General features: G+C 72.2%; 52 protein-coding genes, 1 tRNA gene and 1 pseudogene (1 of these 54 only partly in view). 32 read left to right on the forward strand and 22 right to left on the reverse strand.

From position 1 onward, the window contains the following. The 4 genes in view from F603_RS0111050 to F603_RS0111065 are tightly spaced (each overlapping or abutting the next) and all read left to right on the forward strand, a layout consistent with a single transcriptional unit that may run on beyond the window. Positions 1-1,365: the 3' portion of a CbiQ family ECF transporter T component gene (locus F603_RS0111050; RefSeq protein WP_019546079.1), read on the forward strand. It extends 24 nt beyond the left edge of the window; only the last 1,365 of its 1,389 coding nucleotides appear in the window; its start codon lies beyond the left edge, outside the window; the stop codon is at positions 1,363-1,365. Further along, positions 1,362-1,859 carry a hypothetical protein gene (locus F603_RS0111055; protein WP_026328322.1) on the forward strand — a complete coding sequence of 166 codons (498 nt, stop codon included), beginning with the start codon at positions 1,362-1,364 and terminating at the stop codon, positions 1,857-1,859. Before F603_RS0111050 ends, F603_RS0111055 begins: the two co-directional genes overlap by 4 nt. After that, positions 1,856-3,469: an ABC transporter ATP-binding protein gene (locus F603_RS0111060; protein ID WP_019546080.1), complete on the forward strand. Its 1,614-nt coding sequence runs from the start codon at positions 1,856-1,858 to the stop codon at positions 3,467-3,469. Before F603_RS0111055 ends, F603_RS0111060 begins: the two co-directional genes overlap by 4 nt. Next, entirely contained in the window at positions 3,466-4,293 is an 828-nt protein-coding gene (locus tag F603_RS0111065; protein WP_019546081.1) for an ECF transporter S component, read from the forward strand. Before F603_RS0111060 ends, F603_RS0111065 begins: the two co-directional genes overlap by 4 nt. 39 nt (positions 4,294-4,332) lie before the next feature. Here F603_RS0111065 and F603_RS0111070 read toward each other — a convergent pair whose 3' ends face one another. The 3 genes from F603_RS0111070 to F603_RS0111080 form a co-directional block, all read right to left on the reverse strand. Beyond that, a complete protein-coding gene (locus F603_RS0111070; protein ID WP_019546082.1) occupies positions 4,333-6,378 on the reverse strand; it encodes a bifunctional glycosyltransferase 87/phosphatase PAP2 family protein in 2,046 nt (681 codons plus the stop codon). Positions 6,379-6,720: 342 nt separating this feature from the next. Next, positions 6,721-6,885: a DUF6126 family protein gene (locus F603_RS35355; RefSeq protein WP_019546083.1), complete on the reverse strand. Its 165-nt coding sequence runs from the start codon at positions 6,883-6,885 to the stop codon at positions 6,721-6,723. After that, positions 6,872-7,501: a helix-turn-helix domain-containing protein gene (locus tag F603_RS0111080; RefSeq protein WP_019546084.1), complete on the reverse strand. Its 630-nt coding sequence runs from the start codon at positions 7,499-7,501 to the stop codon at positions 6,872-6,874. Before F603_RS0111080 ends, F603_RS35355 begins: the two co-directional genes overlap by 14 nt. Before the next feature lie 403 nt (positions 7,502-7,904). On the opposite strand from F603_RS0111080, the gene alaS reads away from it, so the two are divergent. Beyond that, positions 7,905-10,574 (forward strand): alanine--tRNA ligase, encoded by a 2,670-nt coding sequence (gene alaS / locus F603_RS0111085; protein ID WP_019546085.1) that lies wholly within the window; start codon positions 7,905-7,907, stop codon positions 10,572-10,574. A gap of 304 nt (positions 10,575-10,878) precedes the next feature. After that, complete coding sequence (locus tag F603_RS0111090; RefSeq protein ID WP_019546086.1) at positions 10,879-11,205, forward strand: antibiotic biosynthesis monooxygenase family protein; 327 nt, start codon at positions 10,879-10,881, stop codon at positions 11,203-11,205. Between the two features lie 228 nt (positions 11,206-11,433). Here F603_RS0111090 and F603_RS35790 read toward each other — a convergent pair whose 3' ends face one another. The 3 genes from F603_RS35790 to F603_RS0111105 form a co-directional block, all read right to left on the reverse strand. Next, a complete protein-coding gene (locus F603_RS35790) occupies positions 11,434-12,312 on the reverse strand; it encodes a hypothetical protein (RefSeq protein WP_245600744.1) in 879 nt (292 codons plus the stop codon). A gap of 140 nt (positions 12,313-12,452) precedes the next feature. Beyond that, on the reverse strand, positions 12,453-13,376 hold the full coding sequence (locus tag F603_RS0111100; RefSeq protein WP_037955675.1) for a peptidoglycan-binding domain-containing protein: 924 nt from the start codon (positions 13,374-13,376) through the stop codon (positions 12,453-12,455). Positions 13,377-13,508: 132 nt separating this feature from the next. After that, entirely contained in the window at positions 13,509-14,093 is a 585-nt protein-coding gene (locus tag F603_RS0111105; protein ID WP_019546089.1) for a TMEM165/GDT1 family protein, read from the reverse strand. Between the two features lie 497 nt (positions 14,094-14,590). Here F603_RS0111105 and F603_RS0111110 point away from each other — a divergent pair, with 497 nt between their 5' ends. Both F603_RS0111110 and F603_RS0111115 read left to right on the forward strand, forming a co-directional pair. After that, on the forward strand, positions 14,591-15,259 hold the full coding sequence (locus F603_RS0111110) for an HNH endonuclease family protein (RefSeq protein ID WP_019546090.1): 669 nt from the start codon (positions 14,591-14,593) through the stop codon (positions 15,257-15,259). Between the two features lie 145 nt (positions 15,260-15,404). After that, positions 15,405-17,072, forward strand: a complete 1,668-nt coding sequence (locus F603_RS0111115) for an alkaline phosphatase D family protein (RefSeq protein ID WP_019546091.1) — start codon at positions 15,405-15,407, stop codon at positions 17,070-17,072. A gap of 48 nt (positions 17,073-17,120) precedes the next feature. Here F603_RS0111115 and F603_RS36390 read toward each other — a convergent pair. Both F603_RS36390 and F603_RS35800 read right to left on the reverse strand, forming a co-directional pair. Beyond that, positions 17,121-17,240, reverse strand: a pseudogene (locus tag F603_RS36390) (DUF397 domain-containing protein); the annotation flags it as partial. Continuing rightward, positions 17,203-18,195, reverse strand: coding sequence for a Scr1 family TA system antitoxin-like transcriptional regulator (locus F603_RS35800; RefSeq protein WP_019546092.1), 993 nt, complete (start codon positions 18,193-18,195; stop codon positions 17,203-17,205). The pseudogene F603_RS36390 and the gene F603_RS35800, both read right to left, overlap by 38 nt. 61 nt (positions 18,196-18,256) lie before the next feature. Between F603_RS35800 and F603_RS0111125 the strand changes: the two genes are divergently transcribed. Further along, positions 18,257-18,460 carry a hypothetical protein gene (locus F603_RS0111125; protein WP_019546093.1) on the forward strand — a complete coding sequence of 68 codons (204 nt, stop codon included), beginning with the start codon at positions 18,257-18,259 and terminating at the stop codon, positions 18,458-18,460. 4 nt (positions 18,461-18,464) lie between these two features. Next, entirely contained in the window at positions 18,465-18,746 is a 282-nt protein-coding gene (locus F603_RS0111130; protein WP_019546094.1) for a hypothetical protein, read from the forward strand. A gap of 56 nt (positions 18,747-18,802) precedes the next feature. Here F603_RS0111130 and F603_RS0111135 read toward each other — a convergent pair whose 3' ends face one another. Continuing rightward, positions 18,803-19,390, reverse strand: coding sequence for a superoxide dismutase family protein (locus tag F603_RS0111135; protein WP_245600745.1), 588 nt, complete (start codon positions 19,388-19,390; stop codon positions 18,803-18,805). 248 nt (positions 19,391-19,638) lie between these two features. Between F603_RS0111135 and F603_RS0111140 the strand changes: the two genes are divergently transcribed. From F603_RS0111140 to F603_RS0111150, 3 genes are all read left to right on the forward strand, one after another. Beyond that, complete coding sequence (locus F603_RS0111140; RefSeq protein ID WP_019546096.1) at positions 19,639-20,277, forward strand: DedA family protein; 639 nt, start codon at positions 19,639-19,641, stop codon at positions 20,275-20,277. A 158-nt stretch (positions 20,278-20,435) separates the two neighbouring features. Continuing rightward, complete coding sequence (locus F603_RS0111145; protein ID WP_019546097.1) at positions 20,436-20,939, forward strand: GNAT family N-acetyltransferase; 504 nt, start codon at positions 20,436-20,438, stop codon at positions 20,937-20,939. Positions 20,940-21,285: 346 nt separating this feature from the next. Beyond that, on the forward strand, positions 21,286-21,768 hold the full coding sequence (locus F603_RS0111150) for a DinB family protein (RefSeq protein WP_019546098.1): 483 nt from the start codon (positions 21,286-21,288) through the stop codon (positions 21,766-21,768). Positions 21,769-22,046: 278 nt separating this feature from the next. Here the strand turns inward: F603_RS0111150 and F603_RS0111155 are convergent. Next, positions 22,047-22,118, reverse strand: a tRNA-Val gene (locus F603_RS0111155). A gap of 184 nt (positions 22,119-22,302) precedes the next feature. On the opposite strand from F603_RS0111155, the gene F603_RS0111160 reads away from it, so the two are divergent. The 6 genes from F603_RS0111160 (at position 22,303) to F603_RS0111185 (ending at position 28,340) form a co-directional block, all read left to right on the forward strand. Continuing rightward, positions 22,303-23,190: a DUF4097 family beta strand repeat-containing protein gene (locus tag F603_RS0111160; protein ID WP_019546099.1), complete on the forward strand. Its 888-nt coding sequence runs from the start codon at positions 22,303-22,305 to the stop codon at positions 23,188-23,190. A 120-nt stretch (positions 23,191-23,310) separates the two neighbouring features. After that, positions 23,311-24,576 (forward strand): hypothetical protein, encoded by a 1,266-nt coding sequence (locus F603_RS0111165; RefSeq protein WP_019546100.1) that lies wholly within the window; start codon positions 23,311-23,313, stop codon positions 24,574-24,576. Positions 24,577-24,615: 39 nt separating this feature from the next. Beyond that, on the forward strand, positions 24,616-24,837 hold the full coding sequence (locus tag F603_RS0111170; RefSeq protein ID WP_037955796.1) for an FmdB family zinc ribbon protein: 222 nt from the start codon (positions 24,616-24,618) through the stop codon (positions 24,835-24,837). A 208-nt stretch (positions 24,838-25,045) separates the two neighbouring features. Continuing rightward, positions 25,046-25,705 (forward strand): TetR/AcrR family transcriptional regulator, encoded by a 660-nt coding sequence (locus F603_RS0111175; protein ID WP_026328323.1) that lies wholly within the window; start codon positions 25,046-25,048, stop codon positions 25,703-25,705. Between the two features lie 68 nt (positions 25,706-25,773). Then, complete coding sequence (locus F603_RS0111180) at positions 25,774-26,691, forward strand: ABC transporter ATP-binding protein (protein ID WP_019546103.1); 918 nt, start codon at positions 25,774-25,776, stop codon at positions 26,689-26,691. Then, positions 26,688-28,340, forward strand: coding sequence for an ABC transporter permease (locus tag F603_RS0111185; RefSeq protein ID WP_019546104.1), 1,653 nt, complete (start codon positions 26,688-26,690; stop codon positions 28,338-28,340). The genes F603_RS0111180 and F603_RS0111185 overlap by 4 nt, the downstream gene beginning before the upstream one ends. On the opposite strand, the gene F603_RS0111190 is transcribed toward F603_RS0111185, so the two are convergent. From F603_RS0111190 to F603_RS0111200, 3 genes are read right to left on the reverse strand one after another with little or no spacing between them, the layout of a single operon-like run. After that, positions 28,327-29,217 carry an HAD family hydrolase gene (locus F603_RS0111190; protein WP_019546105.1) on the reverse strand — a complete coding sequence of 297 codons (891 nt, stop codon included), beginning with the start codon at positions 29,215-29,217 and terminating at the stop codon, positions 28,327-28,329. The two genes, F603_RS0111185 and F603_RS0111190, sit on opposite strands and share 14 nt — an antisense overlap. After that, positions 29,214-31,703, reverse strand: a complete 2,490-nt coding sequence (locus F603_RS0111195; protein WP_019546106.1) for a phosphoribosyltransferase — start codon at positions 31,701-31,703, stop codon at positions 29,214-29,216. Before F603_RS0111195 ends, F603_RS0111190 begins: the two co-directional genes overlap by 4 nt. Continuing rightward, positions 31,700-32,869 carry an HpcH/HpaI aldolase/citrate lyase family protein gene (locus F603_RS0111200; RefSeq protein ID WP_019546107.1) on the reverse strand — a complete coding sequence of 390 codons (1,170 nt, stop codon included), beginning with the start codon at positions 32,867-32,869 and terminating at the stop codon, positions 31,700-31,702. Before F603_RS0111200 ends, F603_RS0111195 begins: the two co-directional genes overlap by 4 nt. 237 nt (positions 32,870-33,106) lie before the next feature. Between F603_RS0111200 and F603_RS0111205 the strand changes: the two genes are divergently transcribed. Further along, entirely contained in the window at positions 33,107-34,144 is a 1,038-nt protein-coding gene (locus F603_RS0111205) for a TerD family protein (protein WP_019546108.1), read from the forward strand. Between the two features lie 32 nt (positions 34,145-34,176). Here the strand turns inward: F603_RS0111205 and F603_RS0111210 are convergent, their stop codons facing one another. The 6 genes from F603_RS0111210 to F603_RS0111235 all read right to left on the reverse strand — a co-directional run bounded on the left by F603_RS0111210 (position 34,177) and on the right by F603_RS0111235 (position 39,134). Beyond that, positions 34,177-34,938, reverse strand: a complete 762-nt coding sequence (locus F603_RS0111210) for a TerD family protein (protein ID WP_019546109.1) — start codon at positions 34,936-34,938, stop codon at positions 34,177-34,179. Positions 34,939-35,041: 103 nt separating this feature from the next. Next, the gene (locus F603_RS0111215) at positions 35,042-36,196 is read right to left on the reverse strand and encodes a DUF475 domain-containing protein (protein WP_019546110.1); all 1,155 of its coding nucleotides are present in this window, start codon (positions 36,194-36,196) and stop codon (positions 35,042-35,044) included. A gap of 195 nt (positions 36,197-36,391) precedes the next feature. Further along, on the reverse strand, positions 36,392-36,970 hold the full coding sequence (locus F603_RS0111220; protein WP_019546111.1) for a TerD family protein: 579 nt from the start codon (positions 36,968-36,970) through the stop codon (positions 36,392-36,394). A gap of 140 nt (positions 36,971-37,110) precedes the next feature. After that, positions 37,111-37,686 (reverse strand): TerD family protein, encoded by a 576-nt coding sequence (locus F603_RS0111225; protein WP_016906655.1) that lies wholly within the window; start codon positions 37,684-37,686, stop codon positions 37,111-37,113. A 444-nt stretch (positions 37,687-38,130) separates the two neighbouring features. Continuing rightward, entirely contained in the window at positions 38,131-38,589 is a 459-nt protein-coding gene (locus tag F603_RS0111230; protein WP_016906654.1) for a peroxiredoxin, read from the reverse strand. A 104-nt stretch (positions 38,590-38,693) separates the two neighbouring features. Beyond that, positions 38,694-39,134, reverse strand: coding sequence for a DUF3052 domain-containing protein (locus F603_RS0111235; RefSeq protein ID WP_016906653.1), 441 nt, complete (start codon positions 39,132-39,134; stop codon positions 38,694-38,696). Positions 39,135-39,601: 467 nt separating this feature from the next. Here F603_RS0111235 and aceE point away from each other — a divergent pair, with 467 nt between their 5' ends. Then, positions 39,602-42,349, forward strand: coding sequence for a pyruvate dehydrogenase (acetyl-transferring), homodimeric type (gene aceE / locus F603_RS0111240; protein ID WP_019546112.1), 2,748 nt, complete (start codon positions 39,602-39,604; stop codon positions 42,347-42,349). Positions 42,350-42,512: 163 nt separating this feature from the next. On the opposite strand, the gene F603_RS0111245 is transcribed toward aceE, so the two are convergent. Continuing rightward, the gene (locus tag F603_RS0111245) at positions 42,513-42,920 is read right to left on the reverse strand and encodes a peptidase inhibitor family I36 protein (RefSeq protein WP_019546113.1); all 408 of its coding nucleotides are present in this window, start codon (positions 42,918-42,920) and stop codon (positions 42,513-42,515) included. A gap of 596 nt (positions 42,921-43,516) precedes the next feature. Here F603_RS0111245 and F603_RS0111250 point away from each other — a divergent pair. The 7 genes from F603_RS0111250 (at position 43,517) to F603_RS0111280 (ending at position 51,233) form a co-directional block, all read left to right on the forward strand. Then, the gene (locus F603_RS0111250; protein ID WP_019546114.1) at positions 43,517-44,209 is read left to right on the forward strand and encodes a TetR/AcrR family transcriptional regulator; all 693 of its coding nucleotides are present in this window, start codon (positions 43,517-43,519) and stop codon (positions 44,207-44,209) included. Positions 44,210-44,444: 235 nt separating this feature from the next. Further along, the gene (locus tag F603_RS0111255; RefSeq protein WP_019546115.1) at positions 44,445-45,719 is read left to right on the forward strand and encodes an alpha/beta hydrolase; all 1,275 of its coding nucleotides are present in this window, start codon (positions 44,445-44,447) and stop codon (positions 45,717-45,719) included. A 59-nt stretch (positions 45,720-45,778) separates the two neighbouring features. Next, a complete protein-coding gene (locus tag F603_RS0111260) occupies positions 45,779-46,645 on the forward strand; it encodes a DUF4429 domain-containing protein (protein WP_019546116.1) in 867 nt (288 codons plus the stop codon). Between the two features lie 85 nt (positions 46,646-46,730). After that, positions 46,731-48,050, forward strand: a complete 1,320-nt coding sequence (locus F603_RS0111265; RefSeq protein WP_019546117.1) for a sensor histidine kinase — start codon at positions 46,731-46,733, stop codon at positions 48,048-48,050. Continuing rightward, positions 48,047-48,733, forward strand: a complete 687-nt coding sequence (locus F603_RS0111270; RefSeq protein ID WP_019546118.1) for a response regulator — start codon at positions 48,047-48,049, stop codon at positions 48,731-48,733. The genes F603_RS0111265 and F603_RS0111270 overlap by 4 nt, the downstream gene beginning before the upstream one ends. A gap of 126 nt (positions 48,734-48,859) precedes the next feature. Continuing rightward, positions 48,860-50,029: an alpha/beta hydrolase gene (locus tag F603_RS0111275; RefSeq protein WP_026328325.1), complete on the forward strand. Its 1,170-nt coding sequence runs from the start codon at positions 48,860-48,862 to the stop codon at positions 50,027-50,029. Beyond that, positions 50,022-51,233: an acyltransferase family protein gene (locus F603_RS0111280; RefSeq protein WP_019546120.1), complete on the forward strand. Its 1,212-nt coding sequence runs from the start codon at positions 50,022-50,024 to the stop codon at positions 51,231-51,233. The genes F603_RS0111275 and F603_RS0111280 overlap by 8 nt, the downstream gene beginning before the upstream one ends. Positions 51,234-51,264: 31 nt before the next feature. On the opposite strand, the gene F603_RS0111285 is transcribed toward F603_RS0111280, so the two are convergent. Continuing rightward, complete coding sequence (locus tag F603_RS0111285) at positions 51,265-51,723, reverse strand: MerR family transcriptional regulator (RefSeq protein ID WP_051096170.1); 459 nt, start codon at positions 51,721-51,723, stop codon at positions 51,265-51,267. 81 nt (positions 51,724-51,804) lie between these two features. Between F603_RS0111285 and F603_RS0111290 the strand changes: the two genes are divergently transcribed. After that, positions 51,805-52,623 carry a serine hydrolase domain-containing protein gene (locus tag F603_RS0111290; protein ID WP_019546122.1) on the forward strand — a complete coding sequence of 273 codons (819 nt, stop codon included), beginning with the start codon at positions 51,805-51,807 and terminating at the stop codon, positions 52,621-52,623. A gap of 4 nt (positions 52,624-52,627) precedes the next feature. Here F603_RS0111290 and F603_RS0111295 read toward each other — a convergent pair whose 3' ends face one another. Beyond that, on the reverse strand, positions 52,628-53,311 hold the full coding sequence (locus tag F603_RS0111295; protein WP_019546123.1) for a pirin family protein: 684 nt from the start codon (positions 53,309-53,311) through the stop codon (positions 52,628-52,630). A 60-nt stretch (positions 53,312-53,371) separates the two neighbouring features. On the opposite strand from F603_RS0111295, the gene F603_RS0111300 reads away from it, so the two are divergent. From F603_RS0111300 to F603_RS0111310, 3 genes are all read left to right on the forward strand, one after another. Further along, positions 53,372-54,574 carry a PucR family transcriptional regulator gene (locus F603_RS0111300; RefSeq protein ID WP_019546124.1) on the forward strand — a complete coding sequence of 401 codons (1,203 nt, stop codon included), beginning with the start codon at positions 53,372-53,374 and terminating at the stop codon, positions 54,572-54,574. A 101-nt stretch (positions 54,575-54,675) separates the two neighbouring features. Then, positions 54,676-55,611, forward strand: a complete 936-nt coding sequence (locus F603_RS0111305) for an ACP S-malonyltransferase (protein ID WP_019546125.1) — start codon at positions 54,676-54,678, stop codon at positions 55,609-55,611. Positions 55,612-55,717: 106 nt separating this feature from the next. Continuing rightward, the gene (locus F603_RS0111310; RefSeq protein ID WP_019546126.1) at positions 55,718-56,722 is read left to right on the forward strand and encodes a ketoacyl-ACP synthase III; all 1,005 of its coding nucleotides are present in this window, start codon (positions 55,718-55,720) and stop codon (positions 56,720-56,722) included.

The raw sequence follows: 56,722 nt of genomic DNA on the forward strand, positions 1-56,722 counted from the left end.
CGCACACCGGGGCGTTCGGCAGCCGCCGAGCGCCCCGGCACGGACCGCGGCGTACGCGCCCGGATGCGGGCACCGACGGCCAACCGCACCACCTCTCTCCACCCGGGCGCCTGGTGGCTCTGGGCGCTCGGCCTCGCCACCGCGGCCTCGCGGACCACCAACCCGCTGCTGCTCGCGCTGCTCGTCGCCGTCGCCGGGTACGTCGTCGCGGCCCGCCGCAGCGACGCACCCTGGGCGCGCTCCTACGGTGCCTTCCTCAAGCTCGCCCTGCTCGTCCTCGGTGTCCGGATGGTCTTCGCCTTCTTCCTCGGCTCGCCCATCCCCGGCACCCACGTCCTCGTCATCCTCCCCGAAGTGCCGCTGCCCGACTGGGCGCAGGGCGTGCGCCTCGGCGGCAGGGTCACCGCGGAGGGGCTCCTCTTCGCGCTCTACGACGCGCTGAAGCTGGCGACGCTGCTCATCTGCGTCGGCGCCGCCAACGCCCTCGCCAACCCGGCCCGGCTCCTGAAGTCCCTGCCGGGCGCGCTCTACGAAGCGGGCGTCGCCGTCGTCGTCGCCATGACCTTCGCGCCCAACCTCATCGCGGACGTGCGCCGACTGCGCACCACCCGGCGGCTCCGCGGGCGCCGCGACAGGGGCGTACGCGCCGTCCTCAGCGTCGGACTCCCGGTGCTGGAGGGCGCGTTGGAGCGCTCCGTCGGGCTCGCGGCGGCGATGGACGCGCGGGGTTACGGGCGCACCGCGGACGTCGGCCCCGCACTCCGGCGCACCACCGCGCTGCTGACGCTCGGCGGGCTGCTCGGCGTCTGCATCGGCACGTACGCGCTGCTCGCCGCCGAGGGAGCCGCCTTCGGGACGCCGCTGCTCCTCGCCGGCGTGGCGATGGCGCTGGCTGGGCTCCGGCTCGGCGGCCGGCGCACGGTGCGCACCCGGTACCGCCCCGAACGCTGGGGCCCGCGCGCCTGGTCGGTCTCGGCCTCCGGCATCGCAGTGGCCGCGCTCATGGTCTACGTCGGCTCGGCGCACCCCGACGCGCTCCACCCGCCCGCCGTCCCGCTGACCGCGCCGCCGCTGCCCCTGTGGCCCGCGGCTGCCGTCCTCCTCGGGCTGCTCCCCGCGTTCGTCGCCCCCGCGCAGCCGCGCACCCCTGCGGCCCCGGAACCGCCCGCACCCGTACCGCGGCAAACGGCGCGGCTCCGGCCCACGCTGTGGGCAACTGCCGGGCAGCCGGGCGGCGTCGAGGCACACCCGCACCTCGCCACCGGCACCGAGGCGCCGCGCACGGCGGGCGACAGCGGCGAGCTCCCCGGGCACGACCTCCCCGGATCGCACCCCGCGCAGCACGGTAAGGAGCCCCGCCGGTGATCCGCGTCGAGCAGCTCACCCTCACCCATGAGGGCAGCACCCTCCACCGCGCACACACGCGCCCGACGAGCGCCCCCGCAACCGGCGCCAAGGCGCGCACACGACGGCCGGCGGCACCCGGATTCCCGCACACAGCCCGCGCCCGGAGGACCCCGCCAGTGACCCGCTCCAAGCAGCTCACCGTCTCCCGCGCGGGCAGCAGCGAACCCGCCCACGGCACCGGCGAACGCCCGTCGGGCGACGCCACCGAGACACCGCCGCAACCGCCGACCGCACTCCCGACGACGCCCCACTCACCGGCACCGCACCCCCTGCCGGTGACCCGCTTCAAGCAGCTCCCCATCCTCCGCGAGGACACTCCCCACGGCGTCGACGGACGCCAGGCGAACGCCCCCGCGACCGAGACACCGCGCACAACGCTCAACGGCGCCCGCTTCCCTGCCTCCGGCCGTTCCCCAGCACCCCACCCGCATCCCGAGGACCCCCTCCAGTGATCCGCTTCGAGCAGCTCTCCGTCACCTACGAGGGCAACGCCGAGCCCGCCCTCCACGGCGTCGACCTCACCGTCCCCGAGGGCGAACTCTGCCTGCTCGTCGGCCCGTCGGGGGTCGGCAAGTCGACGCTGCTCGGTACCGTCTCCGGGCTCGTTCCGCACTTCACGGGCGGCACGCTCACCGGACGCGTCACCGTGGCCGGGCGGGACACGCGCACGCACAGGCCGCGGGAGCTCGCCGATGTCGTCGGCAGCGTCGGCCAGGACCCGCTCGCGCACTTCGTCACCGACACCGTCGAGGACGAACTCGCCTACGGCATGGAGTCGTTGGGGCTGCCGCCCGGCACGATGCGCCGCCGCGTCGAGGAGACCCTCGACCTGCTCGGCCTCAACGAGCTGCGGGACCGGCCGATCGCGACCCTCTCCGGCGGGCAGCGGCAGCGCGTCGCGATCGGCTCCGTCCTCACGCCGCATCCGCGGCTCCTCGTCCTGGACGAGCCGACGTCGGCCCTCGACCCCGGCGCGGCCGAAGAGGTCCTCGCCGTCCTCCAGCGTCTCGTACACGACCTGGGCACCACCGTCCTCCTCGCCGAGCACCGTTTGGAGCGCGTCGTGCAGTACGCGGACCGGGTGCTGCTGCTCCCGGGGCGCGGCCGTCAGGCGCGCCTCGCCGAACCCGCCGAGGCGATGGCCGACTCGCCCGTGCGCCCGCCCGTCGTCGAACTCGGCGCGCTCGCCGGCTGGACGCCGCTGCCGCTCTCCGTCCGCGACGCCCGCCGCGCCGCGGGGCCGCTCCGCGAGCGTCTCGCCGTCCGAGCGCCCCGCGAGGCGGACGTGCCCCAAGCCCGGGAAACGGCGGGCGCGATGGAGGGCGCCTCGCTGCGGTACGGCAGCGTGGAGGCCCTCCACCGGCTCGACTTCACCGTCCGCCGCGGCGAGGCAGTAGCGCTGATGGGACGCAACGGCGCGGGGAAGTCCTCGCTCCTCGGCACCCTCGTCGGGCTGCACGCGCCGACCCGCGGCACGGTGTCGGTCGGCGGCGAGGCGCCGCACCGCACCCCGCCGGCGAAGCTGCTGCGCCGCGTCGGCCTCGTGCCGCAGGAGCCGCGCGACCTCCTCTGCGCCGACACCGTCGCCGCCGAGTGCACGGCGGCCGACGCCGACGCCGGTGCCGCGCCCGGCAGTTGCCGCGCCCTCGTCACCCGGCTCCTCCCCGAGGTGCCCGACGGGACGCACCCGCGCGACCTCTCCGAGGGACAGCGCCTCGCCCTCGCCCTCGCCGTCGTCCTCACCGCGCGCCCGCCGCTGCTCCTCCTCGACGAGCCGACCCGCGGCCTCGACTACGCCGCCAAGGCATGCCTCGTGGCGGTGCTGCGCGAACTCACCGCCGAGGGCCACGCGCTCGTCCTCGCCACGCACGACGTCGAGCTCGCCGCCGAGGTGGCGCACCGCGTCGTGATCGTCGCGCAGGGCGAGATCGTCGCCGACGGTGCGACCGCGGAAGTGGTCACCTCCTCGCCGTCGTTCGCGCCCCAGGTGGCGAAGGTGCTCGCGCCCCAACCGTGGCTCACGGTCCCGCAGGTGCGCACCGCGTTGGCGGACGCGCCGTGAGCGCCCGCGCGCCTGCGCTCCGCGGTGCCGTGCGGCTCGGGCCCAGATCCCTCGCCGCGCTGGGGCTCACCTCGGCCGCCGGCGTGGCCGCCTTCGGCTGGCCGCTCCTCGCCGACTCCGCGTCGGGGCTGGCACATTCGGGGGACGCGCCCTGGCTCTTCGCTGGGCTCCTCCCGCTGCTCCTCGCCGTCGTCGTCGCGACGATCGCGGACACCGGGCTCGACGCGAAGGCCGTCGCCATGCTCGGCGTCCTCGCCGCGGCCGGCGCCGCGCTGCGGCCGCTCGGGGCCGGCACGGCGGGACTTGAGCCGATGTTCTTCCTCATGGTCCTCGCCGGGCGCGTGCTGGGGCCCGGGTTCGGCTTCGTGCTCGGGGCGCTCTCGATGTTCGCCGGCGCCCTGCTGACGGGCGGGGTGGGGCCGTGGATGCCGTTCCAGATGCTCACCATGGGCTGGGTATCGATGGGCGCCGGCCTGCTTCCCGGCCACGCCTCCCTCCGCGGCCGTCGCGAACTGCTGCTCCTCGCCGCATACGGCGCCCTCGCCGCGCTCGCCTACGGCTTGGTGATGAACCTCCAGGGCTGGCCGTACATCGCGGGGCTCGGCTCGGGCCTCTCCTTCGTGCCGGGCGACCCGCTCCACGAGAACCTCGCCCGCTACCTCGCGTACGTCCTCGCCACCTCGCTCGGCTGGGACGTGCCCCGCGCCCTGCTGACGGTCGTCCTCACCCTCACGCTCGGCAGCACCGTGCTCCGCGCGCTGCGCAGGGCCACCCGCAGGGCCGCCTTCGACGCGCCCGCCGCCTTCCGGCCGCCGGAGCCGTAGGACACCGATCACACCGATCGCTGTGCGGGGCGCGCGGGTTCAGGACCGGTCGGCCGTTTCCCGGACGGCCTCGCGCTCGTCCGGCAGGCGCGCGGGTTCCCCCGGCGGCCCGGATCGCTCGACGTCGGTCGGACCCGGCGCGTCCGACTCATCCGCCGCCGAGCCGCCCCACCGCCGTTTCAGCGCCGGCACCACGCGCAGGGCGACGAGGAAGCCGGCGGCGATCACGACGGCACCGCCGACCGCGTCGAGGAGGTAGTGGTTGGCCGTCGCCATGACGACGAAGAGCGTCACCGTCGGGTAGAGCGCCCCCAGCAGCCTCAGCCACAGCCACGGCGCGGCGCGCCAGACGACGACGGCGCACCACAGCGACCAGCCGACGTGGAGCGAGGGCATCGCCGCGTACTGGTTGGAGAGTTGGGTGAGCGCGCCGAAGTCCGGGTCGGAGAGGTCCTGAGGACCGTGCGCCGTGTCGATGTACCCGAGGCCCGGCATCAGGCGGGGCGGCGCGAGCGGGTAGAGCCAGAAGCCGACGAGCCCGAGGAGCGTGGCGATGCAGAGCGCGGTGCGCGACGTCCGGTAGCCGGCGGGGCGGCGCAGGTAGAGCCAGGCGAGGAGTGCGATGGGGACGACGAAGTGGAACGTCGAGTAGTAGAAGTTGCAGAACGCCTCCAGCCAACCGGTGCGCGCCGTGAGGAGGTTGAGCCAGTGCTCGACGTCGATCCGCAGCAGCGACTCCAGCCCGAGTATCTGCTCGCCGTGGTGCTCCGCGGTGGAGCGCTCGTCGGGCGCGAGGGAGCGCACGTAGGAGTAGGCCCAGTAGCCGACCCGGATCAGCAGGAGTTCGAGCATCACGTTGGGGCGGCTCAGCGGGCCCGACGGCTCGGGGCGCGCCCAGTGCTCCGACCGGCGCGAGAGGAACGGCACCGCGCAGGCGGCCGCCACCGCGGCGAGGAGCGGCAGGTTCTCGCCGAGCAGGTGCAGCCCGGGCGTCCCCGGCATCAGCACGCCCCCGTCGAGCGACATCACCAGCACCACGAGGATCGGCCACACCAACCGGTCCCCCGTACGCCTGCCCACCCGCCCCGCGACCGCGAGGAGCACCCAGAGCTGCTGGTGCTGCCAGGCCGTCGGCGAGACGGCGACGGCGGCGCAGCCGACGAGCGCCGCCGCGAGCAGCGGCTGCCCGTCCCGCGCGTACCGCACGGCCCGGCGCACGGCGAGGACGGCGACGGCGAGCGCGAGGCAGGCGAAGAGCACGACCTCCACGGGGCCGCTCAACCCGGCGCGCAGCAGCGCCCCGTGGAGCGACTGGTTGGCGGTGGCGTCGGCCGGGTCGCCGAGCCCGGTGCCCGCGAGGTGCCGCACCCAGTACGTCCAGGAGGCCGAGGGCAGCACGGCCCAGGCGAGCGCCGTACCGCCGAGGAAGGTGCCGGCCGCGCAGAGCGCAGCCCGCCGGCGCTCGGTGAGCCACAGCACCGGCACGAAGAGGAGGACGGCCGGCTGGAGCGCGGCGGCGAGGCCGAGCAGTACGCCGCCGAGCCCGCGCACGGCGCCCGCCTCTCCCCTGCTCTGGAGCAACCAGCCGACGAGCGCCAGCAGTACGGGCAGCACGCTCGTCTGCCCGAGGTGGAAGGTGTTGCGCACGGGCACCGAGACCGCGAGGAGGATCAGCGCCAGCGGCACGGCGAAGTGCGCCGTCCGACGCGGCAGCGGCCCCGGCAGCGCACGCGCTGCGACGACACCGAGCGCCGCGACGAGCGCCATCGTGCCGACCGTCCATGCGATGCCGAGCCCCTGTTCGGCGGCCCTGGACAGCGGCCTGAGCACCAGCCCGGCGAACGGCGTCCCGGTGAAGGGCGCCTCGCCCGCGTAGAGCGAACTGGAGGCGGTGAGCGCCCCGTTGTCGATCCAGGCGAAGAGGTCGGTGAGCCGGTCCTCCTGCGGCAGCCGCAGCACCGCGGCGAGCTGCCGGGCCGAGAGCAGCGCCGCGAGCAGCCACAGCCCGGCGAGCACCGCCTGGCCACGGGAGCCGATCCGCCCCCGCCTCGAACCCTCCCGGTCCGTCGCCGTCTCCGCTGCCACGCCCCGTCGTCTCCGTCCTGTCTCCGCCGTCACGGTCCGACCGATACGGACCCGGGCTCAACAGCCCCGAAGGATCGGACGCCAGAAACCTACTCGGTGCCTGACCCGCCCCGCCGGGCAGTACCCGACCGTCCGCGCAGCCCCCCCCAGAGGCTCTCCCCGGCCGAGGGGCCGGGTACGCCAAGGCGGTTGATCGTACGGGACGGCGGCGGAGAGCGCCGCGGAGACCAGGGGGCGGACCGCGGCCCCGACAGCCGCAGGGGGCGAGGGAGCTCACCGACGTGGCAGCGGCCCGAGCAACAACAGGCGCCGTACCGCAGTTCGGGCGCCGTCCGGCACGGCCTACTCGTTGGTGCCGCCCAGGTAGAAGAGCAGGTAGAGGAAGCCCGCGAAGAGGTGCCCGGCCACCAGGTAGGCGAACAGGCGCAGCTTCAGTCCGAACGGGGTGCGGACGTCGCGCTGTGGGTCGCCCGACTCCTCCTCGGGCCTGGGGTCATCGTCCGGCATGGGGTCCTTTCCTCTCGGGAGAGGGCTGACCTCCGCCGAGGCACAGCGCACCCGCGTCGCTCTGGAGCAGGGTGTGCACGAAGAGCAGGTCGGTTCCGCCCGACGAGTCCGACGAGAGCCGGTGGGGCGTGAGCGAGTCGAAGTGGGCGGAGTCGCCGGGCTCCAGGACGTCCTCGCTGTCGCCCAGGTTGAGCCGCAGCCGCCCCTCCAGTACGTGGAGCCACTCCTCGCCGGGATGGACCCGCACGAGATCCCGCTGAGCGCCCCGCGGCACATGCACACGGAGCGCCTGCATCGCCCGATCCGGGCTCCCTGCCTGGCGGTACGTCCACCCGCCGGCCTCGACCGCCTCCATCTCGGAGGCGCGCACCACGGAGCCGGGCGCCGCGGGGGCCTCACCGAGCAGGTGGGACACGGTCGTACCGTAGACGCGGGCGAGGACCAGCAGCACGGGAAGCGACGGCTGCCGATGCCCCGTCTCCAGCCGCGACAGATGGGCGGGCGACAACTCGGCACGCTGCGCAGCGGCCTCCAGGGTGAGCCCGCTGCGACCGCGCAGCTCGCGCAGGCGCGGCGCCACGGCGGGCAGTTGGGGCCCGTGGTCCTGGGAGGTCATGGAACGATTGGGCCAGACTTTCGCCGCGGAGGCAAATCTCTTGCCTGAGAGGCAAAACGGCTTCCGTCCCCACTGCCGGAGCCGTCGGTGTCCTCGACAGCGCGGCCCTCATCGACCCCGGCCCGACTGCCCACGCCGGCCGTCGGAGGACCGCACCATGCCTCGCCACGCCAAGCGATCATGCCGGGTGAGCCGGTACAGTCGATGGTGCAGCAGAGCGCGGTACGGATCTGCTGCGGCACCGATGTGATCGATGGATCTGGAGTCATGGTCTTCACCGTGGGGACGCGAGCTATCCGCGTCGAGCCGGAGAACTGAGAGCCTTCTCAGTCCCTGTTCTCGGCCCGGCTCGGCGTGTGCTCTTCCCCACCTTCCGTGACTCACCCGACAGGGCTCTCCTTCCATGCATTCCACGCAGATCCGCAAGACGTTCACCGACTTCTTCACCTCCCGCGGCCACCACCTCGTGCCGTCCAGCCCGCTGGTGCCGGACGACCCGACGCTGCTGCTGGCGAACGCGGGGATGAACCAGTTCAAGCCCTACTTCCTCGGCGAGACCGTTGCGCCCTACCCGCGCGCCACCAGCATCCAGAAGTGCGCACGCATCTCCGACATCGAGAACGTGGGCCGCACCAACCGGCACGCGACGTTCTTCGAGATGATGGGCAACTTCTCCTTCGGCGACTACTTCAAGGAAGACGCCATCGCCTTCGCCTGGGAACTGGCCACCGAGGGCTACGGCCTGGAGAAGGACAGGCTGTGGATCACCGTCTACGAGGACGATGACGAAGCCGAGCACCTGTGGCGCCGCATCGGCGTCCCCGCGAGCCGCATCCAGCGGCTCGGCATGGCGGACAACTACTGGTCCATGGGCGTCCCCGGCCCCTGCGGTCCCGCCTCCGAGCTCAACTACGACCGCGGCCCCGCCTTCGGCAAGGAAGGCGGCCCCGCTGTCGACGGCGAACGCTACGTCGAGCTATGGAACCTGGTCTTCATGCAGAACCAGCGCGGCGAGGGCCCCGCCAAGGCGGGCTATCCGATCCTCGGCGAACTGGCGAACAAGAGCATCGACACCGGCCTCGGTCTGGACCGGCTCGCCGCGATCCTCCAGGGCGCCGAGAACACGTGCACCACCGACCTGCTGCTGCCCACCCTGGAGACCGTCCAGGAACTGGCCGGACGCGAAATGCCCAGCCAGGGCGAGGAGAAGGTCTCCTTCCAGGTGGTGGCCGAGCACGCCCGCACCGTCGCCTTCCTCATCGCCGACGGCGTCCTGCCCGCCAAGGACGGCCGCGGATACGTCCTGCGCCGCCTGATGCGCCGCGCCGTCCGCCACGCACGCCGGCTCGGCATCGACGGCCCGGTGCTGGACCGGACCACCGCCTCCGTCCTCACCAACCTCGGCACCGTATGGCCCGAACTCACCTCCCACGCCGAGCTGATCAGCCAGGTCGCCAACGCCGAGGAAGAGTCCTTCACCCGCACCCTCGCCCAGGGCACCCGTCTGCTGGACGCCGCGATCAGCCGCACCCGTAACAGCGGCTCGGCCGCGCTGCCCGGCGAGACCGCCTTCGAGCTGGCCGACACCTACGGCTTCCCCGTGGAGCTGACCGTCGAGACGGCCCGCGAAGCGGGACTGACCGTGGACGAGGACCGGTTCGCCGATCTGCTCGACCAGCAGCGCAAGCGCGCCCGCAGTGGCGGAAAGGCCAAAACCGCGCAAGCCCTGCGGCAAATGGAGACCTACCGCGAACTGGCCGGCCACCTGCCGCCCGCCGCATTCCTCGGCTACGAACATTTGGAGGCGGAAGCCACCGTCCAGGGCCTCATCGCAGACGGCGTCATCGTCCCCGCGGCCGGCGAGGGAGACGAGGTCGAACTCGTCCTGGACCGAACGCCGTTCTACGCCGAGGCCGGCGGACAGGTCGGCGACACCGGCACGTTCACCACCGCGGACGGTGCCACCCTCCGTATCACCGACACCCGCTACGGACTGGGGCACGCTCCCGACGGCTTCCGCGTCCACACCGCCCGTGTCCTGGACGGCGAACTCCGCACCGGCAACAGCGGCCACGCCGCCGTCGACGCCGCACGCCGCTCGGGGCTGAGGCGCGCACATTCAGCCACCCACATCCTCCATGCCGTCGTCATGCACACCCTCGGCGCCCACGCCCGCCAACAAGGCTCGCTCGTCGAGAACGACCGACTCCGTTTCGACTTCGCCCACTTCACCGCCCTCGGCCCCGACCAACTCACGGCCATCGAGACCGCCGTCAACCAGCACGTCCTCGACGACCCGGCCGTGCACGCCTGGTACGCGTCCCGGGACGAGGCCGAAGCCGCCGGAGCCATCGCGCTGTTCGGCGAGAAGTACGGCGAAGAAGTGCGCATCGTCGATATCGGCGACTTCTCCCGTGAACTGTGCGGCGGCACCCACGTCGCCCACAGCTCCCAAGTCGGCGCCTTCCGCCTGCTCAGCGAGTCCTCGATCGGCTCCAACATGCGCCGCATCGAAGCCCTCACCGGGCACAGCGCCCTCTCACACGCCGACACCGAACGGCAACTGCTGAGTGAACTCGCCCACCTGCTCGGCACACCCCCCGCCAACGCCCCGGAAATCCTCCGCACGCGCCTGGCCGCGCTCGCCGAGGCCGAGAACGAACTGGCCCACCAGCGAGCCCGGGAGGTGACCCGCAAGGCGGCCGACCTGGCGACCCGAAGCCGCGAGGTCCCCGGCGGCCGGGTCATCGCGGAGAAGATCACCGGCGTCACCCCGGCCGAACTGCGAACGATGGCAACGGAAGCGGTCCGGGGAGTCGGTCTCGATCCGGTCGTCGCCGTCCTCGGCACCGAGCACAACGGCAAGGCCCAACTCACCGCCGCCATCTCGCACAGCCTCGTCGACGACGGCCGCGCCGCTGCACCCGTCCTCACCCGCGCGGCCCGAGCGGTCGGCGGCGGAGGCGGCGGCACGGGCGCCCTCGCCAGCGCCGGAGGACGCCGACCCGGCTACCTCCACGAGGCCCTCGACATCGCCGCCCAGGATGCCGCCGCCCTCCTGGCCGACACATGACCGGGGAAAGACGGTCGGGCCGACGCGCCCGGCCGTCACCTCGAAGTGAAGCCACACATCAGCGTGGACACCTCGGGAAGCGGCACTCCTCCCCGACCTGCCGCCTCACGACCTACGACTGCCTCTCCAACGGTTGTCCGACACCCGCCCGGTGCTCCGGGTCGGTTCGAGCCCCCCGTAACCTGCCGGAAAGCGAGAGAGCGAAGGCGCAGGATCAGCCACGAGACCGCTGCTGTGCCGTCGATCTCGTCAGACGTCGAAATCAGTGACGCCGGTCAGGCGTTCGTCGAGTCAGAGGTGTCAAGTGCCCAGCATCGTGAAGATCAACGCCCTCACCGTCCCCGAGGAGCAGCGCGCGCTGCTGGAGGAGAGGTTCGGGTCCCGGGCCGGCATGGTGGAGAACTCGGACGGTTTCGAGTGGTTCGAGCTGCTGCGGCCGCTGGAGGGTACCGACCAGTACCTCGTTTACACGCGGTGGCGGGACGAGGAGTCGTTCCGCGCCTGGATGGAGGGCTCGATGAAGGCGGCCCACCAGGGCGACGGGGAGGGCGGCGAGCGCCGTACGGCGGCCTCGGGCTCCGAGCTGTGGTCGTTCGAGGTGGTGCAGCAGGCGGCGCCGAAGAGCGAGTGACGCGGAGGCCGCAATCCACTCCGGGTGCACGGTAGTTCGCGGAGAGTGGTCGGCGACCCTGCAAAGATGGCCCCGTCCGCCGGTCAGGGACACCCCGCTGTCAGGCGCGGAGTACGGACGGAGCCACTTTGTTCCTCCACGATACAAAGAGCGGGCGCCCTTGGCCACACCGACCCCGCGCACCCGGCCGACTCCGCACGGTGGAGCGGTGCTCGGCGGCCCCGCCCGTCACTCCGCCGCTGCGTCGGCCGGAGAGGGACCGACCTGCGGCGTCTCCGCTTCCAGCGCGGTGCGCGTCGGCTCACCGTACTCGCCCTGCACGTCGCCGCGGACATCGCGTTCGTGCTGGAAGCGGACGACCCCGGCCTGCACCTCGGGCGTGAAGGTCTCGGTCTCCGGATAGCCGGGCGTGAGCATCGACGCTGCCCGGAGCCGGAGCACCAACTCCCGTACGTCGGCCCCCGAATCGCCGAGGCGGAGCACCCCCTCGCGAGCCGGGGGCGAGGAGGCGGGCGGCGGCGCCGGGTGCGTCGTGCGCGTCGGCAGCGGGGGCGGGGGCTGCGTCGCCGACTCCACGCGCACCTCGCTCCTGGGCACGGGGCCCCGGTTCTCCGACGAGGGCGAGGGCGCGGCACCGCTCGGTGCGGCCGACGGTTCGGTGAAGTCGCGCTGCCGGGGAAGGTGCGCCGCCGTGCCGCGCTCGTCGCCGTCCGGCACCTCGGAGAGCAGCGCCCCCGTGACGACGACGGCGCAGAGGACAGCGGCGGCGCCCACCCCCGACACCACCGCGGCCGGACGTCGGTACCACGGCGGGCGTGCGCCGCTCTCGCCAGGTAACTCCGCCCGACGCGGCGGAAGTTGGTCCGCCTCCCCGCCCCCGGAGCGCGCCGGGAGCGCCGCCGGCTCGGGTAACTCCTGCACGGGGCGGTCGAGAGCGCTCACCCCGGGGATCGGGTCCTCCGGCTCCGACGGGTCGACGTACGGGCGCACATGGAGCCGCTCGTCCTCGGGCGCTCCTGGCGCGCCGTGTCCGGCACAGCCGCACCGCTGCCCGCTCTCGGCCGAAGGCCGCGCCCCGCACTCGGGGCAACTCCCCTGCTCCGCCACGACGACCCCTCCCCGGACCGCCGGTGCGTCGCGCGTCCCGTGCGTCCCACCGGGAACGGCCCGAAGAGACTTTACGCCGCGAACGCGGGCCCCGGTCCCGAACGCCTATTTCCGTGCGGGAACCCCGGGCACCGCGGGCGTCAAGTCCGGGATTCGAGGGACCTCTTGGTCGCCGGGCCGTAGTCGCCCCAGCGGTCGCCCTCGATGCGGTTCTCCACCTGGTACCGGAGGACGGCCTCCTGCACCTGGGTCGAGTAGGTGCCGTCCTCCGGCGCGTCGGCGTCGAGCTTGCCGACCTGCTTCAGCCGGCGCTGGAGGTCGACGACCTCGGGTCCCGTGTCACCGACGCTGAGCCCGCCGCGCCCCTGATTGCGGCGCCACTCGTCCCAGCGCTCCCGCGGCTCCCGCTGCTCCGCGCGCTCCGGCTGGGCCGTGCGCCGGGGCGGGCTGGAGGTGGCCGGTGCCTTGCGTTCCGCGGGCTCGGCGGCCTTTGGCCTGGTGCGCTGTTCCGTCTCCAACTCGGCGTTGTGCCGGGTGGGTTGGCTGCTCGACGGTGCGGACGCGGCTGCGTCCTTCCGCTCCCCCGACTTCTTCGCGGGCTCCTTCGCCGAGTCGGTGGGACCGCCCGTCGGGTCGGCGGGTACGGGGCGGTCGTCGGTGCTGAGGCTGCGGTCGTCACCGCTGTCGCCGCCGCCCGAGAGGAGCTGCGAGGTGAGGAGGCCGGCGCCGAGAGCTGCGGCGACGCCCGTGGCGGCGAGCGCGGTCGCGCCGCGACGGCGCACGCGTCGCGGCTTGCGGTGGCTCCCCGCCGCCGCGCCCCCTGCGGGCTCGCCGGCGACGGGCGGTTGGGCCGTCGCGCCCGTACCCCTCGACGCCTTGGCGAACGGGGAGAGGTCGGGGGCGGAGCCGGGGACCTCGTCGGGGAGGGGGCCCGGGAGGGCGACGTAGGGGAGTATCCGGAGTTGCTCGTCCCCCGGGCTCTGCTCCGTCGTGCAGGCGCAGGCCGGAGCGCCCTCGGGCGACGGTTCCGCCCCGCATCCGGGGCAGCCGCTCTGCGCCGCCATCGAGATCCCCTCCCCTGCGGGCGCCACGCGTTCCTCGCCCGAATCACCGGCAACCGTCCAGAGCGGGACCTTACGCGGTGCGGACTGGTGGCGGTCAAGCGGACTGCCGTTCGGGGCAGTTGGGCGCGCGCCTCAGCCGGCGATCGCCTCGTAGAGGCTGAACCCGGCGAGCGCCACCATCAGTGCCGCGGCGACCCGCGTCACCAGCCTCAGCGGAACGAACCGCATCAGCGTCCGCCCGCCGAGGATGCCGATCCCGGCGACCGCCCAGAGCGCCAGCACGGCACCGAGGCCGACGGAGAGCGGATCGTCGTACCGCGCCGCGAGGTTGGCGGTCATGATCTGGGTGAGGTCCCCGAACTCGGCGACCATGATCAGGCCGAAGCCGCTCCCCGCCACCTTCCAGAACGACTGGTCGGCCGGCGTCTTGACCTCGTCGTCCTCGTCGTCGTCCTTCTTGAAGAGGAGGACGGCCGCGCCGACGAGGAAGAGCACGCCGACGAACCCCTGCACGAGCCGGTGCGGAAGCAGGGTGAGCACGGAGCCCGCCGCGACGGCGAGGACGACATGGAGGACGAAGGCGGCCGCTACACCGGCGAAGACGTACGACGCGCGGTAGCGGGCGCCGAGCATCACGCCGGCGAGCGCGGTCTTGTCGGGGAGTTCGGCGAGGAAGACGACGCCGAAGACCACGGCGATGACGGTGAGGCTGAGCACGGTGGAGGCTCCTTGACGGGGCTCAGGCTGCCGCACCGACGCTGAGGACGCTCCGGCACGGCAGCGTCGGACGGCACCGCGCGGTGGGCACGGTACGCATACGGACGCTGCGGCCGAAGGTCTCGCTGGCGCGGGCGGCACGGATGCCGCCGCGCTCCGGGCGCCGGGCCCGCCGGGGCGGGCCAGTGTGTCGACGAGCCGGCGAAGAGCTACTCCCCTTCTGCTGCTGCACCCCCGACCCTACGCGACGAGCCGCGCGGCTGGCCACGGACTCCGCAGCCCGCCCGCGTGTGACCGACACCACTTCCGGCGCTCGAACACCCGCGGCCCGAGAGCGCGTTCGCACCCGCCCGACCACCCGAAGGAGCGACGCGTCACGGGGTGGCGACCGTCCGAACACCGGGCAACCTCTTGCTATGACGTGGACACGACGCCAGGCTGTGCTCGGATGCGGGCGGCCGCCGCGTCCAACGTCCCCCCACAGCAAGGGAGTTCGCATGCGTTCCACCCGTCGCAAGATCTACGCGCGTCGCGGCAAGCTCGCCGCGACCGCCGGAGCCGGGGCGCTCCTCGCCGGCCTCCTCGTCGGCACCCTCGGCACCTCCACCGCCCAGGCCGAACCGCCTGCGCCGCCGAGCGCCGGCGAGGCCGAGACGATGCTCGCCGGACTCACCGAGGAGGCCGAGGGCTCCTCGGACGGCTACGACCGCGACAAGTTCCCGCACTGGATCGACCAGGGCGACAACTGCAACACCCGCGAGGCCGTCCTCAAGCGCGACGGCACGGACGTCGAGACCGGCAACGACTGCTACCCCACGAGCGGTTCCTGGGACAGCGTCTACGACGACGAGTCCGTCAGCGACCCGTCGGACCTCGACATCGACCACGTCGTCCCGCTCGCCGAGGCCTGGCGCTCGGGCGCCTCCGACTGGACCCAGGACAGGCGCGAGTCCTTCGCCAACGACCTCGACACGGCCCAACTCCTCGCCGTCACCGCGAGCACCAACCGCTCCAAGGGCGACAGCGACCCCGCTGACTGGCTGCCCCCGTCCGACGGCTACCACTGCGAGTACGCCCGCATCTGGGTCTGGGTCAAGGACACCTACTCGCTCACCGTCGACTCCGCGGAGAAGACCGCCCTCACCGAAGCCCTCGGCACCTGCTGACCCCGCTCCTCCCGTGCCCTCCCCGGACGCGTCCGGGGAGGGCACGGGCCGTTCCGCGTGCAGTGGCCAACTGGCCTACCCCCGCACCGTTTCCGTACGGTGCGGGCTGAGCTGCGGATCGGCGGTGCGCCGAAGAGGAGGGTCGATGACCGGGTTGCGACTGGGTCCCGTACTGCGCTACGTCAACGAGGACACCGCAACGGTGTGGATCGAGACGGACGCCCCCTGCACCGCGGAAGTGGAGTGCGAGGGGTCGACGGCCGGCGGCTCCGCCGCCACCTGGCAGATCTCGGGGCACCACTACGCGCTCGTCACCGTCGTCGGCCTCGAGCCCGGCACCGAGACCCCCTACCGCGTCCACCTCGACGGCGAGCAGGTCTGGCCGCTCCCCGCCTCGCCGTTCCCCGCCAGCACGATACGCACGCCCCCGGAGGACGCCGACGGACTCCGGGTCGCCTTCGGCTCCTGCCGCTGGGCGACCCGCCCCGCGCACAGCCGGCACGACCCGCTGGGCCCCGACGCGCTCGACGCGCTCGCGCAGCAGGCCGCCGAGGGCGCCGAGCGGCCCGACCTCCTCCTGCTCCTCGGCGACCAGGTCTACGCCGACGAGACCTCGGACCGGGTCCGCTCCCGCCTCGCCGAGGACCGCGACCTCTCCGCACCGCCCTGGGCCCAGGTCGCCGACTACGGCGAGTACACCGCGCTCTACGACGAGTCCTGGGGCGACCCCGAGGTCCGCTGGCTCCTCTCGACCGTCCCCAGCCTGATGGTCTTCGACGACCACGACGTCATCGACGACTGGAACACCAGCGCCGCATGGCAGGAGGAGATCCGCGCGACACCGTGGTGGCACGAGCGCATCGTCGGCGGCCTCACCTCCTACTGGGTCTACCAGCACCTCGGCAACCTCTCCCCCGCCGCACTCGCCGAGGACCCCGTCTACGCGGCCGTCCGCGGGAGCGACGACGGCACGGCGGCGCTGCGGGAGTTCGCCGAGCGGGCCGACGCGGACCCGGCCGCCGTCCGCTGGAGCTACCGCCGCGACTTCGGGCGCGTCCGACTCCTCATGGTCGACAGCCGCGCCGGACGCGTACTCGCCGAACAGCAGCGCGCCATGCTCGACGACGAGGAGTGGGAGTGGCTCGCCGAGCAGGTACGCGACGGCGGGCCCGGCGCGTACGACCACCTCCTCATCGGCTCCTCCCTCCCGTGGCTGCTGCCGCCCGCGATCCACGCCGTCGAGGAGTGGAACTCGGCGCTCTGCGCCGGCGCACGCGGCGAGCGGTGGGCGGCCCGCGGCGAACGTCTGCGCCGGGCCGCCGACTTGGAGCACTGGGCGGCCTTCCCCGCCTCCTTCCGCGCCCTCGCCGCGCTCATCGAGGAGACCGCGGCCTCCCCCGACGCGCCCGCGACGATCAGCGTCCTCTCCGGCGACGTCCACCACGCCTACACCGCCGAGCCCCGCTTCCCGCGCCCCCTCAACTCCCGCGTCACGCAGCTCACTTGCTCACCGATGCACAACGGCGTCCCCGGCTTCATGCGCCTCGGCTTCCGCATCGGCTGGAGCGCACCGGGACGCTGGCTCGGCCGCGCGCTCTCCCGCCACGCCAAGGTGCAGCGCCCTTCGCTCGACTGGGACCGCACCGGCGGCCCCTGGTTCGGCAACCAGTTGATGACGCTGGACTTCCGCGGCCGCAAGGCGGACCTCGCCCTGGAACAGGCCCGCCCCCTGCCGGACACCGAGAGCCCGGCGGACCCGCACCACGCGCCCGCCGCGCGGCTGGAGCGCGTCCACGGCATGGCGCTCGCGTAGACGAAGAGCCCCGCCGAGCGGCGGGGCTCAACTACGCCTGGGCTTCCGTCACTTGGCGGGGCGCCGAGTTGCCGCGACGAACGCGGACCAGGTTGCGGGGGAGAAGCGGAGTTCGCCTCGTCCGACGTCCTTACTGTCCCGAACGGGGACGCCTCCCGCGGACGCGAGAGCCGGGGCCCACTCGACGCACTCGCCTGTCTGGGCGCTGTAGCTGGACTTGACCCACTGCCTGTCGTGCATGCTCATCCCTCACTGTGCCGATGTACAGATCAGAATCATGGGGGCCCAACGCACAGGCCCGCAGGCTTTCCAGGGATTGCCAGGCGTTGCTGACCACTGCGTCCGCTCCGTAGGGGCGTGCCCCCTGAGGTCCCTCTACGTACACCACGGGCGGACTCTCGAAGTTCTCGAACACGGTGAACGGAATGTTCGTGGCTCCGGCCGCGGATTCGTACGGCAGTACTTGCACCGTCAGCGTCGGATGCCGCTTCAACTCCGCCCTGATGTGGTCAAGTTGTTCGACCATCGTCCACGGCGAGCCGATCCTGGCACGCAGGCAGGCTTCGTGAAGGACCACCCAAACCCTCGCTGGTTCCTCGCGCTGCAAGATCTCCCGACGCTGTACCCGCTTGGCGACTCGGGCTTCGATCTCCTCGGCAGAGAGGAGCAAGGGACCACGCTCGAAAACGGCCCGCGCGTATTCGGTCGTCTGCAACATGCCCATGATGAAAGCAATCGAATAGTCGTGGACGGCAGAAGCCTCCCGCTCCGTATCCACGTACGGCGCAAACCACGACACGTGCTGCCCTTCCGTGATCCGCAACAACTGCGTCGCGAATAGACCCCCCGTGTTGAACACCTTGTCGCAGCCTTCGGCGAACCGCGTCGAAGGCATGATCGTGCCGGATTCGACCTTGCTCACATACGTACGGCTGTAGCCGACGGCCCGAGCCAGGCCCTCCTGTGACACACCCCGCGCTTCGCGCATCCGCTGCACGTCCTGACCGAAAGTTCTTTGCCACGAAGGCGGGTTCACTTTCGTCTTCGTCTGCACGACTCGCACCACGGCAACCTGCCCGAACTCGGTCTGACAGAGCCCCCACCCGTGAAAGGCGGCGCTCACCCCGGCACATCCTAAGCCGCACCGTGTTCTCTTCACCACACAGCGTGAAAGGAGCAACACCATGCCGACTCCCCGCACGGCACAACCGAACGAAGCGGTGAACGAACTGCGCACGGCCCTGACCGAAGCCGGGCTGACGCTGCCGTCCCTCGGTATCGACCCCGTGACCCTCGCCGCGCAGGGCGAGGAGCCGCCGCTGATCGCGCTCGGCCGGTGCACCGCCGAGACCGCGCGGGCGCTCGCCTCCGCACTGAGGGGAGCGTGACACCGTGCCGCAACTCCCCGTCGGAGCCCTCGTCATGGACACCCGCAGCGGCTACACCGGAATCCTCACGGACGTCCTGTCCTTCGTGGACCCGGCCGCCAAGCCCGACCAACGCCACCCCCGCGCAACGGCGTTCGTCCGCCCGCCCGAGGGCGGCGTCGAACTCCGCTTCCGGCCCGACGACTTGGTGGTGCTCCACAGCGAGTGCGCCCACCCCCGGCTGGAGAAGCGCGAGGACGGCACGTACTGCACCGTCTGCAAGTCCAAGATCTACCTCCCCGCCTGACACGCACGTCGCCCGCCGCCCTCGCGAAGAGGACGACGGGCGACGTGCCGCGCGGCTCAGCGCCGGGACTCACCGAACGGGACGGAGAAGCAGGCGACCCGGTCACCGGCCTGCCCGGCGTGGCCGGGGCCCGTCTCGGTGCCGTGCTCGTGGAGTACGAGCGAACGGGCCTGCCCCGCGCGGAACTTCCACCGCTGCACCGCCGACGACTCCCCGTGCCCGAGCAGCCCCGAAGTGAAGTCGAGCCACACCTCGTTGCGCGGGTTGGCGTACTTCGGGTCGGTCGACGGCTGATGCGGGTCGCGGACGTTCTGGTAGTGCGGCCCCGAGTCGTCCGGCTTCGGGCCGCACGGCTTGGTGTGCACGTGCGCCCCGAAGTGGTGGCCCCTGGCCACGCCCGCGACGCGGAGCGAGATCCGCGTCGCCCCGTCCGCCCCCTCGTCGACGACCTTGATCCGTGCGCCCTTCGGCACCAGCCGCTCGTCGTAGGTGACCGCTCGCGGTACGTGGCCGCCCTTGACCGGCCCGAACGTCCCCTTGTGGGATGTGCGGGAGAAGCCGTCGGCCCCCTGAGCCGCCGCGGGAACGCTCGCGGCGACGGCGCCCACCAGGGCCAGTGAGGCCGCCTGTACTGCTACTCTCATCCGTTCCTCCACCTGTTCGCTGTGATCCGTCCGTAGATCCATAACCACGCACCGAGGGTGAGAGGGGCACCACGCGGGCCAGGCGGCTCCGCCGGGGGTATGCGGGCGTAGGCTGTACGGCGGTAGACGCCTGTGGAACGAGAGTCGGGCAGGGGAGAAACGGGGAACGCACAGTGCTGGAAATCCTGGGGTCCCTGACCACCTCCCCATGGATCTACGCAGTTGTCGCAGCATCGGTACTACTCGACGTGTTCGTGCCGCTGCTGCCGAGCGGTGTGCTCGTCATCACCGCGGCCACCGCCGTCGCCGGGACCAGAGCCGCGGACGCCGCAGGCTCCCTCCACGCAGCGGGCGACAACCCGCTGACGGCGATGGTCCCCGAGATGCTGCTGCTGGTGCTCTGCGCCGCTGCGGCCTCGATCGTCGGCGACCTCGTCGCCTACCGGCTCGCCTGGCGCGGAGGCGCCCGCTTCGAGGGCGCCATCGCCCGCTCCCGGCGCCTCACCGTCGCCCACGAGCGGCTCGGGCACGCGCTCGCGCGCGGCGGCGGGGGTCTCGTCGTGCTGGCGCGGTTCGCGCCTGCCGGGCGGTCCGTCGTGAGCCTCGCGGCCGGGGCCGTGCACCGGGACGCGCGCCAGTTCGTGCCGTGGTCCGTGGTGGCCGCGTTCGCGTGGGCCGCGTACAGCGTCGGGCTCGGCTACCTCGGCGCGCAGTGGCTCGGCGCCTCCTGGTTCGGCACCGCCGTCTCCGTCGCGGCCCTCTTCGCCGCGGGCGCGCTCGCCGCGTACGTCATAAAGCGCCGTCCCGCGCCGGCCGCCTACGCCCCGCTCCTCCCCCACCAACTCCAGCGGGCCGAGCGCCCGGCGGAGCCGGCCGCGACTCGCTGAGACGGCGGGACGGTGCGGACCGCCCCCCGAACTGGCGTTGCCCACCTTCGCGTTCGTCGGTCGTGAGCGCTCCGTCATGTTGCGACGGCGCCCCGCAGCGTCGCCGGGTGCGGGATGATCGGTCGGCGACCGCCCGTCGATCCACCCGAGGGGAAGCCATGCCGGACCTGCGCCAAGCGCGCCCCGCCGACCATCCCGCGCTCGTCACGTGCGTGCAGACCTGGTGGGGCGACTCACGCACCCCCGCCGAGGCACGCGAGCTCTCTTTGCTGCTCCCGAAGCTCTTCCTCCAGTTCTTCTCCCGCACCAGCCTCGTCCAGGAGGACGCCACCGGAATCAGGGCTTTCCTAGTCGGCTTCCACCCACCCGACGACGAGACGCAGGCGTACATCCACTTCGTCGGCGTCGACCCGAAACTCCGCGGCCAGGGCCTCGCCCGCGACCTCTACTCCACGTTCCTCCACCACGCCGCCGCCTCGGGCCGCAGCGAGGTCCGCGCCGTCACCTCCCCCGCCAACACGGGCTCGCTCGCCTTCCACCGCGCCCTGGGCTTCACCCCCGAACCGGGCGACCGCGACCTGGACGGCCTCCCGATCCACACCGACTACGACGGACCGGGGCAGGACCGGGTGTGCCTTCTTCGCCGGGTCGGCGGGGCGTAGTCGCCCGTTCACAGCTAGGTCGGCTTCCCACTCCCCGGAGCTGCCACCTGCGGCACCTCGACGCCGCGGAAAACTTCGGCAACGGCTTCCGGAGCGCCGCGCACGGCGGACTCCGAGTGGGACGTGAGCGCCGGGAGCTCCCATGGTTCTCCGTCGGATACGTGCTCAAGTCCCGTTCCCCGAGCAGGCGCACGCAGACGCCCGACGACGACGACGCTCGGCTTGGTCGCCAGAGCGCGACCGCAGGTGCCTGTCCGCAGTTTTAACTGAGCTTAGGATCGTCGGTACCCGGGCCGACGCTCGCAGGAGCTGATGTGCCTTCGCCTACCGCATGAGGGGGTCTCCGATGGGCTCGTTCGACGTGCCGTTGGACGACGAGCGCACTCAGCTCGACGCGTTCGTCGAGGAGTACCGGAACGCCGTCGAGGCAACCCTCGACGGCCTCGCCGAGGAGCAGGTCCGCCGCCGGCTCGTCGCTTCGCAGACGACGTTGCTCGGACTGCTCAAGCACGTCACGTGGATGCAGCGGATGTGGTTCGAGGAGTGCGTCGGCGGCACCCCGCGCCGGGAGCTCGACGTCGTCGAGAGCGCGGACGAATCCTTCGGCCTCACCGACGACGACACCATCGCCTCCGTCACGGCGGCCCACCGGGAAGCCTGCGCGACGGCCAGGTCGATCGTCGCCGACCTGCCGCTGGACACCGTCGTGACCGGCCACTGGACCGGGCCGCGCACACTGCGCTGGGTGTACCTGCAAGTCCTGCGCGAGCTGGCCCACCACTGCGGCCACGCCGACATCCTGCGCGAGCAACTCCTCGCCTCCGACTGATCGTTGAGGCGACGCCGGTCGGCCGGCTCCCCGTGCGCCACCGCCCGGCCCGTCGGAACGCCGCCGACTTCCGGGCTCAGGGCGGTGAGAAGCCGTCCGACGAGTCCCGGTGGCATCCAGCGTGGCCGGAGCCGGCGTCGGTCGGCCCGGGCGCCTCTCGGCTGAACGGTGCCAAGCCGCAAGCGTGTCGGCACTTGGCAGGCTCGGAGCACAACACGGTCCCCGGCGAAGATCTCGACGGGGACCGTTCTGCTGCTTTCACCTGCTACAAAACTCGGTGGGCACAACCGGATTCGAACCAGTGACATCCTGCTTGTAAGGCAGGCGCTCTACCGCTGAGCTATGCGCCCTCCATCGGGCACGCACCCGACGGGGGTCAGCGTACCCTGCCGGTGGCGCGACGGCGCAAACGCGTTTGTGCTGGGGGTATCCCCACCCCGAGGTCGGGGGACGGCGGTATCGCCGCTCCGGCGGGGGCTTTCTAGGCTCTTGGTCGGTAGGTCGGACGATCTGCCGGACGGGCTGGGAGGCGCAGTGAGGTACGGGGTCGGGATCGCAGTGGTCGGCGTGATGGCGGTGATCGCCCTCGGCGGTGTGGCGGCGGGGGTCGCGGTCGGCACGGTCGGGGACGGGAAGCCCGAGAAGCGGACGTTCCGTGCCCCGGCGGGGGACCGCCCGCTTGCGCTCGACGTCGAGGGCAGCCGCCTGGAGCTGGTGCCTGCTGCCGACGACGCGGACGGCGTGGAGGTGACGCGCTGGTTCAAGGCGACGCGGGTGGCCGGGAAGGCCGAAACCGCGTGGTCGCAGGCGAAGGACGGGGACATCCGCCTCCACACCAAGTGCGCCGGGCTCATGGTCAAGTGCGAGGGGCGGTACCGCGTCGCGGTGCCCGACGGCGCCTCGGTGCAGGTGCGCGGGGACTCGGGGAAGGTCACCGCGCGCGAACTCGGCGCGCTCGACGTCGAGACGGGGAACGGGGCGGTCGAGGTGGAGCGCGCTTCGGGCCCGGTCAAGGTGCGCACGGACAACGGCAGGGTGGATGTCGACGGTACGGAGGGCGCCGTCGATCTCGGCACCTCCAACGGGAGCATCAAGGCCCGCAAGGTGGACGGTGCGATGCGCCTGGAGACGGACAACGGGCGGGTCGAGGTGCGGGACACCGAGAGCGAGCGGATCAGGGCGCGGGCCGACAACGGCACCGTGGACCTCGCGTTGAAGGTCAAGCCTCGCCTGGTCGACGCCCGCACCGACAACGGCAACATCGCGATCGCGCTGCCGACGGGCGGGGGCGCGGAGTACGACGTCTCCACAAAGACGGACAACGGCGGCGTCGACGTCTCCGTCCCGGAGCGCAGTGCCAGTCCTTACCGGGTGTCGGCGGAGACGGACAACGGCCGGATCACCGTCAAGCCCCTGCGGTGATGCGGCCCGCGCGGTCGGAATCGCTTGCGGTTTCCGCGAACGTACCGGCTCGTGTGTTCGTTGCCACTGGTGGGAGAATGACGGTCGATCCACTGGCTGCGGCACACGGGAGAGGGACACGTGACGGCGAGGAACGGTGGCGGGACCCGCCGCTGGGGCTGGGGCAGCGGGCGTGCCGAGAACCTCAGGGCCGACGCGCAGGCTGCCCAGGACGCCGCGGCAGCAGCCTTCTACGAACTCGACACCGCCCAGCGTGATCTGCGCATCTCGATAGAGACCATCGGCGCGGTCGACGACTCCGCCGCGGGCCGCAAGGCCGTCGCCGACTTCGCCGAGTTCGGCACCCGCATCGACCGCGCCAGCCACGACTACATCACCGTCGTCGACAGGCACGAACTCGACCGCGACGACCTCGACGCCTCGGCCGCCGCCCACGCGCGCGCCGAGCTGGAGCGCGCCCGGCACGACCTGGAGCGCGTCAAGGCGGAGTTGGACACCTTCGCGCGGAGCCTGGCGCCCCTCGTCGAGAAGGCGGAGGGCCAGCTCGCCCGGATGGCACCGGCGGTGGAACGGGCCAAGCAAGCACTCCTGGGAGCCACCAACGCGCTGGACGAGGCCCGGAGTTCGGGTCTGAAGGCCGACGCCCTCGCGGCCCGGCTCGCCGCCCTCTCCCCCGAGTTGACGAAGCTCAACGAGGGTGCGGCCCAGCACGGCGTGCAGGCGACGGTGCACCGGGCCGACGAGATGGTGCGCGAGGCCGAGACGATCGCGCAGGAGGCGAGACGCCTCCCGGAGCGCGCGGCCGAGATCGACAAGCGGATCGCGTCCCTCCGCACCCGTACCCAAGCGCTGGAGACGCGGGCGCAGCAGGTCGATCCGGTCCTCAGCGAGCTGCGCAGGCGGTTCAGCGCCGCGTGCTGGCAGGACCTCCAGCAGGTGCCGGAGCGCGCGGCCCAGTCCGTCGCGCAGGCCCAGCAGAAGCTCCGCGACACGTCGACGGCACGGGACGAGCAGCGGTGGGAGGACGCCGCCACGCTTCTCGCCGAGGTGCGGGGCCTGCTCAACGACACGGACGAGGCCGTCAAGACAGCCGGCGAGCGGCTCCAGCGGCTCAACGACGTCTCCTACGACCAGAGTTCGGAGGTGGACCGCACCCGGTTCGCCATCCGCGACGCCCAGCGCCTGGCGATGGCGGGCCGCAGCACCCCCGACCCGAGGCACGCCCAGCCGCTCGACGAGTCGGTGGAACGGGTGGACCGCGCGGTCGCCTCGTTGACCGGGCGCCACCCCGACTACTGGCGCCTCCTCACCGAACTCGACGCCGTCAAGGAGACGGTCCAGTCCGTGGTCGACCGCATCCGCCAGGAGCGCGGCGGCGGACGCTGACCCCTCAGCGGCCGGACGGGAGGCGGCTAGGCTGTGGCCATGCCGCGATACGAGTACCGCTGCCGCGAGTGCGGCGACACCTTCGAACTGAGCCGTCCCATGGCCGAGTCGAGCACACCCGCCGACTGCCCGCAGGGGCACGGGGACACCGTCAAGCTTCTGTCGACGGTCGCCGTCGGCAGCTCCGCGGGCAGCGCACCGTCCGGCGGCGCGCAGCCCACCGGGGGCGGAGGGTGCTGCGGGGGCGGTTGCTGCGGCTGAGCCACGAGGGAGCTTGCGCCACCCCCGGTCGCCCGCCTCCTCGGGACTTGAGGGCAGCCGCTCCGATCAACTCTGCGGACGCACAACACACGACGGGGCGTTGAGGCGACACGACGGCCCTTGACGCCTTCTTAGCGGCCACCGCGACGACTCTCCGTTGCCTTCGCATTGAACGCCTGTTTAGCCTGCTCGCATGCGAACAGGGGGCGTGTCACAGACAGTTGATCCCGGCGGAGCGTCCGCGCAGATCCGCGACGCCGCAGTCGTGCGGTTCGGGCGGGACGGGTTCGGAGCGGGCCTGCGGACGATCGCGGACGACGCCGGGGTGACGGCGGGACTGATCGTCCACCACTTCGGTTCCAAGGAGGGCCTGCGCAAGGCGTGCGACGCCCATGTCCTGGCGCTGCTGCGGGCGGTCAAGGAAGAAGCCCTCACCGACACGGACACCGGCTCGCTGCTCGCGCGGATCGCCGACATCGAGGAGTTCGCACCGCTCGTCCGCTACCTGCTGCGCAGCGTCCAAGCGGGCGGAGAACTGGCGGAGACGACCGCCGAGCACATGATCGGCGATGCCGAGGCGTACCTCGCCGCGGGCGAGGCGGCGGGCGTCATCCGCACCAGCCGGGCTCCGGCCGCGCGTACGAGGCTCCTCGCCTACCAGGGGCTCGGCAGCCTGCTCGTCTGGTTCACCCTCCACCCGGACGACGGGGACGACGCCCGTTTCACGGCCTCTCTGCGCGAGTACGTGCAGACGATCACCTTCCCCGCCGTGGAGCTGTTCTGCCAGGGGCTCTTCGTCGACCGATCGATGCTCGAAGAACACCTCCTGCACGTCCCCGATCCACCGGCGGACGGCGCTGACGCCTGACACACGCCGGCGAACCTGCACGCCTCCGTCACGGACCGACGACAAACGACGACAAACGGGGTACCCACATGACTCCCGCCATCGAGATGCACGACGTCACCAAGTCCTTCGGCCGGGTCCGGGCGCTCGACGGCGTCGAACTGGCCGTGGCACCGGGCGAGGTGCACGGCTTCCTCGGCCCGAACGGCGCCGGAAAGTCCACCGCGATCCGCGTCCTGCTCGGACTGCTGCGCGCCGACAGCGGCACCGCGCGCGTGCTCGGCCGCGATCCGTGGCACGACGCCGTCCCTCTCCACCGCCGCCTCGCCTACGTTCCCGGTGACGTGGAGCTGTGGCCCAACCTGACCGGAGGCGCAGCGATCGACCTGCTGTCACGGCTGCGCGGCGGCGCCGACCCCGCCCGCCGCGACGAGTTGTGTGCACGCTTCGACCTCGACCCGGGCAAGAAGGGACGCACGTACTCGAAGGGCAACCGGCAGAAGGTCGCCCTGATCGCGGCCCTCGCCAGCGACGTCGAACTGCTGCTGCTCGACGAGCCGACGGCGGGGCTGGACCCGCTGATGGAGGCGGCGTTCCAGGAATGCATCAGGGAAGCCAGGGAGGCCGGTCGCACGGTACTGCTGTCCAGCCACGTCCTCGCACAGGTGGAGGTCCTCGCCGACCGCCTCTCGATCGTCCGCCAGGGACGGATCGTGGAGTCCGGCTCGCTCGACGAACTGCGGCACCTCACGCGCACCTCCGTCGAGGCCGTCACCCGGCAGCCGGCCGATGCCCTCGCCGAGCTCCCCGGCGTCCACGACCTGCGGACCGAGAACGGCCGCCTCCGCTTCGAGGTCGACGGCGACCAACTCGCCCCCGTCGTGCGGTACCTCGGTGAGCACGACGTGCACGCCCTCAGCGCCCATCCGCCGACGCTGGAGCAACTGCTGCTGCGCCACTACGGCGACGGCACCTCCTCCGGCGCGGACGGCGGGAGGGCCGCATGACGACCGCGTCCGTCCTGCCGGCACGCAACGGGCTCGCGCCGGGAGGCTTGACCGGCACGGGCAAGCTCCTCGTCTTCATGCTGCGGCGGGACCGCGTCCGCTTCTTCGGCTGGACGCTGGGACTGGCCCTGCTGATGACCTACTTCTCCTCGGCGATGGGTGCCCTCGCGGAGACCGAGGAGGACCTGGAATCCTTCGCCGGTTTCGCCAGGACTCCTGCCGGTGCCATGTTCGGCGGCCCCGGGTTCGGGTTCGACGCGCTGACGGTCGAGCGGTTCCTCGTCGGCGAGTACGGCCTGTACCTCCTCACGGGGGCGGGGCTCATGGGCCTGCTGACGGTGGTCCGGCACACCCGGGCCGAGGAGCGGGCGGGGCGGACCGAGCTGATCCGCGCCAACGTGGTCGGCCGCCACGCGCAGCTCACCGCGGCGCTGCTCCTCGCGACGCTGATGGCGACCGTGACCGCACTGCTGATCGCCGCCGTCATGATCGGAGGGGGCTACGACACCACCGGCTCCCTCGTGTTCGGCGCGGGCGCCGGTGCCTGTGCCCTCGCTTTCGCCGGCACCGCCGCGGCCACCGTCCAGATGTCCGCGCAACCGCGGGCCGCCGCGGGGACGGCGGGCGCCGTGCTCGGCGCCGCGTTCGCGCTGCGGGCCCTGGGGGACATGGCGCACGTGCAGCAGAGCGGTCCTTCCTGGCTCTCGTGGCTGTCACCGATCGGCTGGTCCCAGCAGACCGCGCCCTACACGCTGGACCGCTGGTGGCCACTGCTGCTCTCGCTCGCCTTCGCCGCGGCGACGGCCGCGCTCGGCTACGCCACGTCGATGCGCCGCGACCTCGGAGCCGGCCTGTTCCCACCGCGCCACGGCGCTCCCCGGGCCGCCCCGTGGCTCAACTCGCCGCTCGCGCTCGCCTTTCGCCTGCACGGACCGGGTCTCGTCGGATGGAGCGCGGCCGTACTCCTCGGCTCGGGCGCGTACGGATCGTTCACCCAACCCCTGCTCGACGGATTGGAGGACGCACCGGGCGAGGTGGTGACGCTGCTGGGAGGTGCCGACAACCTCCTCGACGGCTACCTCGGAACCATGGGACTGATGTGGGCGTTCGTCGCCGGGACCCACGCGGTCCTCGCCGTCCAGTCGCTCCGCAACGAGGAGACCGAGGGCCGCACCGAACCCGTCCTCGCCACGGCCGTCGGCCGCCGAGCCCTGCTGGGCGGCCACTTGACCGTCGTCGGCCTCTCCACGCTCTGGCTGCTGCTCCTCGCAGGGCTCGGCGACGGCATCGGCGCGGCGGCGAGCACGGGGGACGCCGGGCTGCTGGGCGAAACGGTCCTCGGCCACGTCGCGCACGCGCCCGCCGTGTGGCTGGTCCTCGCCCTCGCCGCTCTCCTCTACGGCGCTGCTCCCGGGGCCGTCCCCCTGGTCTGGGCGGTGTTGGCGTACGGGCTCTTCGCAGGCTTCTTCGGCCCGCTTCTCGAACTGCCCGAAGTCGCCCAGTCCGTCTCCCCGTTCGCGCACATCGGCGAGTACCCGGCGGAGACGCTCAGCGTCGCCTCGCTCGCGGTCCTGACCGCCCTCGCCGCGCTCTGCACGGCTGCGGCGCTGGCCGCCTTCCGGCGGAGGGACGTCGTCACCCAGGCGTAGAACCCGGCGCGGCCTCTCCTCTTCCCGCCGGGAGATCACGGACCGTGTCGGCCGGCACCCGCACCTCGCCCCCTCCCCGCAACGCCCCGTACGCTGCCGCCGCGATCCGCTCGCCGGCGCGGACGCCGCGCTCAGGGAGGGCCTCGATGTGCGGCAAGTGCCAGCCGGTGTCGGCGAGTTCCCCGTGCCCAGGACGCCAGCCGGTGTCGGCGGCGGCGAGCATCCCGGCGTCGAGGAGGGAGTCCCCCGCAGCATGGAGCAGGGTTGCTCCGCTGCGGCGGACGACCTCGGCGACGGCCGCCTCCTTGGTGAGGACGGACGGGACGGCGTAGACCTTGCGCCCCTGCATCGAGACGCCCCAGCCCCGCGCCCCGGCCCAGCCGGTGAACGCGTCGAGCCAACCGCCGGGCAGGCGCGCCCTGTCCACGACGAGGTAGGCGAAGAGGCCCTCCGCCGTGCGTTCCTTGAGGAGCCAGTCGGGCCCGGCGTCGCGGAGCATCCGGGACCGCACCTCGGCGAGCGGCGCGCAGTCGCCGAGCCGCCTGCGGACGGCGGCGTGCCACGCCGGGTCGCTCTCCCCGTCGACGAGGAGGTGCCCGCCGTTGGCGCAGACCGCGTACCGCGGCGCGGGGCCCGGCAACCGGACGCGCGCGAACTGTTCCCTGGTACGTGTGGTGACGGGGACGAAGCCGCCCGACGTGGCGAGCGAGGCGAGGTGCCCGGCCGCCGCCTCGGTGACGAAGGAGAGCGGCGCGCCCCGGTACGTCTCGACCCCGAGCAGCCGGGGTGCCTCCGTGTCGGGGCAGTCGAGGGCGAGGGCGCCCGCCGAGTAGATCAGGGTGCGGTCGAGGTCGGAGGCGAAGAGCGCGACGGTCACGGGGCGCCGTCCCCACGCGCGGCGGGCGCACCGGAGTCCGCGGCCCTGCCGTCGGCGCCCGTCGCACCGCGCGTGTACCGGGGGTGGACGAGGCCGACGGCGGCGTACGGCAACCCGTCGACCTCCTCGACGGGTACACCCCGCTGCTCCGCGAGGAGCCGGACGTGGTCGAGGTCGGCGCCGGCACCGCGCCGCGCGAGCACCCGCCACGGCACCCGGCGCAGCAGCACCCGGGTCGTCTCGCCGACGCCCGGCTTGACCAGGTTGACGTCGCCGATGCCGTACTCCTCGCTGATCCGGTCGACGGCCCGCCACCCCTCCCAGGTGGGCGTGCGGTCCGTCGCGCGCAGCGCTGCCGAGTCGGCCGCCGCGTCTTCGCGGACCTCGGGGAAGTGCCCCTCCACGCGGTCGAGGAAGAGCTGCGAGACGTCGTCGGCGGCGAGTTCGCGGTAGAACTTCGCGCCGTGGAAGTCGCCGGGGCCGACCAGGTCGTCCCGCAGGACGGTGCGCGATATGAGCCCGGAGACCGTGGAGTTGAGGCAGGCCGAGGGGATGAGGAAGTCCTCCCGGGTGCCGTAGGTGCGCACGCAGGACCCCGGGTCGGCGAGGACGGCGAGGGAGGGGTCGAAGCCGGGGTGTGCCGCCACCGCGTCGGCGAGCTCCCTCGTGATGGCGCCCTTGCCCGTCCAGCCGTCGACGAAGACGACGTCGCCCGGGTCGTGGTGGGCGGCGAGGTAGCGCAGCGCCGCCTCGTCGATACCGCGTCCCCTGACGATCGAGACCGCGTAGTGCGACAGTGCCACCCCGTGCATCCGCAGCGCCCAGCGCCGCATCAGCACGCCGACGGGTGTGCCGGCCCTGGCGAGCGAGACGAGGACGGGGCTCGGCCCGCGCTCGGCGAGGACGGTCTCCGTGACCGCGCCCACCGCACGCGCGAGGCGGGAGGCCGAGTGGTCGAGGGCGCTGTGGAAGAGCTGCCGGTAGCGGGGGCTCGGCTGGTACTCGACGGGCAGCGACTCCGCGTAGTGCGCCCCGCCGCTCTGTATCGCCTCCTCGCGCTCCTCGGTCGGCGCCTCCAACTCGACGTCGGAGAAGTCCCGCAGGAGCCAGCCGACGTCCTCGGCCCGGTAGGACGAGAACAGCGGCCCGCGCAGCGGCCGACCGGCGGGCGCGCCGGTCGGGACGTGCGTCGGCAGGACACCGAGGAGGAGGCGCTCCGTGTGCGGCGCGAGCTGCGCGAGCAGGCCGTCGGGGGCGCGGAGCGCCTCGGTGTCGCCGACGTCGTCGACGAGGGCGACCACGGCGTCGAAGCCGCCGCCCGCGACGTTGTACGCGTACCTGGTCCCCGAGTCGGGACTGCCGGGCGGCAGATCGTGCGGGGTGAAGGTGAGCGCGGTGCGGATCGCGTACCCGTCGTCGTCCACGGGCAGCACCGGCGAGCGCGTGGTGGTGGAGAAGCGGACCTCGGCGGACTCGCCCAGGTGTTCTTCGAGTGCGTGCGCGATCCGCAGCGGTGCGTACATCAACTCCTCGGTGCCGAGGACGAGTACGCGCGCGGGGCGGGCCGGTGCGAGCCGGGCGGCGAGGCGGGCCGCGACGCCCGGCAGCACGGCGTCGAGGCGGGAGGCGTGCGCGCGGCCGACGCCGTGCCGCGCCCCCTCCGCGAGCCCGGCGGGCCAGCCGAGGTCGACGCGCGTGAACTCCGGCCCGGGGCGCGGCTCCACGGCAGGCGGCGCGTGCGCGGCGACGAGCCGTTCGCCACGCTCCAGCACGTCCCCGGGGAGCGTGACCCGTCCCGCCGCGAGCGAGACGACGTCGACGCGGGTGCCGAGGGAGGCGGCGAACTCCCTGAGGGCCGCCTGGTCTTCCGTGGTGCGGACGTCCACGAGGGAGACGAGGACGTACCGCTCCCGCGGCTGCCGGCGGTGGAGCGCGGCGAGGGTGTTGCGGGCGGTCCGCCCCGTGGAGAACTCGTCGTCGACGAGGACGAGCGGTCCTTCCGCGAGGAGCAGCGACGGGTCCTCGGGGAGCAGCAGGTGCCCGGTGGCGTGGCTGTGCTCCTCCTCGAAGCCGCCGAACGGCGCGACCCCCGGCACCCGTCGGCGGGTGGAGTGGAGGTAGGCGGCGCCGAGTCCGTCGGCGACGGCGTGGCCGAGGCCCGTCGCCGTCTCCGCGTACCCGAGGACGGTGGCGCGGTCGGCGGCCTCGCCCAGCAGGGTGCGTACGCGCCGCCCCAGGGTGCGCCCCGCGCCCAGGACGACCGAGGGGCGCTGCGGTACGTGCTTGCCGAGCACCCGTGAGACGAGCAGGTGCGCGCGCTTCGGGTTGCGTCGCAGCGCGAGTCCGACGAGTTCGCGCAGGCCCTCCCCGCCGATCCGGACGCCGAGTTCGCGCTCGACCCACTCGCCGCTCCACGCCCCGCGCGCGGGCGCCGGCCCGTCGTCCCGCTCGTCCGCCTGTACCACCGTTCCGTACTCGCCGTTCACTTGATCCCCGCCGCCAGCAGCTCGACGAAACCGACGCCCTCCCTGGCGACCCCGAAGACCTCGCTGCGCAGCAGCGTGCGTTCGGCCCAGGCGCGGTGCGGCTTCACTTCGTTCATCTTGTTGGTGTACGCGGAGCGCAGCACTCCGCCGCCCGTCCGCTCCGGGCGCAGGATATCCGTCGCGTCCGTGTACTCCTCGTGGCTGACGACGGAGAGGGCGTGGACGGGGGCGACGTGCGACGGGTGGATGCAGGTCTTGCCCAGCAGCCCGTTGGCGCGGTCGAGTTCGATCTCGCGCAGGAGGCCGTCCATGTCGTGCGCGATGAGCGCCGTGCGCAGCTCGTCCGCGCGGCCGCTGGTGAAGGGGGAACGGCGGAGCTGCGGCTTGAACATCCGCTCCTGGAGCCTGAAGTACTCCCAGACGGGCCCTGTCACCGTGAACCCCGAACCGTCGGCCCGCGCGAAGAAGTTGACGACGTCGCCGATGACGGAGGCCACCAACTGCACGTCGTACGCCGTCATCTCGGGGGTGCGGCGCAGCCCGTACGCGGAGCAGAAGTCGGTGACGCCGAGGCGCAGCGCCAGGATGCGGTCGCGGTGCGCGCGGACGCAGCGGGCTATACCGGCGAGGGTCGCTGTGCGCGTCTCCAGGTGGAGCAGCTCGGGTGATTCGAGTACCGGCATCGCGAAGAGGCGGCAGCCGCAGTCGCGTTCGGCCTGCTCCAGCGCGTCGAGGAAGGGCGCTCCGCTCTCCTCGGTGAACTTCGGTACGACGAAACCCGAGAGGAGGCCGACCGCGGGGCCGAGGCGCTTGACGAGGTCGGGTATCTGCTCGGGGGTGCGTACCCGTACGAAAAGCAGCGGGAGTTCGGCTCCGTCGTCCGCGGCGAGGGCGAGCTCGTCCAACTGCCGCACCAGGTTGGCCTCGGCCTCGGACACCTCGCCGTCGGGGACGGCGTCCTCCAGGCAGAGGACCATCGAGACGACGCCGCCCCTGGCCTGCTGCACCACGTCGGCGGCGAGGCCGGGGCGGTTGGCGGGGCTGTAGAGGGTCGCGCCGAGGGCGGCGGCGAGGGTGCGGGCCGGTGATTCGGCGGTGAACTCGTCCGGTTCGCGGTGGAAGAGGCCGCGTCGGACCTCAGGCGCCAGGTGCCTGAAATGCCGCATGGATGTCCTTACTCACGTCGCACTCACCGCTGCTGCGCGTCCGACCGGCCGCCGCGTTGCGGACGTTTCCGGACGAGAGTGGGGGGCGGTGCCGTTCGTTCCGGCGGGCCGGGTATGGCCGGGGTCGTTCATCGTACGTACGGGGGTAGGTCAAGAGTTCCCCAAGGGGTGGGGAGCCGCGTCACTCGACGCCGCCCCACGTTGTCCCGGGACGCCGCGCACAGGCAGGATGAACCCATGACGCACGCCATGACGAAGGGCTCCAACGCGCCCCTGGAAGCGAGCACCGTGCGTGCCGTGCTCCGCTGGTCCCCGGGCGCCGGCGTACCGGACATAGACGCCTCCGCTCTCCTGCTCGCCGAGGACGGACGCGTCCGCTCCGACGACGACTTCGTCTTCTACAACCAGCCCCGGCACCCCTCGGGGCTCGTCCGCCATCTCGCGAAGACCCGCGAGGCGGAGAGCCTGCGGGACACCGTCGAGGTAGACCTCGCCGCGCTCGACGAGGGCGTGGAGCGCGTCCTCCTCGCCGCCTCGGCCGACGGCGGCACCTTCGCCGACGTCGGGCCGCTGCGCCTGTACCTCTACGGCACCGCGGGCGAAGAGGCGGAGGAACTCCTCCACTTCGACGTCGAGCCGGAGACGGGCGAAGAGACGGCGATGCTCTGCGGCGAGCTCTACCGCAAGGACGACGGCTGGAAGTTCCGCGCGCTGGGCCAGGGTTACGACACCGGGCTCGTCGGACTCGCCACGACGTTCGGCATCGCCGTGGACGAGGGCGCACCCGAGGAGGACGCGCCGCCCGCTCCCGACGAGCAGGCCCCGCCCGCCGACCCCCCCGCCCCGGCGGAGCAGCAGAGCGAGCCGGAGCAGCCGGCGGAAGACACCGGGTACGACCCCCAGGCCACGGTGCCGCACACTCCGTTCCGCACCCAAGTCCCGGCGAGCGCACCCCCCGAGGCGCCCCGCTTCCCCGGCGCACCGGGCGGCGTACCCCACCCGCTCACACCGCACCATCCGACGGAACCCTCGGTCCCCGCGGCCGCGGCGCACGCACCCGGCGTCCAGGCGCCCCCGCAGCCCCTGCCCGGAAGCCCGCCCCCGACGACCGTCCCCCCGGCTCCGCCGCAGACCGGTTACGGCTACCCGCAGCCGCCGCAGCAGCCGCCGACCACGCAGCCCGCATACGGCTACCCGCAGCCGACGTACGGCTACCCGCAGCCCGACCCGAGCTTCGCGCTGCCGCCGCAGGGGCCGCAGTTCCTCCAGCGGTAGGCGGGCGGGGGCCGCCTACCGCCGGCTCGGCGTCACACCTTGTGCGTCTTGTACCCGCGGCCCCACTGGAGCCCCCAGCCGTAGAGGCGGTCCAACTCCGACTGGAAGCCGTAGACGTAGCGCACCTCACGGCGGACCGTGAGTTCGTTCTTCTCGTTCTGGAGGAGCAGCACGGCGCACGAACGGGCCTGCGGTGCGCGCTCGTCGAGACTCACCTGGACCCGGGGGCCGCTGCTCGGGTACAGCGTGAGGATCGCGTGCGTACGGTCGAACGCCGGGGTGCCGTCGTAGATGTAGACGAAGAAGAGCAGGCGGGATATCTCGTCCTTGTTGTCGAGGTTGACGTAGATCGTCTCGCCCGAGGGGGAACCGAAGCGGTCGTCGCCGCTGAGTTTCACGTAGGGCGGGCTGCTGAGGTCCCCGTAGAAGCCGCCGAGCGGTTGCACGACGCCCTTGGAGCCGTCCTTCATCTCGTACAGGCAGGCGAGGTCGAGGTCGACATTGACCACGCCCTGGGTGTGGGCCTGCACCACCTCGGGCTTGAGGCTGCGCAGCGGGTGCCTGAGGGAGCCGCGGGGGCGGGTCCTGCCGCCGCCGACGTCCGAACTCCGCATCCGCCAGGAGAGGTTGACGCGCATGCCGCCGGTGTCGGCGCCCTGCTTCGTCAGCGAGACCTCGGAGTGGCGCTTGGTGAGTTCGACGGCATGGCCCGAGAAGGGCCCCATCGAGTCGAAGGACTGTCCCCCTGCGCCCCTGCCCATACCGCGCCGCCAGTGCTCCCACAGGGAGACCATCGCACACCCCCACTCCGGCCGCTGTTCCACTCGATGCTGCGGGGCGGCACGAAACCGTCGGCTCCGGCCGCCCCGCAGGGAGCGTTCCTCAAACTGGACCGCGTCACACCCGAGTTGCTGCTCCGGACTCGACGTGCCCGCCGTCCCCCTCCTCCGGGCCTCCTCCGCCCTCGGCCTCCAGCCGCCTGTTGCGGTGGATCGACGACCAGAAGGAGAAGGCGATGAGCAGGACGCCGACGAGGCCCGTGATCACCTCGTGGATCTCGTACTTCACCGTCACCAGGAGGATCATGGCGAGGGCGCCGATCGCATAGTGCGCGCCGTGCTCCAGGTACACGTAGTCGTCGAGGGTGCCCTGCCGGACGAGGTAGACGGTGAGCGAGCGGACGTACATCGCGCCGATGCCGAGGCCGAGCGCCATCCAGAAGATGTGGTTGGTGACGGCGAAGGCGCCGATGACCCCGTCGAACGAGAAGGAGGCGTCGAGGACTTCGAGGTAGAGGAACATGAAGAACGCCGCCTTGCCGGCGAGGCCGACGGCCGACGTCTGCTTGCCCGCACGCTTGGCGGCCTCCTCTTCCTCCTGCTCGCGTTCCTCTTCCTCCTCCAGCTTGTTCTCGAAGTGCCCCGAAAGGCCGCCCACGATGAGGTAGGTGATGAGGCCGGCGATGCCCGAGAGCAGCACCGTCCCCGACTTGTCGGCGTGGCCCGTCGAGACGTGCGCGGAAGTGGCGAGCGTCGTCGCCGTCACCAGCAGGATGACGAGCGCGAGGCAGATCGAGAGCGAGTCGATCTTGCCGAGCTTGGAGAGCGGACGCTCCAGCCAGCCGAGCCACTTGATCTCCCGCTCCTCGAACATGAAGTCGAGGAAGATCATCAGCAGGAACATCCCGCCGAAGGCGGCGATCGCGGCGTGCGCATCCGTGACGAGGTCCTGATAGGTGCCCGGCTCGTCGACCGCGAGCTGCACCGCCTCGATCGGCCCGACCTGGGCGCTGATCGCGACGATGATGACGGGGAAGAGCAGGCGCATGCCGAAGACCGCGATCAGAATGCCGATCGTGAGGAAGATGCGCTGCCAGAAGGCGTTCATCTTCTTCAGCACGCCCGCGTTGACCACGGCGTTGTCGAAGGAGAGCGAGATCTCCAGGACGGAGAGGATGGCGACGACGGCGAAGCCCGTCCAGCCCCAGAAGTATGCGGCGAAGGCGAGACCGGCGACGGTGACGCCGATCGACCAGCCGAAGGTTTTCAGCACTGCCTACCCCATCGTTTTCGTTATCAGGTGCGGTATCAGGTTTGGTCTTGCCATGGTGGGGGGTTCGGACGCCTTGGGGTCACGCGGGGTTGCCCCAAGGGCCGCGCGTGCTCCGGCGCACAGGTACATACGCCGTCTCGGACCTGATACTCGAAAGCCCGGACCTGATGCACGGAGGTACGTGGAGCGCAGCCGTCAGTCGACGTTCACGCCGAAGTCGAGGGCGATGCCCCGCAGTCCGGAGGCGTAACCCTGGCCGACGGCCCGGAACTTCCACTCACCGTCCCTGCGGTAGAGCTCGCCGAAGATCATCGCTGTCTCCGAGGAGGCGTCCTCCGTGAGGTCGTAGCGAGCCAGCTCCTGGCCGTCCGACTGGTTGAGCACCCTGATGTAGGCGTCGGTCACCTGGCCGAAGGTCTGGTGCCTCGACTCGGCGTCGTAGATGGAGACCGGGAAGACCACCTTCTCCACGTGCGACGGCACCTTGGTGAGGTCGACGAGGACGGTCTCGTCGTCCCCGCCGCTGCCGCCGACGAGTTCGTCTCCCGTGTGCTCGACGGAGCCCTCAGGAGAGGTGAGGTTGTTGTAGAAGACGAAGTACTCGTCCCCGAGGACGCGTCCGCTCGCGTTGCAGAGCAGGGCGCTGGCATCGAGGTCGAAGTCGGCGCCCGTGGTGGAGCGGGCCTTCCAGCCGAGGCCGACCTGGACCTGGGTGAGGTCGGGTGCGGCCTTCGAGAGGGAGACGTTTCCCCCCTTGGCGAGCGTGACGCTCATGTTCTGTGTTCCTCTCCCCGATGGCGATGGAGCCAGTGTGACGGCACCACCCGGCGCCGCACACCTCCCGGTTGCGGAAGTCTGCGGCGCCGGCGGCTGCTGGATTCCGACCGCTGGGGCCGGTGGTCAGGCGTCGCCGCTCACACGTTGACGCCGAAGTCCTGAGCGATCCCCCGCAGGCCGGAGGCGTAACCCTGGCCGATGGCGCGGAACTTCCACTCGGCGCCGTGGCGGTAGAGCTCGCCGAAGACCATCGCCGTCTCCGTCGAGGCGTCCTCGGTGAGGTCGTACCGGGCGAGCTCGTTGCCGTCGGCCTGGTTGACGACGCGGATGTACGCGTTGCGCACCTGGCCGAAGCTCTGCTGACGGGTCTCCGCGTCGTAGATGGAGACCGGGAAGACGACCTTCTCCACCTCGGCAGGGACGCCGGCGAGGTTGACGTTGATCACCTCGTCGTCGCCCTCGCCCTCACCGGTGAGGTTGTCGCCGGTGTGCTGGACCGAACCGTCCTGGCTGGCGAGGTTGTTGAAGAAGACGAAGTTCCGGTCGTCGCCGACCTTTCCCTCGGCATTCGTCAACAGGGCGCTGGCGTCGAGGTCGAAATCGCTCCCGGTGGTGGTGCGAGCGTCCCACCCGAGGCCGACCATCACCGCGGTCAAATTCGGGGCCTCCTTGGTCAGCGAGACATTTCCGCCCTTGTTGAGGCTGACTCCCACGAGTCCTCCTGGTGGTTGTTCGGAAGGAGCACGATGTGCCCCGTTTTCCCGTCATACGGATGCCGTCGGACTCAACGACTCGATCCTAGTGAGGGGTTCCCCTCCCCACACCCCTGTGACAAGGACCGCTCACACCGGCCGCCCGGTCTTTCCCCACGCCGACAGCACCCGGCGAGCGCGCTCACCGCACCGGTCGGCCGGCCCTCGCTTCCCGGTGCCGTGTAGGCGCTTGCGTCCCCTGTTGCCCCGAGCGCGGGTGACGAAACCGGACCCGCGGGCGCACCTCCGGCCTGGCGGACGCCCGGAACGGCAGGCGGCCGGCAGCACCCAACGACAGCAAGGCGGGCCCGCACTGCCGACCGGCAGCCGAGCGGAGCCCACTTCCGACGCGAAACCGCGGCAGGAACCACCGCCCGACCGACCGACGTCGGCAGTCGCCCCGACTCAGAGCTCCTTGAGCGCCTTGGTGTACTCGTTGAGGTCCCGCGCGTCCGGGATCGCGTTGACGACGTTCCACCGCACGGTTCCGGTCTTGTCGATCACGAAGGTGCCGCGGACGGCGCAGCCCTTCTCCTCGTCGAAGACTCCGTAGGCACGCGATGCCTCGCCGTGCGGCCAGAAGTCGGAGAGCAGCGGGTACTCGAGCCCCTCCTGCTCGCTGAAGACGCGGAGCGCGAACGGGGAGTCGTTGGAGACGGCGAGGAGCTGGACGTCGTCGTTGACGAAAGTGGGGAGCTCATCGCGGAGGGCGCACAGCTCTCCGGTGCAGACGCCGGTGAAGGCGAACGGGTAGAAGAGCAGGACCACGTTCTTCTTGCCCTCGTAGTCGGAGAGCCGGACGGCCTGGCCGTGCTGGTCCTTGAGCGTGAAGTCCGGAGCCTTGGTGCCGACCTCGATCGCCATGGCGGGGTTCCCTTCGGTGGACGGGACAGAGTCCGCCCCACCCTATGCACTGCGCCCCCGCCGGCTTCGGGCCGGTCGGGGGCGCAGTGCCCGGTCAAGTCCGGTCAGCGCTTTCCGGAGCGCGCCCCCTTCGGGGTTACCAGACGGCTGCCGGTCCAGTCCTTGGCCGCATTGAAGCTCTTGGTCTGGGAGAGTCCGGCGGTCTGGGACGCCTCGCCGATCTCGCTCGGCTCCACGTAGCCGTCACGGCCGGTCTTGGGGGTGAGCAACCAGACGGGAGCACCCTCATCGATCATGGTCGTGGCGTCCACCAGCGCGTCCGTCAGGTCGCCATCCGACTCGCGGAACCACAGCACCACGGCGTCGGCCACATCACCGTAATCCTCATCGACGAGCTCCTGGCCGGTGATCTCCTCAATGGCCTCGCGGAGTTCCTGGTCGACGTCGTCGTCGTAGCCGATCTCCTGGACCACCTGCTCGGGCTGGAAACCCAGCCTTGCGGCGGGGTTGGTCCGCTCCTCCGCGTGGTCCGCGGTCGCGCTCACGGATTGCCTCCTGTCGTGTTTCTCGGTTATGCCTGCGCTCCGCTTACCCGCGAAGCATTGGCGGTAGTCCACACGGGCGGGCCGGATCACGCAAGTACCCGGCGGTCTGTCCCGCCCAAACGTTGACGTGTCATCCCAGAATGCCCGATCCGCCGGCCTTCCCACCACCGGGCGACGGGGAAGAACCGACGGTTTTGCCCCGAGTGCCGCACCGCTCTCGCCACGACCGCGCACTCCGAGAGCACCCCCGAGCGCGACCGTTCACGCATGGTACGGGCGTAAGGTGCCGCATCACGGAGACAGGAGGCTTTGCCCCTTTTTCTCCCCGGTCCCCTTGGGCAGGGGGCGAGCGGCGCGGTTACCTTGCGGTAGAGATGACGGATTCGCGCGTGCGGTCCACGATGGAGGCGCGCGACACCTTGTACAGCAGGCACACACATTGCGATAACGAGCAGCGAAGGAACAGCGTGGCTTCCGCATCAGATCGCACCCCGATCATCATTGGCGGCCTTCCCAGCCAGGTCCCCGACTTCGACCCCGAAGAGACCGAGGAGTGGCTCGCCTCGCTCGACGAAGCCGTCGACGAGCGCGGTCGGGACAGGGCCCGCTATCTCATGCTCCGGCTGATCGAGCGCGCCAGGGAGAAGCGCGTCGCGGTACCGGAGGTGCGCAGCACCGACTACGTCAACACCATCGCCACCAAGGACGAGCCGTTCTTCCCGGGGAACGAGGAGATCGAGCGCAAGATCCTCAACGCGACCCGGTGGAACGCGGCCGTCATGGTCTCCAGAGCTCAGCGCCCCGGTATCGGAGTGGGCGGGCACATCGCCACCTTCGCCTCCTCGGCCTCTCTCTACGACGTCGGCTTCAACCACTTCTTCCGCGGCAAGGACGAGGGCGACGGCGGCGACCAGATCTTCTTCCAGGGGCACGCCTCCCCCGGCATCTACGCCCGCGCCTATCTCCTCGACAGGCTCACCGAGCAGCAACTCGACGGGTTCCGGCAGGAGAAGAGCAAGTACCCCGACGGGCTTTCCAGTTACCCCCATCCGCGCTCGATGCCGGACTTCTGGGAGTTCCCCACGGTCTCGATGGGGCTCGGCCCGATCGGCGCCATCTACCAGGCGCGGATCAACCGCTACCTCGAGGCGCGCGGGATCGCCGACACCTCCAAGTCGCACGTGTGGGCGTTCCTCGGCGACGGGGAGATGGACGAGCCGGAGTCGCTCGGGCAGTTGTCGCTCCCTGCTCGCGAGGGGCTCGACAACCTCACCTTCGTGATCAACTGCAACCTCCAGCGGCTCGACGGCCCGGTGCGCGGCAACGGCAAGATCATGCAGGAGTTGGAGTCGTACTTCCGCGGTGCCGGATGGAACGTCATCAAGCTTGTGTGGGACCGCTCCTGGGACCCGCTGCTCGGGCAGGACCGGGACGGCGTGCTCGTCAACAAGCTCAACTCCACACCCGACGGGCAGTTCCAGACGTACGCGACGGAGAGCGGGGCGTACATCCGCGACCACTTCTTCGGCGGAGACCAGCGGCTGCGCAAGATGGCCGAGGGCATGACGGATGAGCAACTGCTCCACCTCGGGCGCGGCGGCCACGACCACCGCAAGGTGTATGCGGCCTACAAGGCGGCCAAGGAGCACAAGGGTCAGCCCACGGTGATCCTCGCGCAGACCATCAAGGGATGGACTCTGGGCCCCAACTTCGAAGGCCGCAACGCCACCCACCAGATGAAGAAGCTCACCGTCGACGATCTCAAGGGTTTCCGGGACCGTCTCCATATCCCCATCGCGGACTCGGAGTTGGAGTCGGGCTTGCCGCCCTACTACCACCCCGGCAAGGACTCGGAAGAGATCCAGTACATGCACGACCGGCGGCGCGAGCTGGGCGGTTACGTACCGACGAGGATCGACCGCTCGAAGCCGCTGACGCTGCCCGGGGACAACGCGTACGCCGCCGTGCGCAAGGGCTCCGGTCAGCAGCAGGTCGCCACGACGATGGCGTTCGTGCGACTGCTCAAGGACCTGATGCGGGACAAGGAGATCGGCAACCGCTTCGTGCCGATCGCCCCCGACGAGTACCGGACCTTCGGGATGGACTCCTTCTTTCCCTCGGCGAAGATCTACAACCCGTTGGGGCAGACCTACGAGTCCGTGGACCGCGAACTGCTCCTCGCCTACAAGGAATCCCCCACCGGGCAACTGATCCACGACGGGATCACCGAAGCGGGCTGCATCGCGGCGACGATCGCCGCCGGCTCCACGCACGCCACACACGGCGAACCGATGATCCCGATCTACGTCTTCTACTCGATGTTCGGGTTCCAGCGCACGGGCGACCAGTTCTGGCAGATGGCCGACCAGATGTCGCGAGGCTTTGTCCTCGGCGCGACGGCCGGGCGCACGACCCTCACGGGTGAGGGGCTCCAACACGCCGACGGGCACTCGCAGTTGCTCGCCTCGACCAACCCGGGAGTGGTCGCCTACGATCCGGCGTTCGGTTTCGAGATCGCCCACATCGTCAGGGACGGTCTGCAGCGGATGTACGGCTCCAGCGAGGAGCACCCGCACGGCGAGGACGTCTTCTACTACCTCACCGTGTACAACGAGCCCGTACAACAGCCGGCCGAACCCGAGAACGTCGACGTGGAAGGCATCGTCAAGGGCCTCTACCGCTATCGCCAAGGGGACTCCGGCAGCACCCCCGCGCACATCCTCGCTTCCGGCGTGGCTCTCCCCTGGGCGGTGAGGGCTCAGGAGCTCCTCGCCGAGGAGTGGGGGGTACGCGCGAACGTGTGGTCCGCGACCTCCTGGAACGAGCTGCGGCGCGAGGCCGTCTCGGTGGAGGAGCACAACCTGCTCCACCCCGAGGAGGAGCAGCGGACGCCCTACGTCACGAGGAAGCTCCAGGGTGCGGAGGGGCCGAAGGTGGCCGTATCCGACTGGATGCGTGCCGTTCCGGACCAGATCTCCCGCTGGGTGCCGGGGACTTACCAGTCCCTCGGCGCGGACGGCTTCGGCTTCGCCGACACGAGGGGCGCGGCTCGGCGCTTCTTCCACATCGATGCCGAGTCGATCGTGCTCGCCGTCCTCACCGAGCTGGCGAAGGAGGGGAAGATCGACCGCTCCGCGCTGAAGCAGGCCCTCGACCGGTACCAGCTCCTCGACGCCACGGCCGCCGACCCGGGAGCGGCGGGCGGGGACGCCTGACCTACGGCCGGCCCGGCAGGGTACGGGTGTCCGAGCTCCGCTCGGGCCGCCCGCACCCTGCCGCGGCGGAGGTCGATCGGCGCAGAGGGTGCGCGCAGCCGGCCGAGCCGGACCTACGGCCGCGGCGCCGCACCTCCGCGGCTCACCGACAAGCCCAGGCATTTCAGTTCTCCCAGATCTTGAACGCGCGTACCGCGTACGCGGTGTGCGGGGTCCAGGTGCCTGAGGGATGGGTGTGGAACTCCCCGGTACTGGCGCACTCACGGCTCTGGTAAACGGTGACGGGGCGACCCGTCCGGTTCGCCAGCGCCGCCGCGGAGGCTCCCTTCGGCAGAGGGACGCAGCTATCGATATCCGTGTCGCTGAGTTCGTGGACCCATTTCTTCGCCTTGAAGCCCTGCTTCTGCCACAGGCACAACTCACCGGCGCCGCACGGCCCGAGCTGTGGTTGCGCCGCACCCACCGGCGAGGCACCCGCCGCGGGCACCATCCCGACGCCCCACACCGCCAGCACCACCACGGCGCCGTATACGAAACGAGGCGCCCTCACGCCCGAGGCGCGACCCCGCATCCTCCGCTCGGCTGCTCGCGGACCGCTCTTACGCAGCATGCACGCACGCATGAACTCAACTCCCCCGTGAAAGGCCGGCGTCGCTCTTCGCGCCGGCACACTCGGGCGGCAGCGGCCGCCCTCACAACGTCCCGCGACAGGCGCCGCACCGACGGCTCGGCGGACGCGCTCCGGGACTCCTCCCGCCCTGCGAGCGGGACACGAAAAGCATGAACGCCCCGACCACGCCACGCCAAGAGTCTTCGGCCCACATCACCCGGTCCAGCGGCCGAGTTATCCACAACCACAGGTAACCGCAGGTCAGCCACGAACTGAGGACCGCAGAAGGCCGGTTGCACCCTGCGGGGCCCCTCTCCGGCAGCCGCACCACCGGCCGGAAGCCCGCACGGCACCCACCCCGCCCCGTGCCGAGGCACCGCACGGAACCCGCCCACATCCCGAATGCGACCCGCCACCGCCCCGCGGCCACACCCACCGCGACCGAGACCCCCACCAGCCCCTGACAGTCGCTGACAATTGACAAACATACTGACCCGCCGGTAGACGTCTCGTGACTAACGCACCGTGCAGGGGCGATCCACCGGAGGTGTCCGAGAGTGACCGGTCTGCGAGAGCGGAAGAAGCAGCGGACCAGGGATGCCCTTCTCCTCGCCGCACACCAGCTCTTCGTGGACCACGGGTACGACGCCACCACCGTCGACCGCATCGCCGACCGGGTGGAGGTCTCCCAACGCACCTTCTTCCGCTACTTCGCCAGCAAGGAGGAAGTCGCCTTCCACTTCCACGACGTCGTCGAGGAGGTCTTCGTCCGCAGCATCGTCGAGAGACCGCTCGACGAGGCCCCGTACGACGTCCTGCGCAACGCGCTGGACACGGCGTGGACGGCGACGGCCGAAGCGGTGGAGGACGTCGTTCCTCTCCGCCTCCACCTGATGATGTGGCACACCGTCGAGACCACCCCGTCGCTCCTCGCCGCGCATCTGCGGCGGCAGTCGGCGATGGAGGACCGGGTCAGCGCCGAGATGGCGGCGCGCACCGGACTCGATCCGGACCTCGACCCGCGCCCGCGCGTGCTGGTGGCGGCCTTCTGCGGCGTGATGCGCGCGGCCGGTCGCCGCTGGAGCTGCGGGCCCGACCTCTCCGTCGAGGCAGCGCGCTCCTTCGCCGACTCCTACGTCGAGCACCTCGCTCCTGCGCTCGGCCGCGACTGGGGCGTGCAGCCCCGCGTGCCGTCCCCCGCCTCGTCTGCGGGCCCCACGAAGGAGCGCATGCCCCGTCCCGCCGGTTGACGCGGCCCCCTCTCCTCCGGGCGCATGCGCTTCCGGCAAACGAGGCGGAGACACCCGCACGGACGGCAATGCGGCCAAGTCCCGGGAAGCCGCCGCTTTTCAGCAACTCCGCAGCGAGACAAGGCGATACACCCCGCCCGACACAGGCGCTCCGCCCCCTGTCAAACGTGACTTGACTCACGGCCAGCGCGGGATTCGACCGACCCCGGGGGCCATCTTTTATGGTGACGCCTCAGTGACTTACCTCCCCGCCCTTGGCAACCAGCTCTCGGGTTCCGGACTCCCTCCGGCGGAAGCCTCCGGAACCACCGCCTGGCGTGCGCTCCTCGCACTCTCGGTGGTCTTCGTGCTGCTTGCGACGACGGGCTGGACCGCCGTGCACGAGCACAGCGGTGAGAGCGGGCCGCGTGCCGCCGCGCTGGAGTCCTGGTCCGAAGGCAGCATCGCGGGGCGGGACCTGCCCGACCCGGAGGCGGGTCCCTCGGTGATCGCGCCGTTCATGGACTCCCTGAACGGGCGGCAGCAGCACCGGCTCGCGGACCGGTATCCACTCGTCGTCGGCAACCTCGACGGTGCGCCGGTGGAGCTGCGCTACCGCGCCAACCACCGCGCGCTGGAGGACGCGAGGGACGTGGAGCGTTCCCGCATGGTGGACGACCGCCTCACCGACGAGGGCCGGCAGTCGGCGGAACAGCGTATGCACCGCTTCGAGTCGCTGCTGCTGCCGGACCGGCAGATCCTCGCCTTCGACCCGTCGGGCCGGGGCAGAGCGGCGGAGGTCTTCGGGGACCTCGACAACGCGCAGCGGATCTCCGTCGTCGTCCCGGGCGTCGACACCGAGTTGACGAACTTCGAGCGGACGCAGCGGAAGTACAGCGCGCCGGTCGGGATGGCGCACGCGCTCCAGGAGAAGGAAAAGGAGACCGCTCCCACCGTGCCCACGGCCACCGTCGCGTGGGCGGACTACACGGCCCCGACCGGTCTCGGCGTCGCCGCGGCATCCGGTGGCTCGGCCGAGGAGGGCGCCCAGCGACTGACGGACTTCGTCAGCAGCCTGCCCGAACTCGACCGCTCCCGGGTCGCTCTCTTCTGCCACAGTTACGGTTCGGTCGTCTGCGGCGTCGCGGCCGACGACCTTCCCGAGCAGGTGAGCGACATCGCCGTCGCCGCCAGCCCGGGGATGCGCGTCGACCGCGCGGGAGACCTCGACACCTCGGCGCGCATCTGGGCGATGCGCGACTCGGACGACTGGATCGCCGACGTGCCGCACATGAACGTAGGCGGCCTGGGCCACGGAGCCGACCCCGTCGGCGAGGGCTTCGGCGCACGGCGCCTCTCGGCCGCGGGCGCGGAGGGCCACACCGGCTACTTCGTTCCCGGCACCTCCAGCCTCGCCAACTTCGCCGCCATCGGCACGGGCTCCTACCACCTCCTCGACTGCGCAGCGAGGGACCCGTCGTGCACCGCAGGGGCCGAGCACCGGACGTCCGCGCCCTCGGCCGACACCTGACGACGCGCGTAGCACGACAACCCGCGACGCGGGAGCAACTGCCGCATACGATGGCCCGCATGGGTGACGTACTGGCTGGAAATCACTCCGCCTGGGAGTTCGCAGCGGACTCCGTGCTCATCCGCTTTGAACGGGGGATTCGCACGCCCAAGCTCTTCCAGGCACTGGGAGAGCGACGCATCCCGTACGAGGCGCTGAGCACGGTCGAGCTGCTCCCCGGCGGCAAACGCGGAACGGTGGTCCTGCACGTGGTGCCCCGGGAGGGGGCCGACCCGCTGCTGGACGCGGCCGACGGACAACTGAAGCCCGGGAGCGACCCCTACCGGCTGGTGCTGCCGGCCGACCGGGAGACGCTTGCCGAGTACTACGCGGACCAACTCCGCGAAGAACTGGGACCGGAGTCGGGCAAGCCGGCCGACCGGCATCTCGTCGAGCCGCCGAAGCCGCCGCTGAGCTTCAAGGCGTACGACGGGAAGGCCGCGTTTGACGGCGAGACCGTGGCCTTCCGATGGTTCTCGACGGGCGCCTCCTCGGCGAAGTGGAAGGCCGGCGACCAGTCCTTCGGGGTGCGCGAGATCGACGGCATCGAGTGGCGGTCGCCCGAGGTCTTCGACGGCCATCTGCGGCTCCACCTGCCGGGGACCGAGCCCGCGGCGCAGCCGGACCAGGACCCGGCGTCCGTCGTCTTCGGGCTGGGGTACGGACCGGTCTACGAGTCGCTGCCGTTCGCCGCGGCAGTCCTCGCGGCCGCGGCGGCCGCCGGCGGACCGGTCACCCACGAGCTGCGCCCGACGACGAGCCCCGCGCGCGGCGACCCCGCCGACATCGCGGAGCGCATCCGGCATCTCGGCGAGCTCCACGAGGCCGGCCTCCTCACCGATGAGGAGTTCACGACGAAGAAGACGGAGCTCCTCACGCTGCTGTGACCGCACCCGGCCCCCTACCGGGGTAGGGGGCCCACCGGTACCCGCGGAGGAGGCGGTCCCGCGCTGCCGGGCCTACCGTCGGCACATGCCGCAACTTCCGCCCGAGGAGACGGTGTTGGCCCGCGAGCGGCGCCGTATCGCAGCCGGCGCCCGGCTGTTCGCGACGGCACTGACGGTGCCGTCGCCCGAGTCCGCCCCGCTCGCGGGAGCGGCACGCGGTCGGCTGCGGTGGTTGCAGCAGCTCGTGCCGCTGGCGTTCGTCGCGGTGCTGCTGCCGGTCACCGTAGAGGTCCTCACCCATAGCTACGGCCTCACCGGCGGTGTCTCGGGTGCGCTCGCGGTGGCCCAGACGGCGCCGCTGCTCCTGGTCGCGAGCCGGCCGCTCACCGCCTGGTGGCTGGTCTTCGCCGCCGACCTCGCGGGCGCTCTCGCCGTGCTCGGCGCCCCGGCCGCCGAGCGGCCCTGGCCGTGGACGCCGATGGTGATCATCGGCTACCTGCTGCTCTGCCTGGGGCTCGGCTTGCGGGAACGCCGGAGCACGGTCGTCGCCGTGTGGGCCGTGACGTCAGTGGTCTCGCTGGCGTCTGGACTCGTTGCGCAGGAGCGGAGCGAGGGGACCAACGTGCTGCTCGTCGTGCTCAGCGGCGTCGCACTGTTCGTGGGTGTCGCGCTGCGGGAACGCGCCGAGGCACGCAGGAAGTTGGCCGAGCAGCAGACGATCAGCGAGGCCGAGCGGGCGGGGCGGACGCTGCTGGAGGAGCGGACGAGGATCGCCCGCGAGCTCCACGACGTCGTGGCCCACCACATGTCGGTGATCACGGTGCAGGCCGACAGCGCCCCCTACCGCCTGTCCGACGTGCCCCGCGAAGCGGAGCAGGAGTTCGCCTCGATCGCCGCCGCCGCGCGCGAGGCGCTCGCGGAGATGCGCCGTCTGCTGGGGGTGCTGCGCAGCGAGGAAACGCGCAGCGAGCGGGTGCCGCAGCCGGGGTTGGAGCGGCTGCCGCAGCTCGTCGAGGCGACCGTGAGGGGCGGGGTGCCGGTGGAGCACTCCGACGCGTCCACGCGCCGGCTGCCGCAGGCGGTCTCGCTCTCGGCGTACCGGATCGTGCAGGAGGCGCTCGCCAACGTCGTGCGCCATGCGCCGGGCGCGCGCACCCGCGTCGACATCGGCGAGGAAGCGGGCCGGCTCAACGTGCTGGTGGTGAACGAACCCTCGCCGCACCCCGAGAGCGCGCCCCTGGAGAGCGCGGGCACCGGGCACGGCCTCGTGGGCATGCGGGAGCGCGTCCGGCTGCTCGGGGGCGCGGTCGAGGCGTCGCCGCGGCCCGACGGCGGTTTCCTCGTCGCCGCGTGGCTCCCCCTCGCCGGCACCGAGGCCCCTATGGCGAAGGACACGAAAGCGTGAGCACCGTGACGGAACCGGTACGCGTCCTGATCGTCGACGACCAGGCGATGGTCCGTGCGGGGTTCGCCGCGCTCCTCGCCGCGCAGGCCGACATCGACGTCGTCGGGGAGGCGGAGGACGGCGCCCAAGGCGTCGAGGTGTGCCGCCGCACCCGGCCGGACGTCGTCCTCATGGATGTGCGGATGCCGGTCATGGACGGGCTGGAGGCGACGGGCCAACTCCTCGGCGCCGCACAGGGCGACCGGTCTCCGAAGGTGCTGATGCTCACCACCTTCGACGTCGACGACTACGTGTACGAGGCGCTGCGCGCCGGGGCGAGCGGCTTCCTGCTCAAGGACGCGCCGCCGAGCGACCTCATCGCCGCGGTACGTGTCGTCGCCGCGGGCGAGGCGCTTCTCGCGCCCTCGGTGACGCGGCGGCTGATCGAGGAGTTCGCGCGGCAGCGTCCCCGTAAGAGCCGCTCGGCACCGCGGCTGAGGGAGCTCACCGCGCGTGAGCGGGAGGTGCTCGCGCTGGTGGCGCGCGGGCGCTCGAACACCGAGATCGCGAACGGGCTGCACCTCGCCGAGCAGACGGTGAAGACCCATGTCAGCCGCATCCTCATGAAACTGCGGCTGCGGGACCGGGCGCAGGCCGTCGTCTTCGCCTACGAGTCGGGCCTCGTCTCCCCCGGCGAGGAGTGACCACCATCCCCTACTCCCGTATCCCCCGGGAGGAGACTCCGGTGTGACGCGCTCGCCGTGACCACCCCCGCAGGCTTCCCCACGACAGGCAGCCGGAGCCTCCGGCAGCCGCCGAGGGGGTACGCAGTGGAGCGCAGGGCAGCAGGGAAGCGGCGTCGTCGGGGTGCCGCGCTACTCGCGGCGGTCGCCGTGCTCGGTACGGCCGGCTGGGCCGCGGGGGCGGAGGAGCAACCGGTGACGGCTCCCCCGCCGGGCTCGGCCGCCTGGCGGGCCGACACCGCGGACGGAAAGCACCCGCCCTCCCCCGGTGCCGAACCCGCCGACGTGGCCGCCTACTTCGCCCGCCTCCGGGACGGCGGAGCCCGCCTCGTCCACCGCCACCCGCTCGTCGCGGGCAACCTCGACGGCGCACCGCCCCGGCTCCGCTACCGCGCCAACCGCATGGCGCTGCGCGCCGAACGCGCACGCCAACACGCCCGCGCGAAGGAGAACGACCGTGCGCCGACCGAGCGCACAAAGGCGCGCGAACGAGCCGCCCACTACGGTCGACTCGGCACCGCAGGACGGCAGATCCTCGCCTTCGACCCCCGCGGCAGAGGCCAGGTCGCCGAGGTACTCGGCGACCTCGGCAGGGCCGACCGCGTCGCAGTGCTGGTACCGGGCGCCGACACCGACCTCGCGCGCCTGGAGGGACACGGCGCCGACCGGTACGCCCGACCACTGGGCGCCGCTGAGGCGCTCCGCGCCGAGATGCGGCGCGCGGCCCCCGGCGTGCGGACCGCGGTCGTGGCATGGGTCGGCTACACCACACCGTCGGGGCTCGGCCCGGACGCCGCAACGGGCCGTCTCGCCGAGGCGGGCGCCCCGCGGCTGACGCGGTTCCTGGACGGGCTGGCTGCCGCCGGCGCACCGGCTGACGCGGTCTTCTGCCACAGCTACGGTTCCGTCGTCTGCGGGCTCGCCGCGCACGGCACCGACGCGTTCCGGGACCTCGTCGTCTACGGCTCCCCCGGCGTACGCGCCGACACCGCAGGCGAGTTGGGGAGCGCCCGGTTGTGGGTGGCGAGGAGCAGGGGCGACTGGATCGGGCGGGTGCCGCACGTCGACGTCGGCGGCCTCGGACACGGAGCCGATCCCACGGACAGGGGGTTCGGGGCCCGCGTCGTGGACACCTCGGGTGCCGAGGGGCACGCCGGGTACCTCGTGCCGGGTACGGCGTCGCTGCGGAACTTCGCGTCGATCGCGCTGGGCAGGTACACGGACGTCACCTGTGAGAGCGGGTGCCGCCATGGCTGACGTACGCGCCGCACTCGCGCACGTCGAGGCGGCCACCCCGCCCGGCCGCGACCGGGCCCTGGACGGGCTGCGCGCGCTGGCGCTCTGCTCCGTCCCCGCGGGCCACTGGCTCCTCGGCGGCTTCGTCAGGGAAGCCGACGGCGCGCTCAGCAACGCGAGCCCGCTGGGGACGTACGACTTCCTCGCACCGTTGAGCTGGGGCCTCCAACTCCTCGGCGTCTTCTTCCTCGTGGGCGGATACGCGTCGGCGCTCTCTCTGCGCCGGTGCCGCGACCGCGGCGAGACCGTCGCCGAGTGGCTGAGCTCCCGGCTGCTGCGGCTGGGGCGTCCTGTACTGGGGGTCGCGGCAGTGTGGGCGGCGCTGGTGCCGGTGCTCTCCTGGCTCGGGGTGCCGGGCACGACGCTGCGGACGGCGGCCGTGCTCGTGGTGCAGCCGCTCTGGTTCGTCGGGGTCTACGCCGCGGTGACCGCGCTCACCCCCTGGTGCTTGCGGGCCGCGCGGAGGTACGGGGTGTGGAGCGCCGTCGTGCTGTGCCTGCCGGTCGCGGCCGTCGACGCCGTGCGGTACGGGCCGTGGGCCGAGGCGGCTCCGGAGTGGCTGGGGCTGCTCAACCTCCTCCCCGGCTGGCTCTTCGGCTACCAACTCGGCGTCGTGTGGCGGGAGCGGGGGCTCGACGGGCGGGCCTGCGCGGGGCTCGTCGCAGGGGGCGGGGTGCTCTTCGCGGTGCTGCTGTGGCGGTTCGACTACCCCGCCTCGATGGTGGGCGTCCCGGGGCAGCAGCGGACCAACTCGCATCCGCCTTCGCTGCTCGTCCCAGCGCTCGCCGCGGTGCAGGGCGGGCTTGCGGTGCTGCTCCGTGCGCCTCTCGGGCGGCTCCTCGCGCGGCCCGCCCTGTGGGCGCCGACGGCCGTGCTCAACCTCGCCGCGATGACGGTGCTCTGCTGGCACCAGTCGGCGCTGCTGGCACTTGCCCTTCCCGGTGCGGCGTTCGGGGCCGTCCCGGGGCTCACCGAAGCGCCGTGCACGCCGGGTTGGGTACTCGCACGCCTCGCGTGGCTCCCGGTGCTCGTGTGCACGCTGGTGGTACTCGGTCGCCTCACCCACCGGTTCGAGCCCCCGTGGCGCGGCACCGGGCGCGCGCGCAAGGCGATGGCAGGGGCGCTCGCCGTCGCGTTCGCGCTCTACGCCTTTGCCGTGGTGTGACGGCCGCAACTCCCCGGCGGCAACGGCCTCATCAGTGCGACTCGGCGACGGCCGCCGCGTGGGCGCTCACCTTGCACTCCAGCACCTCGAGCGCGCCCTGGAGCTCCGCGATCCGCCCCCGCACGTCCTCTCTCGCGGCGACGAGGAACTCCAGCCGCTCACCGACCGTGTGGTCGCCCTCGCGCACCAGCTCCGCGTACCGCACCATCTCGGCGACCGGCATCCCCGTCAGCCGCAGCTTGCCCACGAGGGAGAGCCAGTCCAAGTCGCGGTTGGTGAACCGGCGTTGCCCGGTGTGCGAGCGCTCCACCTCGCCGAGCAGCCCGATCCGCTCGTACCAACGCAGCGTGTGGGCGCTGAGCCCGCTGAGCGACACCACCTCGCTGATCGTGTAGCGGTCCCGCCCGTCCGGCCGCGGGTGCGCGCCGGGCACGGGGGTTCCGCAGCCGCCCGCGTCGACGTCCTGCACATGCCTCTCCCGTACCTTCATGCCGAAACCGTACGGAGCTCGAGTGCACTCCAAGCAAGGGCGCCGGAACCGGCGGCGGGCGCCGGGACTAGGCTCGACCGCATGGAGAGCCTGCGCATGATCGACGACTGGCCCGTACCGGCAGCGGCAGCCGCGGTGGTCCGCGCCGACGGCACCGTGGCCGGCAGCCGCGGCCCGGCCGAGCAGCCGTTCCGCCTCGCCTCGGTGACGAAACCGCTCGCCGCGTACGCCGCGCTCGTCGCGCTGGAGGAGGGCGCCGTCGAGCTCGACGAGCCGGCGGGGCCCGAGGGTTCGACCGTGCGCCATCTCCTCGCGCACACCTCGGGACTCGCCTTCGACGAGCCGCGGACGATGGCGGCCCCCGGCACCAGGCGCCTGTACTCCAACACCGGCTTCGAGGCCCTCGGGGACCACCTCGCCGAGGCGACCGAGATCCCGTTCTCCGCCTACCTCAGGGAGGCCGTGCTCGAACCCCTCGGCATGGCGGGCACCGAACTCCCCGGCTCCCCCGCGAAGGACGGCGTCTCCACACTCGCCGACCTGACACGCTTCGCCGCCGAACTCCAGTCACCCACCCTCGTCGACCGCTCCACCCTCGACGCGGCGACGCAGGTCGTATACCCCGGACTCAGCGGCGTGCTCCCCGGCTACGGCCACCAGAAGCCCAACGACTGGGGGCTCGGCTTCGAGATCCGGGACGCCAAGTCCCCGCACTGGACCGGCTCGGAGAGCTCGCCACGCACCTTCGGACACTTCGGGCAGCGCGGCAGCTTCCTGTGGGTCGACCCGGAGGCGCAGGCCGGCTGCGTCGCCCTCGCCGACCGCCAGTTCGGGCCGTGGGCGATCGAGGCGTGGCCACCGTTCACCGACGCGGTTCTCGCGGAGCTCCGCGCAGGCTGAGCCCTCACCCGTACCGCGGCTCCGCGCTCATCTCCCAGGCGAGGAGCTCGGCGCCCTCCCCCGCAGCCCGTGCGGTGAGCCGCTCGGCGCCCGCGATCCTCGCCGCGTCACCGGTGCGCAGCAGCTCCCCGTCGAGCTCGGCCGCCCCTCGTACCACGTGGACGTAGAGCCACTCGGCGTCGGGGAGCTCGGTGGGCTCGCCCGGCGCCAACCGGCGTACGTGGAGCACCGCTTCGGTGCGCGGGAGGGCGAAGGGGGTCGCGTCCGCGATCCCGCGCACCACCTCGTACTCCGGCTCCGTCCCGAACGCCCCCGGTACCACCCACATCTGCAGGAACCGCAGCACGCCCTCGCCCGCGTTCCGCTCGACGTGCCGCACCCCGCTTCCCGCACCGAGCCGCTGCACGTCGCCAGGGCGTACGACGGTGGCGTTGCCGGCCGAGTCGAGGTGCTCCAGCTCGCCGTCGACGACCCAGGTGACGATCTCCACGTCGCGGTGCGGATGTTCGGCGAAGCCGGCGCCCGGCGCGAGCGTCTCCTCGTTGCAGGCGACGAGGAGGCCGAAGTTGACGTTCTCCGGGTCGTAGAAGCCGGAGAACGAGAAGGCGTGCGCGGTCGAGACGCCGTCCGCGTGCGCGCCCCCCTGGTAGCGGTGCTCAGCCCGCCAGACTCGGGTCGACTGCGTCATATGTCCACCGTAGTCCGCCCCAGCGCCCGCCCTCCCCGCGGGATGAGGCAGGCTTGGGGCGTGCCCGAACCCACAGACGATCCGCAGGAGCCGGACCCGCAGCCGCACCCGCACAAGGCGACGCTGCGCCGGCTCGAACACTCCTCGGGGAAGCTCGCCGCCGCCGCGATCGCGCGCATGGACGAGCAACTCCCGTGGTACCGCGCCATGCCTCCGGAGAACCGCTCCTGGATCGGGCTGGTCGCGCAGGCGGGTATCGCCGCCTTCACCGAGTGGTTCCGGCACCCCGAGACGCCGCAGGCGATCAGCACCGACGTCTTCGGCACCGCCCCCCGCGAGCTGACCCGCGCGATCACCCTGCGCCAGACCGTCGAGATGGTGCGGACCACGATCGAGGTCGTCGAGGCCGCGATCGACGAGGTGGCGGCGCCGGGCGACGAGTCGGTGCTCCGCGAGGCGCTCCTCGTCTACGCCCGCGAAATCGCCTTCGCGACCGCGCAGGTCTACGCGCAGGCCGCCGAGGCGCGCGGCGCCTGGGACGCCCGTCTGGAATCGCTCGTCGTCAACGCGGTGCTCTCCGGCGAGGCCGACGAGGGGGCCATCTCCCGTGCGGCCGCGCTCGGTTGGGGCTCGCCCGAGCACGTCGTCGTCGTCCTCGGCAGCGCGCCCGACGGGGACAGCGCGCTCACCGTCGAGGCGATCCGCCGTGCCGCGCGGCACGCCAAGCTGCAGGTCCTCACCGGCGTCCTCGGCAGCCGGCTCGTCGTGATCGCCGGCGGCTCCGACGACCCGCTCCGCGCCGCGAAGTCGCTGATCGGGCCCTACGCGGCGGGGCCCGTCGTCGCCGGGCCCGTCGTCAACGACCTGCTCTCCGCGACGCGTTCGGCGCAGGCGGCGACGGCCGGACTCAAGGCGTGCGCCGCGTGGCCGGACGCGCCCCGGCCCGTCCTCGCGGACGACCTCCTCCCGGAGCGCGCGATGGCGGGCGACCCCGCCGCGCGCGACCTACTGGTGGAGGAGATCTACAGACCGCTGGAGCAGGCCGGTTCGGCGCTGCTGGAGACACTCAGCGTTTACCTGGAGCAGGCGAGCAGCCTGGAGGGCGCGGCACGGATGCTCTTCGTCCACCCCAACACCGTCCGCTACCGGCTGCGACGTGTGACGGACGTCACCGGATGGTCCCCTTCCGACGTCCGCTCAGCGTTCACGCTGCGTATCGCGCTCGTCCTCGGGCGGCTGGCAGATTTCGAAGGACCGGCGTAGGGCGGCACCCTTCTTTTGTGGAAGGGGCACAATTACCCTCCACGTTCTTCGTATCGGTCCCCACCGGCGGGGACCGCCGTTCCCAAGAGAGAGTTGAGAGCGTGCTCGTACTCGTCGCTCCCGGCCAAGGCGCCCAGAAGCCTGGCTTCCTGTCCCCCTGGCTCGAACTCCCCGGCGTGGCCGACCGACTCAGACAGTGGTCGGACGCCATAGGACTCGACCTCGTCCACTACGGCACCGAGGCCGACGCCGAAGAGATCCGTGACACCGCCGTCGCGCAGCCGCTCCTCGTCGCCTCCGCACTGATCTCCGCCGAGGCGCTGCTGGACGGCGGCGCCCCCGCCGAACGGCTCGGCGCGACCGCGGGTCACAGCGTCGGCGAACTCGCCGCCGCCGCCCTCGCCGGCGTCTTCCCCGCCGAGACCGCGCTGCGCCTCGTCCGGCGGCGCGGTGCGGCGATGGCCGACGCCGCAGCCGTCACCGAGACGGGCATGTCCGCCGTCCTCGGCGGCGATCCCGAGGACGTCACCGCACACCTCGACAAGCTCGGCCTCACCCCGGCGAACAGGAACGGCGGCGGGCAGATCGTCGCGGCAGGCACCGCCGAACAGCTCGCGGCGCTCGCCGAGGAGAAGCCCGAGAAGGCGCGGGTCACGCCGCTGAAGGTCGCCGGCGCCTTCCACACCCACCACATGGAGCCGGCCGTCGCCACCATGGCGCAGGCCGCCACCGAGGTCGAGCCGCTCGACCCGACGCTTCCGTACGTCTCCAACCTGGAGGGCGCGGTCGTCGACTCCGGCGAGGAGGTGCTCCGCCGTCTCGTCAACCAGATCTCGGCGCCCGTCCGTTGGGATTTGTGCATGGAGACCTTCGCAGAACTCGGCGCCGACGCCATGGTCGAGGTCTGCCCCGGCGGCACCCTCACGGGGCTCGCGAAGCGCGGGCTGCCCGGCGTCCGCACCGCCGCCCTCAAGACCCCGGACGACCTCGACGCGGCACGTCAACTCCTCGCCGAGTCCGCCCCCTCCGGAGAGTGACGGCGAGGATGCCGTCCCACTCCCGCACCCCGCGCCCTGCGCAGCCGGCAGGCCCGTACGGCTCGGTCCGCCTGCGCCATGAGGACACCAAGGAGCTCCGAGAAGCATGACCGCGAAGATCAAGCCCGCTAAGGGCGCTCCGTACGCGCGCATCCTCGGCGTCGGCGGCTACCGGCCGACCCGCGTCGTGCCCAACGAGGAGATCCTCAAGCACATCGACTCCTCCGACGAGTGGATTCGCTCCCGCTCCGGCATCGCCACCCGGCACTGGGCAGGGCCCGACGAGACCGTCGCCGAGATGAGCCTGGAGGCGTCCGGCAAGGCCGTCGCCGACGCCGGCATATCGCCGGACCAGATCAACGCCGTCGTCATCTCGACCGTCTCGCACTTCAAGCAGACGCCCTCGATCGCCACCGAGATCGCGGACCGCCTGGGCGCGGGCAGGGCCGCGGCCTTCGACATCAACGCGGGCTGCGCCGGCTTCGGTTACGGCCTCACCCTCGCCAAGGGCATGGTCACGGAGGGGAGCGCGGAGCACGTCCTCGTACTCGGCACCGAGCGCCTCTCCGACCTCACCGACCTCACCGACCGCTCCACCGCTTTCCTCTTCGGCGACGGCGCGGGCGCCGTGGTCGTCGGCCCGTCGGAGGAGCCCGGCATCGGCCCCTCGATCTGGGGCTCGGAGGGCGACAAGCGGGACGTGATCGCGCAGACGGTACCCTGGGACGCCTACCGCGACGGCGAGGTGGAGAAGTTCCCCGCCATCCGCCAGGAGGGCCAGACGGTCTTCCGCTGGGCGGTCTTCGAGATGGCCAAGGTCGCCCAGGAAGCGCTCGACGCGGCCGGGGTCGGCCCGGAGGACCTCGACGTCTTCATTCCGCACCAGGCCAACTTGCGGATCGTGGACTCGATGGTGAAGACCCTCCGGCTGCCGGAGAGCGTCGCGGTCGCCCGCGACGTGGAGTCGACGGGCAACACCTCGGCCGCCTCCATCCCGCTCGCGATGGAGCGGATGCTGGCGACCGGACAGGCGAAGAGCGGGGACACCGCGCTCGTCATTGGGTTCGGGGCGGGTCTCGTGTACGCAGCGACGGTCGTTACCCTCCCCTAG

The organism is Streptomyces sulphureus DSM 40104 (assembly GCF_000381025.1).
Lineage (GTDB): Bacteria > Actinomycetota > Actinomycetes > Streptomycetales > Streptomycetaceae > Streptomyces > Streptomyces sulphureus.

What these genes read in the sequence shown, in the direction of transcription:
- F603_RS0111220 (WP_019546111.1), bottom strand. Translation starts at nt 36,970, where the DNA reads ATGAGCGTCACGCTCGCCAAGGGGGGAAACGTCTCCCTCTCGAAGGCC.
- F603_RS0111230 (WP_016906654.1), bottom strand. Translation starts at nt 38,589, where the DNA reads ATGGCGATCGAGGTCGGCACCAAGGCTCCGGACTTCACGCTCAAGGAC.
- F603_RS0111170 (WP_037955796.1), top strand. Translation starts at nt 24,616, where the DNA reads ATGCCGCGATACGAGTACCGCTGCCGCGAGTGCGGCGACACCTTCGAA.
- F603_RS35355 (WP_019546083.1), bottom strand. Translation starts at nt 6,885, where the DNA reads ATGCCGGACGATGACCCCAGGCCCGAGGAGGAGTCGGGCGACCCACAG.
- F603_RS0111115 (WP_019546091.1), top strand. Translation starts at nt 15,405, where the DNA reads ATGACCGGGTTGCGACTGGGTCCCGTACTGCGCTACGTCAACGAGGAC.
- F603_RS0111245 (WP_019546113.1), bottom strand. Translation starts at nt 42,920, where the DNA reads ATGCGGGGTCGCGCCTCGGGCGTGAGGGCGCCTCGTTTCGTATACGGC.
- F603_RS0111100 (WP_037955675.1), bottom strand. Translation starts at nt 13,376, where the DNA reads ATGGCGGCGCAGAGCGGCTGCCCCGGATGCGGGGCGGAACCGTCGCCC.
- F603_RS0111150 (WP_019546098.1), top strand. Translation starts at nt 21,286, where the DNA reads ATGGGCTCGTTCGACGTGCCGTTGGACGACGAGCGCACTCAGCTCGAC.
- F603_RS0111265 (WP_019546117.1), top strand. Translation starts at nt 46,731, where the DNA reads ATGCCGCAACTTCCGCCCGAGGAGACGGTGTTGGCCCGCGAGCGGCGC.
- F603_RS0111135 (WP_245600745.1), bottom strand. Translation starts at nt 19,390, where the DNA reads ATGAGAGTAGCAGTACAGGCGGCCTCACTGGCCCTGGTGGGCGCCGTC.
- F603_RS0111200 (WP_019546107.1), bottom strand. Translation starts at nt 32,869, where the DNA reads ATGCGGCATTTCAGGCACCTGGCGCCTGAGGTCCGACGCGGCCTCTTC.
- F603_RS0111145 (WP_019546097.1), top strand. Translation starts at nt 20,436, where the DNA reads ATGCCGGACCTGCGCCAAGCGCGCCCCGCCGACCATCCCGCGCTCGTC.
- F603_RS0111180 (WP_019546103.1), top strand. Translation starts at nt 25,774, where the DNA reads ATGACTCCCGCCATCGAGATGCACGACGTCACCAAGTCCTTCGGCCGG.
- F603_RS0111080 (WP_019546084.1), bottom strand. Translation starts at nt 7,501, where the DNA reads ATGACCTCCCAGGACCACGGGCCCCAACTGCCCGCCGTGGCGCCGCGC.
- F603_RS0111295 (WP_019546123.1), bottom strand. Translation starts at nt 53,311, where the DNA reads ATGACGCAGTCGACCCGAGTCTGGCGGGCTGAGCACCGCTACCAGGGG.
- F603_RS0111310 (WP_019546126.1), top strand. Translation starts at nt 55,718, where the DNA reads ATGACCGCGAAGATCAAGCCCGCTAAGGGCGCTCCGTACGCGCGCATC.
- F603_RS0111285 (WP_051096170.1), bottom strand. Translation starts at nt 51,723, where the DNA reads ATGAAGGTACGGGAGAGGCATGTGCAGGACGTCGACGCGGGCGGCTGC.
- F603_RS0111290 (WP_019546122.1), top strand. Translation starts at nt 51,805, where the DNA reads ATGGAGAGCCTGCGCATGATCGACGACTGGCCCGTACCGGCAGCGGCA.
- F603_RS0111205 (WP_019546108.1), top strand. Translation starts at nt 33,107, where the DNA reads ATGACGCACGCCATGACGAAGGGCTCCAACGCGCCCCTGGAAGCGAGC.
- F603_RS0111185 (WP_019546104.1), top strand. Translation starts at nt 26,688, where the DNA reads ATGACGACCGCGTCCGTCCTGCCGGCACGCAACGGGCTCGCGCCGGGA.
- F603_RS0111110 (WP_019546090.1), top strand. Translation starts at nt 14,591, where the DNA reads ATGCGTTCCACCCGTCGCAAGATCTACGCGCGTCGCGGCAAGCTCGCC.
- F603_RS0111260 (WP_019546116.1), top strand. Translation starts at nt 45,779, where the DNA reads ATGGGTGACGTACTGGCTGGAAATCACTCCGCCTGGGAGTTCGCAGCG.
- alaS (WP_019546085.1), top strand. Translation starts at nt 7,905, where the DNA reads ATGCATTCCACGCAGATCCGCAAGACGTTCACCGACTTCTTCACCTCC.
- F603_RS0111125 (WP_019546093.1), top strand. Translation starts at nt 18,257, where the DNA reads ATGCCGACTCCCCGCACGGCACAACCGAACGAAGCGGTGAACGAACTG.
- F603_RS0111210 (WP_019546109.1), bottom strand. Translation starts at nt 34,938, where the DNA reads ATGGTCTCCCTGTGGGAGCACTGGCGGCGCGGTATGGGCAGGGGCGCA.
- F603_RS0111280 (WP_019546120.1), top strand. Translation starts at nt 50,022, where the DNA reads ATGGCTGACGTACGCGCCGCACTCGCGCACGTCGAGGCGGCCACCCCG.